The sequence below is a fragment of the Rhodococcus sp. ARC_M12 genome (genome assembly GCF_022810385.1).
Classification (GTDB): domain Bacteria; phylum Actinomycetota; class Actinomycetes; order Mycobacteriales; family Mycobacteriaceae; genus Rhodococcoides; species Rhodococcoides navarretei.
The window spans coordinates 113544-164847 of sequence record NZ_JALGQI010000016.1; the positions used below are offsets into that span (position 1 = coordinate 113544).

Genomic DNA, 51304 nt, shown 5'->3' on the forward strand with positions numbered 1-51304 from the left:
CACCATGCTTCCGTTCACACTGCGCCGCAACGACACCGGGCAGATCATCGGCGCGACAACCTTCTGCAACGCGGACGCGAACAACCGTCGCGTCGAGATCGGATACACCTGGAATGCCCGCTCCGCGCACGGAACCGGGACCAATGCCGCGAGCAAGCTGCTACTACTGACCCATGCTTTCGAGGAACTGAAGTGCATCGCCGTCGAGTTCCGCACCCACTGGATGAACCTGCAATCGCGGACGGCGATCGCGAAACTGGGCGCGAAGCAGGACGGGATTCTGCGCAATCATCAACGCATGGCCGACGGTTCACTGCGCGATACCGTCGTGTTCTCGATCATAGAATCCGAATGGCCCACCGTCCGCAACGAACTCCGCAGGCGAACCGCACGGTAGGTTGACCCCATGCGCGTGGATGGGCGGGACGTTCCCGTAGCGGGAAACCTGCTTCAGCCGTTGGTGCGAAGAACCAGCGACATCATTCGGGTCGTATCGGCCGCGGTACTGCTCGGCGTGGTGATCGCGGGTTCCTTGATCACCCGAAATCAGTGGGATGCGCTGGAAGAATCGGTATCGAACATCGTGGGCGTGCTCAGCCCCGACCAATCCAATGCCGTCTACATCGTCTACGGCGTCGCCATTCTCGCGCTCCCGTTCGGCGTACTGATCGGGCTGATCGCCGGCCTCAAATGGAAACTGCTCGCCGGGTATGCGGCCGCCGCCCTGCTGGCCGCACTGGCACTGTCGATCACCGGAACCGGGATCTCCACGCCCACCTGGGACCTCGACGTCCCCGAGCGACTCGATACGTTCCTCGCGCAATTCCTCGACGACTCCCGCTGGATCGCCATGTTGGCTGCGGCCCTGACGGTCTCCGGCCCAGGCCTGCCCGCGCGATGGCGTCGGGCATGGTGGACGCTGTTGCTCGCGTTCGTGCCGATCCATCTGGTCGTCTCCACTGTCGTCCCGGCTCGCTCGATGCTCGGTCTGGCCGTCGGCTGGCTGGTCGGTGCCGTCATCGTGCTGCTGGTCGGTACGCCGGCTCTCGAGGTTCCGCTCGACGCGGCGGTTCGTCTGTTCCACAGCCGCGGCGTCACCGTTCGCAGCTTCACCGTCGTCCGTCCCGCCGGTCCCGGCCCACTGGTTCTGAACGCGCACACGCCCGACGCGGATGTGGTGGTCGAGCTGTACGGGCAGAATCAGCGTAGCGGTGGTGCCCTGCGCCAGTTCTGGCGGTGGATCACGCTGCGTGGCAGCGAGACTGCGCCACTCCATGCGTCCATGCGGCGAGCCGTCGAGCATCGTGCGTTGATGGGTCTGGCCATCAAGGGCCTCGGAGCTGCGGGCAGCCATCCGCTGGCGGTAGCGGCGCTCGATCGAGGGTGGACGCTGTACGCGCACAGCCAGCCACTCGGAGATCCGATCGAGGCAGAGCACGACGATGCCACCCTCAACGCTCTGTGGTCGGCTCTGAACACGCTGCACGAGAACCAGATCTCCCACGGCGATCTGCACCGAGGCGAACTCCGGATCCACGACGGCAAAGCCCTGTTCTGCGGCTTCGGTCACGCCGAATTGGGTGCGTCGGATTCACAGATGCAATCGGACGTGGCGCAGCTGTTGCTCACCACCGCAGATCTTTTCGGCCCGCAGCGTGCGGTCGCCACTGCTCTGGACGTACTCGGCTTCGACACCGTGGTCGCGGCCTCGGGCCGTCTCACCAAATCCGCCATCCCGCCTCGCGTTCGGCAATCGGTGTCCGACGACGCACAGACGATGAAGGCGATCCGGCTCGAAGTCCTCGAGCAGACCGGTGCCGCCAAGATCGAAGCCGAACAGGTAACCCGGTTCAGCCGCAACCAGATCATCTCCCTCGTGCTGTTGATCGGGTTGGTCTACGTCGCCTATCCGTTCATCAGCGCGGTACCCGCGTTCGTCGTCGAGCTCGGTTCGGTGAACTGGTGGTGGGCACTGCTGGGCTTGGCCGTGTCCGCCCTGACGTACATCGGCGCCGGAGCTGCGTTGTGGGCGTGCGCGTTCGGCAAGGTCAGCTTCTGGAATCTGACGGTGATGCAGGTCGCGAACACCTTCGCGGCAACGACGACACCGGCGGGCGTCGGCGGACTGGCCCTGAGCGTGCGATTCCTGCAGAAGGGTGGCCTCGGCACGGTCCGCGCGACGGCCGCTGTGGCGCTTCAACAATCCGTCCAGGTGATCACGCACGTGAGCCTGTTGATCTTCTTCAGCGTCGTCGCCGGTACCTCGTCCGGTCTGTCCAACATGGTGCCCGGAAACACCGTGCTGTATCTGATCGCCGGTGCCGCATTCGGCGTCGTCGGGACGTTCATGTTCGTACCCAAGCTACGACGCTGGCTCCGAGTCGCCATCCGGCCACAGATCAAGGAAGTCCTCACCGAACTGGGCGAGCTCGCCCGCGACCCCAAACGCTTCTCGATCATCATCCTCGGCTGCGCAGCAACGACCCTGGGTGCGGCGCTCGCGTTGTGGGCGAGCATCGAGGCCTTCGGCGGCGGCACCACGTTCGTGACGGTGACGGTGGTGACCATGATCGGCGGAACCCTCGCCTCCGCCGCACCGACTCCCGGCGGTGTGGGAGCCGTGGAGGCCGCGCTCATCGGGGGTCTGGCCGCGTTCGGTGTACCCGCGTCCATCGCCGTACCGTCGGTGTTGCTCTACCGCGTTCTGACCTGCTGGTTACCGGTGTTTCTCGGGTGGCCCACCTTGCGGTGGCTCACCAAGCGAGACATGGTCTGATTCGCCGGATTCCGGGTACGGCCATGCCGTGGATGCTAGCGTTCATGCAGGCTAGGGGCCTTATTCTACGAAGGGCATTGCCATATCCGATCAGGGAGACTTCGTCCCCACCGCGAAGGAACGATGGGTCAGGCTGTTCATCAGCTCGATGACACTGACGTTCGGACTGGCCGGTGCGCTGATGGTCCCGGCGGGGCAGTTCTCGGAGTCGATGTCGATCGCGGTCCTGCTCGCCTCGGCCACCACGGTGCCCGTGGCCATCGCCTGGTATCTCCGCCCCTGGACGTCGTCGCGCCTGGCGACGGCCTACATCCTGTACGCCGATGTCGGCATCGTCTCGGTTCTGTTCTCGTTCCAGACTCACTTCGACGCCATGCCGGGATGCGCGATGTTCGCGATCGTCGCCGCATTCATCGTCGTCGGAAGTTCGTATCGGGTGATGGTGATCCACCTCGGCGTCGCGGCCGTCACGTTGGTCACGCTCGGTGTTCTCGCCGTCGCCGACGGAGCCGATCCGTGGTCGACGGCGTCGCGCATCGTCACCATCGGCTCGCTGTACGCGGCTCCGTTCATGATCAAGGCGTACATCGGGCAGCTCAGGTCGAAAGCAGCGCGAGCACTGCGCGATCCGCTGACCGGCCTGTGGAATCGCCGCGGACTGCTGGACACCGTGGACACACAGGTCGGCGAGGCAGTAGGGGTGACCGTCCTCGACATCGACCGTTTCAAGCAGATCAACGACAGATTCGGGCACCCCTCGGGCGATGCCGTTCTCGTCGAAGTCGCCCGACGACTGTCCGAGGCGGTGGGCGATCGGTCGGCGATCGCACGATTGGGCGGCGACGAGTTCGTGGTTGTCAGAGCCGGAACTCGCGAGGAGATCACTCAGTCGGACAACAGGATTCGGGCCGCCCTGGAGGAGACGTTCGACGGACCGCAGTTCACCACCAGCCTCGGATCGGCCGTGGAAGCACTCGATTCCGACACCAGTATTCACGTCCTCGTTCGACGCTTGATCGCACTGGCCGACATCGAAATGTACCGATTCAAGGCACGAACCGCGGGGAGCACGGTTCCCGCTCGGCAGCCAGAAGCGAACTCACACGAGCAGACGCGGCACCGGATCGACGAGCTGATCGCATCCGGCGGCCCCGACATCTTCTTCCAGCCCATCTGCGACACCGACACCGGATCGGTCGTCGGCTTCGAGGCGCTCTCGCGCTTCCCCTTCGGTGCCGGATCGCCTCTGTCGTGGTACCGAGACGCCACGGAGGCCGGGATCGGTCCCCGCCTGGAACGTGCCGCACTCGACCGGGCGCTCGACGCGATGTGCGCGTTACCGTCGGACGCGTTCGTCTCGCTGAACGCATCCGCGGACACCATCCGAACAACGAACCTGCTCGATCGACTACGCCCGCACCTGGCGTCGCGGACGTTCCACCTCGAGATCACCGAGCACGAGCGTGTCGACGACTACCTCGCGGTCATCCGTGCGATCGACAGTCTGCGTTCCGCGGGGGTACAGATTTCCATCGACGACGTCGGCGCAGGATTCGCCGGTCTGCGCCACGTCGTCGAACTGCGCCCGGACATCCTCAAGGTGGACTACGCGCTCGTCCACGGCATCGACCGCGATCCCCTGCGTCGAGCAGCCGCGAAGGCCATCATCGACTTCGCCCGCCAGATCGAGGCCACCGTCATCATGGAAGGCGTCGAGACCGAAGCGGAGCGGCAGGTCGCGAGCGAACTCGGGGCCCAGATGGTTCAGGGCTTCCTCACCGGCCGACCGGAACCGGCGTCCGCGCACTCCCGCCGACAGATGACGAGGTAGACGAGCTCCCGCCGATCAGATCGACGAATCGACGGTGAACTTCGTCAGAGTCGGCGCGGCAGCCAGCAACGGCGGCAAATCGACGATCTTGCCGGGACCGGCCCGGAACTCGCGGTACTTCGCATCGGCCTCGACCGACTCCCACGTCTCGTAGGCGACGACATGCGCCTCGTTCTCCTCGTCCACCCACACCTCGACACCGAGGCAACCCTCGAATGCGCGGGTATCGGCAAGCACCGTGCGCAGCAACTCACGCGCCTCGGCAAGAGATTCGGGCTTGAAGGTCAGATCCAACAGAGCAATGAGAGCCATGGGCTTCAGTGTATGGGTCGTTCCGCAGGCTCCACTCCTGAGTGGTCATCTCAGCCGAAGAGCCAAGTAGAACTCGATTCTGTCCTCCAGTCGCGACAGATCGCGGCCGGTGAGTTCCTCGATGCGCTGGATGCGATATCGGACGGAATTGACATGCATGTGCAGTTGTTCGGCACATCGTGTCCAGGCACCGTTCGTGTCGAGATACACCGACAGTGTCTCCACCAGGTCACTGTTGTGCTGGTCGTCGTACTCGACCAACGGAGCCAGCAGACGTGAGGTGAACATCCGTCGCACGTCGTCGGGAACGTTGGCGAGAAGAATTGTCAGCGTGGCCAATTCATCATGTCCGACGACGCTGCAGTCCGAGCCGCGGCGCTCGGCGAGCCGGCGGGCATACCGCGCTTCCTCGATGGCGCTTCGGATGTCGGCGGGCGCGGTCGGAGCACTGACGCCGATCGACGTGCCGCTCCCGATCAATCCCGGGGCCAACGCCTGGACAGCACGCCGGATGGAATCGGTTCGATCGGTCGGCGCCTCCACCAATGCGAACGCCTCGTCGTCGACGACTCCCACCGTGATCTCGAGCGGTGCCAGCACCTCTCGCAGAAGCGGGCGCAACTCACCGAGCCGCACCGTCTCACCCGACGTGGCCACAGCTACAGCGGCGTACCGTGTTTCGATGTCGAGTCCGATGACGTGCATCTGAGCGAGGATGTCCGTGGCCGTCGCCCCACCGACGATCGAGCGCACGAATTCCTGGGCCAGAATCCCTGAGCCAGACAAGCGATCGTCCGCACGGCTGCGCTCGACCGCGACGATGGACGCCAACTGCTCGGCCAAAGAGATCCGCGGTGCATCCCATATCTGCCAATCGCTTTCGAATGCCACGAACCAGTCCACCACCCGCGGCGTGACCTCTCCGTCGACCGCAAAGATCGAGACCCGTTGCGCCTGCGAGTATCTCGGCATCCGGACCGACGTCATGAACTCGTGCGCCAGGTAGCCGGTGTCGGGTGGATCCTCGGATCCGGCGAGTACCCGCCCCGACGAGGTGACGACCCAGCACCTCATCCCCAGGTCGGAACTGACCATGTCCAGGAGCGGACCCAGCCCGCCGCCCGGTCCTGCGCTCGCCACGAGGCGTCGGTGCCGATCGAGCACGAGGCTCAGGTCCGATGCTCGTGCCGTCGACAGTTGCCGGACGACGCTCTCGGTGACCGTGGCGAACGCGATGTCGGCGGGTACGCGAAAGAGCGGCAGACCGTATTCGCGACAGGCGTCGACCAGATCGTCGGGTACCACGCCGCCGTCGGATGCCGCCAGCGCGGCGATGCCGGCCTTGGACACCGCCCGTACGAAGGTTCTCGAGTCCTCGGGGCCGGTCCGCCACATCAAGCCGGTCAACACCAGCTCGCCGCCGCTGAGGTAGCGGCTCGGATCGAGCATGTCGGTAGTCACGACCCATCTGATGGTCGGATCGAAGTGCTCGGGAGTCACGATCGGCTGCAGTTGCAGATCGGGGAGATCGGCCAGATCACGCAGTCTCACGGTGAATCGACCTCCCTCTTCGTAGGAACCTCCAAAACCTACACTGTGATCGGCGTCATACTTCGTCGTTCCTGTCTCTCGTTCGCGTCGTGCCCGGCGGCTGTACTGGGTGAACACGACCGAAAGACACGTGAGCGGAGAGCAGCACGATGGAATTTCTACGGCCACAGACCTGGGGCGACGCGTTGGCCGCGAAGGCCGACGACGTCGACGTGGTGCCCATTCAGGGCGGCACCGACGTCATGGTCGAGATGAACTTCGACCTGCACCGCCCGGGCGCATTGCTGGATCTGAACCCGATCACCGAACTCACCGAATGGGAACGGCTACCCGACGGAACGCTGCGGGTGGGAGCAGGCGTGCCGTACGTCCGCATCATCGCCGAGCTCGGAGACGCGCTTCCCGGCATTTCCCAGGCGTCGCGCACCGTCGGTTCACCGCAGATCCGCAATCGCGGCACCGTCGGCGGCAACCTCGGTGGCGCGTCACCCGCAGGCGATCTGCATGCACCACTGCTCGCTGCGGGCGCGACCGTCGAGGTCGAATCGGCCGAGCGCGGCGTGCGCATGATCCCCGCGACCGAGTTCTACCTCGGCGTCAAACGCAATTCCTGTCAGCCGGACGAACTCATCCGAGCGTTTCACGTAGCGCCGGCAGCGGGACCGCAGTATTTCTCGAAGATCGGCACCCGTAATGCGATGGTCATCGCCGTCTGTTCGTTCTCGATCGCACTGTTTCCGCAGGAGGGTCGCATCGGTACCGGTCTCGGCTCCGCTGCGCCGACGCCGCGCCGGGCTTACGATGCCGAGAACTACCTCGCGGCCGAACTCGAGTGGGACGGTGCCCTCGATCCTAGGGTGTCGGAGGAATTCGGCCGATTGGTCAGTGCGGCAGCAAGTCCCATCGACGACGTACGAGGCACTGCCGATTACCGCAAGCACGCCCTGTCCGTGATGGCCCGGCGAACACTGGGTTGGGCATGGCGAGACCTCACAGCCGCACGGAAGGTGGCCTGAACATGCGAGTCAACTGCACTATCAACGGAAAAGACATGGAAGCCGACGACGTCTGGGAGGGCGAAAGTCTGCTCTACCTGTTGCGTGAACGCATGGGCCTCCCCGGATCCAAGAACGCGTGCGAGCAAGGCGAATGCGGTTCGTGCACCGTCTACCTCGACGGTATCCCCGCCTGCGCCTGCCTGGTGGCCGCCGGACAGGTCGAGGGCCGCGAGATTCGTACCGTCGAAGGCCTCGCCGACGGCGACAAGCTGGATCCGATGCAAGAAGCGTTCGTCGAGTGCGGTGCCGTCCAGTGCGGATTCTGCACCCCGGGACTCGTGGTCCAGGCGCACGATCTGATCGAGCGCGTTCCGAATCCGTCGGACGTCGAAATCCGCGAGTCGCTCGCCGGAAACCTCTGCCGCTGTACCGGATACGAGAAGATCCTCGACGCTGTTCGACTGGCGGCTACTCGAAAGGCCGAATCCGCATGACCACCGTAATCTCCGATGCCTACATCGCCCCCATCGTCGGCGACGAAATCCCGAACGGCTATCTCGTCGTCGAGGGCACGACGATCACCGCGATCGGATCGGGCCCGGCACCGGTCATCCCCGGGGCCGAGACGATCGACGCCTCCGGCTGCCTCGTCACCCCAGGCCTGGTCAATACCCACCACCACCTGTACCAGTGGGCATCCCAGGGCCTGGCCAAGGACAACACGCTCTTCGAATGGCTTGTCGCACTGTACAAGCCGTGGTCGAAGATGGACGCCGAGGTGGTCGGTGGAGCTGCCGCCGCCGGGCTGGGATGGCTGGCGAAGTCGGGGTGCACCACGAGCACCGATCACCACTACATCTTTCCCAAGGGCCGAGGCGACCTGTTCGCCGCCGAGATCGACGCGGCGCAGCGCATCGGCGTCCGATTCCAACCGTGCCGCGGCTCGATGGACCGGGGTGTGTCCGACGGCGGTCTGCCACCGGACGAGGTGGTCGAATCACTCGACGACATCCTCACCGCCACTGCCGAGGCCATCGACACGTATCACGACGCCTCCTTCGGTTCGATGCTCCGGATCGCGGTCGCGCCCTGCTCCCCGTTCTCCATCAGTAAAGAGCTGCTCGTGGAGTCCGCCGGGCTTGCTCGCGCGAAAGGTGTTCGACTGCATACTCATCTGGCCGAGACCCTGGACGAGGAAGAGCACTGCCTCGCGCAGATGAACTGCACCCCGGTCGAATACATGGAGCAGGTGGGCTGGCTGGGCGACGACGTCTGGTTCGCGCACGCGGTACACCTGCACGATTCCGATATCGCGAAGATGGCGGCCACCGGTACCGGTACTGCGCACTGCCCGAGTTCCAATGCACGTCTCGGTGCGGGCATCGCCCGGATCTCGGACCTGCTCGCCGCCGGCGCACCCGTCGGCCTCGGAGTCGACGGCTCGGCCTCGGCCGAAATGGTGCCACTGGCCGGCGAAGTCCGGCAGGCGATGTACATGCAGCGCGCCAAATACGGACCGACTGCGCTGACGGCGCGTCAGGCACTCGAGATCGGAACCATCGGCGGCGCAACTGTACTGGGACGGCAGAGCGAGATCGGTTCGCTCGAGGTCGGCAAGCTCGCCGACATCGCGATCTGGCGAACAGACGGCTTCTACTCGGCGGTGGACGACCCCGTCGTCGCATTCGCGTACGGGCAGACGCCACCGCTGGCGCGGTTGATGGTCGGCGGGCGAACGATCGTCGAGAACGACGTCTTGACCAGCGCACCGCAGGACGAAATAGGCCGCGCCGGAGCCGATGCGCACCGTCGCCTGATGAAACTCGCGGAGGACGTGCTGTGAGCGCCCCGACCACTACACCCCGGCAAGCTCCCGCCGACATCCCGGCTCCGGGCCGCGGTCTCGTCGGCGACAGCCCGCTCCGGCCCGACGGAACGCTGAAGGTCAAGGGCGAGTTCGCCTATTCGTCGGACCTGTTCATCGACGGCATGCTCTGGGGCGCAACGCTCCGCAGTCCGCATCCGCGGGCGACGATCGTCTCCATCGACATCTCGAAGGCGCTGGCGACACCCGGCGTCGAGGCGGTACTCACCCACGACGACGTGCCGGGACGCAAGTGCTTCGGGCTCGACCACACGTGGGATCAGCCGGTACTGGCCTTCGACGAGGTGCGGCACGAGGGTGAGCCCATCGCCCTGATCGCGGCCGATCATCCCGAAACTGCCCGGCGTGCAATGGAGAAGATCGTCGTGGTCTACGACGTGCTCGAACCCCTGACCGATGCTCGACGCGCAGCATTGGACCCGGACTACCCCAAGGTGCAGGAACGCGGCGGGGTGGCGCGCCATCAGCCGGTGCGTGTCGGCAACGTCGCTGCCGCCCGCGCCACTGCGGACGTGATCGTCAGCAGCGACTTCGCCGTCGGGATCCAGGATCAGGCATTCTTGGGACCCGAATCGGGACTTGCCGTGCCGGCCGAGGACGGCGGAATCGACCTCTACGTCGCCACTCAGTGGATGCACAACGACCTCGTCCAGATCGGGCCGTGCCTCGGACTGCCCGAGGAGAAGATCAGGATGACGCTCGCCGGCGTCGGCGGCGCGTTCGGCGGCCGCGAGGACCTCTCGATGCAGATCCACGCCGCGATGCTCGCGGTGCACACCGGCAAACCCGTCAAGATCGTCTACAACCGCTACGAGTCGTTCTTCGGTCACGTGCACCGCCACCCGGCGCAGATGCACTACGAGTACGGTGCAACTCGCGACGGCAAGCTGGTGTTCGCAGACGTCGAGATCATCCTCGACGGCGGCGCGTACACCTCGGCCACCCTCAACGTCGTGGGCAACGCAGCCTCGCTGGGCGTCGGACCGTACGTCATTCCCAACATCGAGATCGACGCGTACGGGGTGTACACGAACAATCCACCCTGCGGTGCGATGCGTGGATTCGGTGCCGTACAAGCATGTTTCGCGTACGAGTCGATGATGGACAAGCTCGGCGAGGCCTGCGGCATCGGTCCCGTGGCGATCCGGCAGATCAACGCCGTCAGCCAGGGATCGATCCTCGCGACCGGCCAGGTCATCGAAGCCCCTGCCCCACTGGCCGAGATGCTCGCCCGAGCCGAGGCGATGGAACTGCCTGCCCCCGTGGACGCGTCGGACATCCGTAATCTGCCGGGCGGGGCGTCGCAGACCACCCACGGCGAAGGCGTCGTACGCGGGATCGGATACGGCGTCGGCATCAAAAACATCTGCTTCTCCGAGAACTACGACGACTACTCCACCGCGCGCGTACGGCTGGAGGTGATCGGGGGCGAGGCAACAGCATTGGTGCACACCGCCGCTGCCGAGGTGGGTCAAGGTCTGGTGACATTGGAGGCGCAGATCGCGCGCACCGAGCTCGGCGTCACCAACGTGGTCATCCATCCCGCCGACACCAAGGTCGGCAATGCCGGCTCCTCCTCGGCGTCGAGGCAGTCGTACATGACCGGCGGCGCAGTCAAGACCGCGTGCGAGGCTGTCCGCGAGGCGGTGTTCGTCCTGGCCGGCCTGTACCTCGGCCGCGCGGTGGCCGACCTGAGCCTCGACGGCGGCAAGATCGTCTCGGCCACCGACGGCGTGCTGGCGACCATCGAGGACGTGCTCGGCGAGCGGGTCATCGAGCAGACACGTGAATTCCACCATCGCCCCACCAGCGGCATGGATCCGGTCACCGGACAGGGCGCGAGCCATACCCAGCTCGCCCTGTGTGTCCATCGCGCCGTGGTGGACGTCGACGTCGAACTCGGCCTGGTGAAGGTGGTCGAGATGGCGGCCGTGCAGGACGTCGGCAAGATCCTCAACCGGCTGTCGCTCGAAGGCCAAATCCACGGCGGCACAGCGCAGGGCCTCGGGCTCGCCGTGATGGAGGAGATCGTCGTCGTCGACGGCCTGGTGAAGAACCCGTCGTTCACCGATTACCTGATTCCGACCATTCTCGACATGCCGCCCATGAAGCTGGACATTCTCGAGAACCCGGATCCTTTGGCACCGTACGGCCTTCGCGGTGCGGGGGAGCCCCCCACGCTGTCGTCCACGCCTGCCGTCGTCGCTGCCATTCGCAACGCCACCGGACTCGCCCTGACCCGAGTTCCCGTCCGACCCGAACACATCGTCAACCCCTGATTCATTCGATGAGACCTTTTCCAGCACAGCGCGACCCGAGGCCAACTCCCCCGGCACGGTCACCGTCACACGTTCGGACAAGGTTGATCACGCCCTGGGAGGGCCGATCATGACCGATGTACACACAACCAGCACTCGTCACAGCGGACGAGGTCGATCCCAGATCGACAAGTTCTTCGACATCACCGGTCGAGGCTCCACGGTCTCTCGCGAGATCCGCGGTGGCGTCACCACATTCGTGGCTATGGCGTACCTCATCGTCCTCATACCACTGATCATCGGCGATGCTCGGGACGTCACCGGTGCGACTCTCGATGCGGCGCAACTGTCGACGATGGTCGCTCTGTCCGCCGGCCTGACGACCATCCTGATGGGCGTCGTCGGTAACGCGCCCCTCGCGATGGCGGCCGGGCTCGGGGTGACTCCCATCGTGGTGTTCCAGGCGGCCCCGTACATGACGTGGCCGCAGGCGATGGGGCTGGTGGTTCTCGAGGGCGTCGTCATCGTCGTGTTCGCCCTCACCGGCATTCGGCAACTCATCATGGATGCGATACCGCTCGTTCTGAAGCAGGCGATCGGCGTCGGGATCGGCGCATTCATCGCGCTCATCGGCTTGGTCGATGCCGGGTTCGTCGGACACCACGAGTCCGCAGCCACCGCGGTCACCCTCGGCACGTTCGGCAAGCTCGCCGGCTGGCCCGTCTTCGTCTTCTGCGTCGGTCTGGTTCTCATGATCATGCTGTTCGTGCGGAAGGTGCCGGGCGCAATGCTGATCGGCATCTTCGTCGCCACCAATCTCGCGATCATCCTCAACTCGGTGTTCGACATCGCACCCGAGGCGTGGGGACCCGTCGTACCGAAGGTGCCCGATTCCATCGTCGCCACACCGCAATTCGACCTGCTCTTCAACGTCGACCTGTTCGGCGGGTTCGCTCGGGCAGGTGTGGTGACGGCCTCGGTGGTGCTGTTCACCCTCGTGCTCTCAGGTTTTTTCGACGCCATGGGCACCATCCTGGGCGTCGGTGAGGAAGCCGGCCTCGTCGACAAGCAGGGCAGGATGCCGGGTCTGAGTCGCATCCTCACTGTCGACGGCATCGGTGCCATCGTCGGTGGCGCGATCAACGGATCTGCCAACACCGCCGTCGTCGAGTCCGCTGCAGGCGTCACCGAAGGTGCCCGAACCGGTCTTGCCAGCGTCGTCACCGGCGGACTGTTGACCAGCCTGATCTTCTTCACCCCGCTGGCCGGGGTTGTCCCCGTCGGAGCAGCGGCACCGGCACTGGTTCTGGTGGGCGCGCTGATGATGACGCATGTGCGCAAGATCAATTGGGAGAACACCGAAATCGCGATACCGGCCTTCCTGACGATCGTGCTGATGCCCTTCACCTACTCGATCACCGTGGGAGTCGCGGCGGGTGTCATCTCGTACACCCTCGTTCGACTCGCCAAAGGCAAAGCACGCCAAACACATTGGCTGCTGTATCTGATGTCGGGAATCTTCCTGGTCTACTTCGCCCTGCACCCAATCGAAGAAGCGTTGGGAATCTCGTAACGTGAAAGAGATCGTCGATCGTCTGATCGCCTGGGACCACGCCGGTGTTCCCTACGCGGTGGCAACGGTCATCGCGGTATCCGGAAGTGCTCCACGGCTTCCGGGTGCCGCGATGGCGGTCTGTGCCGACGGTGAAGCAGTCGGCAGCGTCTCCGGCGGCTGCGTCGAAGGAGCAGTGTACGAGCTGTGCCTGCAGGTCCTCGAGACAGGCGATTCCACGCGAGAATCGTTCGGCTACAGCGATGTCGACGCTTTTGCGGTCGGCTTGACGTGCGGCGGAGTGATCGAGGTGTTCGTCCGCCTCGGGCCTCCGCGGGCCGTGCTCGCAGCCATCGCGTCGGATGCTTCGGTGGCGACGGTGACGCTGCTTTCCGGGTCCGGGCAGTCACTTGCGGTCTCTTCTTCGGCAACCATGGGCACGACCGGTTTTTCCGACGTCGACGCAGTGGTCGTGGGTGAGGCGCTGGCGATGCTGGACTCCGGCGGTACCGGCATTCGGTCGGTGCGGTGCCGGCCGGACCTCGACGTGTTCGTCCAGTCGTACGCCACTGCCCCGCGGCTATTGATCTTCGGGGCCATCGATTACGCCGGAGCGCTCGCCCGCGTGGGAAAGTTCCTCGGCTACCACGTCACGGTATGCGATGCCCGTCCCGTATTCGCTACAGCTGCCAGGTTTCCCGATGCCGATGACGTTGTGACCGAATGGCCGCACAGCTACCTGGCGCGAACTATGGTCGATGCCCGGACGGTGATCTGCGTACTCACCCACGACGCCAAATTCGACGTGCCTCTGCTCGAGGTGGCCTTGCGACTGCCCGTCGCCTTCGTCGGGGCCATGGGATCGCGTCGGACTCACGACGATCGGGCGACCCGGTTACGTGAGGTGGGGCTGACGGAGCAGGAGCTCGCACGCTTGAAGTCGCCGATCGGCCTGGACTTGGGTGCGAGAACGCCCGAGGAAACTGCGCTGGCTATCGCGGCGGAATTCGTGGCCGTGCGGCGCGGGGGTAGTGCGTTGCCACTGACACGCACTGCGGGTCCGATCCACCACGACGACGGGGCGAATGCGAAGTACGCCTGACATCGGCCCCGTGGATCGCGCGGTCAGTGACCGGTCCCATCTGCGAGCTACTGCCCGCGGCGTGAACGCCACTGACCACGCGCGATGATGGCGATGACGATCACGACCGCCGAGGCAACGGTCACACCGAACGCCCCTCCAAGAGGAAGTACGTCCGTCAAGACCGGAACCGGTACGAGTAGAGCCAGCACGACCGCCACAGCCACAACCGGGAAGATGACTATCGCCAAAAATTTGTCCTTCTGCCGATCCCAGTCGGGTCCAGCTTGAAGTAGCTTCTCCTTCCGCATCACCCACGCATAGAACGGAACCAGCGGTATCAGCAGCAGTAATACCGACAGCGGGTATCCGGTCCTACCGAGGAGCGCGTAGATCAGCGTCGATGTCACCGCCGAAGCCCACGTCATGATCACAGCCATGCCGAGGGCCAACAAGAATGGCGACTCTCGTGGCGTTTGATCAGATCCAGACGGCATCGTCCGATCGTCCACTGTCAAGACCTCCCAACTAGAGGCATGCCGCAATGATGCCACCGACGCCCGACAAAGAGACGATGAGCTCCGCCGCTTCCGCAGACGCGTTCGCAGGGAACGTACCACTACGTAGGAAGGCCAAGACTGGTAATTCGTGCCGCTTCAGCCGCCGGAGCCGACCCGGTCTCGGAAGTGTTTGTGACACCAAGTGTTCCGGATTATGGAGGCGAATGTACAAGCTTTCTGGTGAGTCCCGCGGTTGCCTCGGCTACGTACGCCATCGCAATCCTTGGCGTGAAGCCAATCGATCGACTCTCACTCTCGTGACCAATACGGTTCAGCGGTCCAAGGAAGACGATGTCCGGTCGTAACCTGATCGCCTCCGGCACGGATCACTTCGCCGGACCCTGCACGAAACAGTGCAGCTCAGCGGCCTTGAATTGCGGGTTTTCGTTTCTTGTCGGAGGGTCGCGATACTCTTCTTTCAGTTCGAACAGGCGTTCTTGTTTCGGCTCACCGGGGGGGTGAAAAGGATGGGTGCAGTACCGACCGTGTCGTTGGAGGCGTTGACCGCTGCCGCACGCGCAGAAAACCGTCAAGCTTCTCGCAAGATCACCGCCTGCTATCGAGTGCACTGCGACTGGATCACCCGCGACACCAAGCACAAGCACTACAGCCGATACGGACGCACCGAAATGGCAGTCGCGTTGGGTTGCTCCGCCACCGTCGCCGAATCGTATGTGTCCGTCGGCGTCGCCCTGCACACCCGACTCCCTCTGGTGAAGACCGCGTTCGAGGCCGGGGAGATCGACCTCCCCCGAGTACGGACGGTGTGCCGAATCCTCGACAACCTCTCCGACACCATCGTCACGATGGTCGAGGGCGAGATCGTCGAAGCAGCGCAACGTAATTCGCCCGGTCCGTTGGAGAAGGAGATCTGGGACATACTGCTGCGTGTCGCACCCGAGGAAGCCGCAGCACTACGGGAGTTCGCGAAGAAATTCCGGACCGTCACCTACAGCCCCGCCGGCGAACTCGCCCGCATCCGAGCGGAATTGACCGCACCCGAAGCCGCCGCCGCCTGGCAACTGCTCGAAGAGATGGCCGACACCCTCTGCCCGAAAGACCCGCGCGGCAGGAAAGAACGCCTGTGCGATGCGTTCATGGCCCGCATGCACGGCGAACCCCGACTGGCATGCCTGTGCCAATGCGAGGACTGCCCGAAAAAAGATGCGGTGTTGCCCGATCGGCGGGTGCCGTTGACGATGATCACCGTCGATATCGCCACCCTGCTCGGACTGCTCGCCAACCCCGCCTACCTGGCAGGACACGGATCCATCGATGCGGATCTCGCCCGAGAACTCGCCCGCAACAGTCACTGGCAGATCCTGCTCACCGAAGCAGTCACCCTCGCAGAGAAACTGGGACTGGCGGTGCAAAACCCGGAAACCGGGGAATGGGAACGACGTTCGGACGGCGAGAAGGCGGGGACTGCAACAGGAGCCGAGTCAGGAACAGTGACGGACGCCGACGCAGACACAGGCGTCGACGCAGGCAGAGACGAAGGCGTGGACTCGGCTGCTGATGCCGCTACGGCTGCACATGGTGATGGGGGAATGGGGTCGGCCACGGATTCGGGCAGGGCGGGTGATCCCTCGACCGAACCGACTTCGGCCAGTACACCTCCACCTGCACCTGCACCTGCTCCTGCTCCTGCGCGTGCACCGGTGGACACCTCGACACCGGCACCAGCGGCACCGGCAGATGAGGTCGACGAGACAGACGATGTCGGGGAAAACGGTGAGGCCGACGAGGCCGACGAGGCCGCGCCCATCTCTGCGGCCGACCCGTCGGCAACTCCTGACGAGGGTGCCGCCGATCCTGTGCGGAAGCACGCAGCAACACCTGCAGGGTCACCGGTGACCGACCCGTCAGCGGCGGCAAAGTCTCACACCGACCCAGAGGCAACCCCATCGGCTGAATCCGCGACAGCATCGCAATCACCTGGGCCACGGACATCGCCGGCACCTGATATCGCACCGAGCTGTTCGGAATCACGCTCGTCCACAACACCATCCGGCTCCACGACATCGGGCTCTGCAGGATCCGGTCCGACGTCAGCCGAAACACCGACACCAGGAACTGCCGCTGCCGCCAGCGACAACCCACACTCGCGTCGGCTGGGATCACTGACCTCTGCCGCAGCTCTGTTCTGCACCCACACCCCCGTCGGCCGAGGCACACGGCACAGCTCTGCCCTCGATCTCTCGACGCTTGACCGCGCCGCCCGTAACCAGTCGGGCCTCGGGCCTTCGGGCAACCGCTCGGGCTGTACACCCAGTGGCATCTACCTCGGCAACGCATCCCTCGCCGCAACCCTCGAAGCCGCCATCGCCGCCGACCCCACCCTCGGAAAACCAGTACCCCGCGACCCCCTCACCGACCGAGCCCTGATCTACCGACCCGACACCCTCACCACCGCCGCCGTTCGCCTGCGCGACCGACACTGCCGCTTCCCTGGCTGCAACCGCCCCGCCGCACGATGCCAACTCGACCACATCAATCCCTTCGACCACACGAACCCCCTCGGCGGCGGCTGGACCACGGTCAACAACCTCCAATGCCTTTGCGAGTTCCACCACAGTGTCAAAACCGCCGGCTACTGGACAGCAGTCATGCTCCCCGGCGGAGCGATCCTGTGGACCTCCATCTCGAAGACCACCCGAATCACTCTGCCCACCAACGGCACAGCCGTCCCCAACCTCGGCAACGACCTGAGACCACACATCCCCACCAAACCCAGACGGTCCGGCATCATCGCCTACCCAGACCCACCGAACCCACCCGACAACGAACAACCCGAGACAGACGACACGGCAGCACCGCCGTTCTAGGCGCGCACCAGCAGACACCCGGTCGAGGATTCCGACCCCGCGATCCACGACCGTCGCACCACACCCGACAAGCCCAGTCGATCGTAAGCAGTCACCGGATTGCGGTGGTGCAGCCGGTCCACGTCCACAGTGAACCTCTCGTCCGGTGCGAACACCACAAGGTCTGCTGCACTGCCGATTTCGATTCGGCCACGGTCGACCATACCTACCTGATCGGCAGTGTTCGTTGCCATCCACCGCACGATGTCGGTCAGCGCGAACCCACGGGAACGTGCCTCGGTCCACACCGCAGCCAGTGACACCTGCAGCGACGCAATCCCACCCCACGCGTCACCGAAGTCTCCGGTGTCGAACCTCTTCAGATCCGGAGTGCAGGGGGAGTGGTCGGTGACGATGGTGTCGATCGTGCCGTCGCGCAAACCCTGCCACAGCGCCTCTCGGTTACCGGCCTCGCGAATCGGCGGGCAACACTTGAACTGCGTCGCGCCCGCCGGCACGGCCTCGGCATCGAAACACAGGTAGTGCGGACAGGTTTCGACGGTCAGCCGCACCCCGTCCCGCTTCGCCACCGCAATCATCGGTAGCGCATCGGCACTCGACAGATGCAGAATGTGCACCCGGCACCCCGTCCGACGAGACAATTCGATCACCTGCTCGACGGCACGGTTCTCGGCCGCACGTGGACGCGATTCCAAGAAGCCCGAGTACTCACGGCCTGTCGCCGCAGGTGCCTCGGCGATCACCTCGGCGTTCTCGGCGTGCACGATCATCAGCCCGTCGAACGACGCGATCTCGATGAGAGCCTTCTCCAGTTCCGGCAGCGTCAGCGGCGGAAACTCGTCCACTCCCGACGCGAGCAGGAAGCACTTGAAACCGAAGACACCCGCATCCTGCAGCGGACGCAGCTGATCGACGTTCCCCGGCACGGCCCCGCCCCAGAATCCGACGTTCACCAACGACTGATCCGCCGCCACCCTGCGCTTGATCTCCAACGCGGCGACGTCGACCGTCGGAGGAATGCTGTTGAGCGGCATGTCGACGATGGTCGTGATGCCGCCCGCCGCGGCCGCCCGGGTAGCGCTGGCAAACCCCTCCCACTCCGTGCGCCCCGGCTCGTTCACGTGAACGTGGGTATCGACCAGGCCGGGCAGCAGCACCTCGTCCGGCCCGAGCTCGACCACCGTCGCAGCAGCCGCCGAAGCATCCAAATCGTAGGAATCGATAGCCACGATCCGGCCGTCCCGGACAGAAACCGACGCTGAGACCTCCTGTCCACCGATCACCGCACGAGCAGCGCGAACGACCAGATCAGACTGCACTGGAGACACTTTGGAGCTCCGAGGACTTCCACGCGATGTCCGCCGCATCGAGGGCTTCGGCGTCGAGTTCACCGAACAGGCGCAACCGGGACAGTCCACCATCGGGGTACACGTCCAGCCGCAGGTGCGTGTACGCGTCGGACTCGTTCAGCAGGAAGCGGTGACGGGTATCCGGTTGGACGGCGGTGCGGGGCAGAATTTCGCTCCATGCCGTCGGGTCCGTGATGTGTCGGCGACGAGAATCGATGGCAGTGAGTCGGATCCACCCCGGTGCGTTACCGACGTAGTAGCTCGTATCGACCTCCACGTGGCGCGGGGCACCGGGGGAGGCGAGGGCGAATACGGCAAAGTCGTTGCCGCCGTTGCGTCGACGCGAATTCTCCCAGCCTTCACCCATGTTGCGGGCCCGCCCGGGCAGGATGATGTTGGCGGGTGAAGAGTAGAACGCATCGGAGCAGTCGGTGAGCCGCGCACCGTTCTCGGCCGCGAGCAGATCGATAGTGCCGGCGAGGAACCTCGGATCCTGTACCACCTGGCCGTGCACGCGGAATCGCGCAACGCCGCCGTCGGGGTAGATCGACAGGCGCACATGCGTCCACCGGTGTCGATCGGCTACCGCGTACGTGTTCGCGGTGTCACCGGCTGCGGGGGACTTGTCGACGATGGTGTGCCAATCTGCCTTCAGCACATCCTCGATGGACGGGTAACCCTCGATCGACGCGGCCTCGATGGACACGAACGGCGGGTAGTTGCCGGTGAAGTGAGCGGTGTCGACCACGACGCCGTGCACGATGCCCGGCGAGCCCAGTCGCACGATCGCCCAGTCGTGACCACCTTCGTCGCGACGACGACGAGTCTCCCACCCGTCGTACACCTTTCCCTTGTGGCCGAAGTCCGCGGGATCGAACAGCGGGGCGTCGGGCCTGATCAGGTTCTCGCGCTGGGCGAACAGTTCGTCGTTCGCCGCGGAGACGCTGCCGCCGAGCGCCCGAGAAGCAAGATCGGTCAGCGTGGTGAAGTTCGTAGTGGTCATGAAGTTCCTTCCAAAATGTCTGTGGTGGCCAATGTTCGGCCGACCTCGTGCAACAACCTGGCGGCATCGCGCATCGAGATTCGTGGGTCCGGCTCCACGTCGGACAGTGCATAGGAGGCGGTGATTCCGTAAGGACGCAACCGATCGATACCGATGACGCTGCGACCCGCCACGGTGATCACCGGAACACCCGCTGCACGTGCGGCCTGCGCGACACCGATCGGGGCCTTCCCGTGCAGGCTCTGCTCGTCCAGCGAACCCTCTCCGGTGACGACCACATCCGCCGACGCCACAGCGCTACCGAAGTCGATCAACTCGAGGACGGTCTCGATGCCGGGCTTGGCCAACGCTCCGAGTACAGCCATGGCTCCGAAAGCCGTGCCGCCGGCCGCCCCGGTGCCAGCAATGCCGCTGACGTCCCGCCCGATGGCGTTGCGCACCAGGTGCGCCCACTGTCGCATCCCGTGTTCGAGGTACAGCAGCTCCTGCGGTCCGGCACCCTTCTGTGCGCCGTACACCGCTGCGGCTCCGGTGACACCGAGCAACGGATTGTCGACATCGCAGGCCAACTCGAACATCGCGTTCCGAGCCGACGGCAGCACGCCGCTCAGATCCAGCTGGACCGCGCCGCGCAGCGCACCGCCACCGAGCGGAACTTCATTGCCGTCGGCGTCGAGGATGCGCGCACCCAGTGCCGTGAGCATTCCCGCGCCGCCGTCGGTGGATGCGCTGCCCCCGAGCCCGACGACGATACGCCGCGCACCTGAAACAGACCCGGTGCCGGCCCCGAGCGCATGGGCGATGACGGTGCCCAACCCGAACGTGCTGGCTCCCAGCGCATCCGGCCGCCCGTCGGGCAAGAGCTCGAGCCCGACCGCCGACGCCAGTTCGACGACGGCAGTATCGCCACGTCGGGCATACGACGTATCGACCGGCTCACCGGTCGGGCCCGTGCACGTGACTGCGACTCGGTCCCACCCGGCGGCAACGGCAGCATCGACGGTGCCGTCACCCCCATCGGCGACGGGCAGGCACACCGTATCGAGCGACGAATCGACCGAGAGAATCCCCGATGCCAACGCCCGTGCGACGTCCGCCGCCGACAGCGAGCCCTTGAACTTGTCCGGGGACAGCAGAATTCGCGTCATCTCTAGTCCAGCAGGAGCAGTGCGGTGGGCGCATCCGCCGACGTGTTGGCCAGTTCCTCGAACTCACCGACGTTGTCGATCTCGGTGCCCATCGAGATGTTGGTGACCCGCTCGAGGATGATCTCCACGACGACAGGAACCTTGTGCTCGTTGGCCAGAGTTCGAGCCCGCACCAGTGTCTCGCCGATCAGGTCGGGCTCGGTGACCCGAAGCGCTTTGCAGCCCAGTCCTTCTGCCACCTGCACGTGGTCGACGCCGTAGCCCTTGGGGATGCCGGGCTCAGTGTCCACGGTGTCCTGGTGGTTGATGTTGTCGAAGCCCAGTTGCACGCAGAAGTCCATGTCGAAGGCACGCTGCGCCTGCCGGATCAAGCCGAGGTACGAGTTGTTCACCACCACGTGCACGTACGGAAGATTGAACTGCGCACCGACGGCCAGCTCTTCGATCATGAACTGGAAGTCGTAATCACCCGACAGTGCAACGACATTCGCCTTGGGATCGGCCGCGAGCGCACCCAGTGCCGCGGGAATCGTCCAGCCGAGTGGACCGGCCTGCCCGCAGTTGATCCAGTTGCGAGGGGAGTAGACGTGCAGGAACTGACCGCCCGCGATCTGCGAAAGCCCGATCGTGCTGATGTACCGAGTGTCCCGGTCGAAGACCTTGTTCATCTCCTCGTAGACGCGCTGCGGCTTGATCGGCACGTTGTCGAAGTGGGTGCGGCGGTGCATCGTGCGCTTGCGGGTCGCGCAGTCCTCGACCCATCCCGAGAGATCACGCAGTGTGCCTGCCGCCCGACGCTCCTCGGCGACGGCAACGAACTGCTCGAGGGCCGCCTTGGCGTCGGAGATGATCCCGTAGTCGGGTGCGAAGACGCGTCCGATCTGAGTCGGTTCGATGTCGACGTGGACGAACTTCCGGCCCTTGCGGTAGGTGTCGAGACCACCGGTATGCCGGTTGGCCCAACGGTTTCCGATGCCGAGCACGAAGTCCGAGGCCAACATGGTTGCGTTACCGTATCGGTGCGCGGTCTGTAGACCGACCATGCCCGCCGCGAGACGGTGGTCGTCGGGGATGGTGCCCCAGCCCATCAGCGTCGGGATGACGGGCACGTCGAGGATCTCGGCGAGCTGCACCAACAGGTCCGACGCATCGGCGTTGATGATGCCGCCGCCGGCCACGATCAACGGGCGCTCGGCAGCCAGCAGCATGTCGATCGCCTTCTCGGCCTGAGCGCGTGAGGCGGCAGGCTTGTGCACGGGCAGCGACTGGTACGTCTCGGGATCGAAGTCGATCTCGGCCAGCTGGACGTCGATGGGCAGATCGATCAGCACCGGTCCCGGACGGCCGGAGCGCATCAGATGGAACGCCTGCGCAAACGCGCCGGGGACCTGGGCCGGTTCGAGGACGGTCATCGCTATCTTGGTCACCGGTGCGGCGATCGACGCGATGTCGACGGCCTGGAAGTCCTCCTTGTGCAGCCGCGCGACCGGGGCCTGCCCGGTGATGGCGAGGATCGGAATCGAGTCCGCCATGGCCGAATACAGCCCGGTGATCATGTCAGTTCCGGCCGGGCCCGAGGTACCGATACAGATGCCGATGTTGCCCGGTGCGGCCCGGGTGAAGCCCTCCGCCATGTGCGAGGCACCTTCGACGTGGCGGGCCAGCACATGACGGATGCCACCGTGATTGCGCATCGACGCGTAGAACGGGTTGATCGCTGCACCGGGCAAGCCGAATGCGGTTGTTGCACCTTCGAGTTCGAGAATCTTCACTGCGGCATCGGCCGCGCGCATCTTGGCCATGTCAGTTGTCCTTGTTTGCGATCGGGGAACCCGAGAGCCGAGCGACTCCGCGATACAGGGCCGAATGATCCAGTCCACCGTCGCCGTTGGCGCGGGCGGAGGCCATCAGCTGCGCCAGCACCGCGCCCATGGGAATCACGACTCCCGCTTCACGCGCAGCCGAGGTGACGATGCCGAGATCCTTGTGGTGCAGGTCGATGCGGAACCCGGGCTCGAACGACCGGTCGAGCATCTTCTGGGCCTTCTGGTTCAGCACGGCCGAACCGGCGAGGCCGCCGCCGAGAACCTCGACCGACGCAGCCAGATCGACGCCGTAGGCCTCGAGGAACGCGATCGCCTCGGCGAGCACCTGAATGTTGCCGGCGACGATCAGCTGGTTGGCCGCCTTGACCGTCTGACCGGAACCACTCGGACCCACGTGCACGACGGTCTTGCCGACGACGTCGAGAATCGGCTTGGCCGTGGCGAAGTCGTCCGCGCTGCCACCGACCATGATCGACAGAGTCGCGTTCTCGGCACCGGCCTGGCCGCCGGAGACCGGGGCGTCGAGGATACGGAACCCACGCGAGGACGCGTCGGCGGCCAAGGTGGCGGTGACGTCGGGACGGATGCTGGAGAAGTCGATGATCAGCGCGTCGCGTCGAGCATTGTCGAACACCCCGCCTTCACCGGCGAGAACGTCCTGGACGTCAGGAGAGTCGGGGACCATGATCGCGACGATGTCGGCGTCGTGGACGGCCTTGGCGATCGAATCGGCAGCAGTGCCGCCGGCCTCGACCAATGGACCCGTGCGATCGGGCGTCAGGTTGTAGCCGACCACCTGGTGGCCCGCCTTCGCGAGGTGAACGGACATGGGACTGCCCATGATTCCGAGGCCGATGAATGCAATGGTGCTCATGGGAATCCTTACTTGGTTGTGGTGCCGGTGGAAAGAGCCAGCTCGATCCAGTCGAACGTGTTCTCGCGGGTGGCTTTGTATTCGAGTCCGACGTAGCCGTCGTAACCCCGTTCCGCGAGGCCGGCGAGCTGTCCGCCGAGGTCGAGCGTGCCGGTGCCCGGTTCTCCGCGGCCGGGGGAATCGGCGATCTGTACATGCCCGATCAGGTCGTGGTGGGCCTCGAGTGCAGCAGCGACGGCGTCTCCGTTGACGGCGAGGTGGTACAGGTCGGCCAACAGGCGCAGGTTGTGTACGTCCTGCTCGCGGGCCACGCGTCGGATGGTGGCGACGGCTCCGGCCGCAGACTTCAGCGGGTATGCGGGTGCACCACTCACCGGCTCGACCAGTACGACCGCACCGATGGTCGCGGCTGCCTTCGCGGCTGCGGCCAGGTTCTCGATCGCCACCTCGTCCTGCTCGATCGGGTCGACGCCACCGATGCGATTCCCGTACAGGGCGTTGAAGGCCCGGGTACCCAGCCGCTCGCCGATACCCACGGTGACGTCGATGTTGTCGCGAAACGCCTGCGCCTGCGACGGATCGGAGAGAATTCCGCGGTCACCGGCGGGCATGTCTCCCGCGGCGAAGTTCAGGCCGGTGAGCTGTACGCCTGAATCCCGGACGGAGGACACGAATGCATCGACGTCGGCATCGGACGGGACCGGGTTCGAGAACGGCCACCAGAACTCGACGGCGTCGAAGCCGGCATCTTTGGCACGCTGCGGGCGATCGAGCAGGGGCACATCGGTGAAGAGAATGGAACAGTTGACGGTGTAACGGAGTCGAGAATCAGCAAAGATATTCATGCACAGTGCCTTTCAGTTCTGAGGTTGCGGCAGTCCGCGGTACCTGCGCCAGCTGCCTGCATAGGTGATGTCGGTCAGCTCGTCCGGCTGCGCGTTAAGCACCCCGGGGCGGAGGCCGACGCCCAGGACCGAGCGCCCGTCCTCGAGCGCAACCACGGTGAGCTCGAGCTCCGGTGGTTCGTCCGGGAGGAACACCGTACGTATGTCGTCCAGCGGAATGTCGTACAGCTCGCCCTCGATGGCCGCACCTGCGGTGTGATCGAGCAGCAGCGCCGGAAACTCGTCACGTACCGAGAAGAACCGGTAACTGGGGGTGGTGCGCACGGTCCCCACGAACGGGTGGGACGAGACGTTGTGATGCAGGCTGCCGCCGCGCATGGCACCACCGTTACAGAAAAGCTCCGTCATGAAGTCGTTCCTCTCGGGCTCGAACGGGCCGGACTGGTCGATGCAGAAAGTCCGTATTGTGGAATAGCAATTCCGTTTTGTAATTCGAGTGTGGCGTGGACCACGTCGATCTGTCAAGACCCGACCGCACGGCCGGCCATGACGGAGCGCCCAATGCCGCAGTGCAGCAACACCTCAGAGGTCGATGCGGATCGGTCGAGATCAGCCCTTGACACGTGATGTGATCGGTGTCACGCTCGTTTGGTGGAATCATCATTTCGTAATGCGGAATCAGACACATCCGGGGTCGTCGACGATCTGAACGCGGCCACCGAGACCGACGCGGCACGCACACTCTCGCTCTGCCTCGACGTGCCTCGCTGGGTCGAGGGAGTTCTGAGCGCCCGACCGTTCACCGACGTTCAGGCCCTGCGCCACGCCGTTCATCACGCTGCCGCACCATTGACAGCCGAAGAGGTGCGTCGAGCGCTCGCCGTGCATCCGCGCATCGGCGAGAAACCCGACAATCACGATGCAAGTGCGGACTACGCGAGCGCCGAACAATCCGGCGTCGACATCTCCGACGCGAGTGTCGAACAGCGGCTGCGAGCGGGAAATCTGGCCTACGAGGACCGTTTCGGGCAGGTGTTTCTGATCAGGGCGGCCGGCCGCGACGCCCAGGCAGTTCTCGACGCTCTGCAGAGCAGGCTCGACAACGACCCCGGGACAGAGGCCGTCGTCGTCGAACACGAACTGCGGCAGATCGCCGAGATTCGTGCAACCGGAGGTCTCGGCGATGCCTGACCCGAGGAGCCATGTGACCGCCCACGTACTCGATGCGGCGAGAGGTGTTCCTGCGCAGGGACTCTCGATTTCCCTTGCCGATTCCCACGGCACCGCGGTGGCCGAGGCGGTGACCGACGAACAGGGTCGAGTCTCGTCGCTCGGGCCGAGAGAACTGACGCCGGGAACCTACCGCCTCACCTTCGCCACCGGTGCGTACTTCGCAGCGCAGCACATCGAGTGCTTCCACCCCGAGGTGATCGTCACCTTCGAGATCACCGCACCCGATCAGCACTACCACGTCCCACTTCTGTTGAGTCCGTTCGCTTTCACCACCTATAGAGGGAGCTAGAACCCATGACCATCGTGCTCGGAGCAAACCAGTACGGAAAAGCCGAATGCAGACTCGTCCGCATCGACCGCGAGACTCCTCGCCACCGCATCACCGACGTCAGCGTCACCTCGCAGCTGCGCGGCGACCTCGAGGCAGTGCACACCGAGGGCGACAACGCCCACGTCGTTGCCACCGATACCCAGAAGAACACCGTGTACGCGTTCGCGCGGGACGGCATCGGGGCGATCGAGAACTTCGCCCTCCGTCTCGGCGCGCATTTCACCGACAGCTTCGACTGGATCACCGGCGGTCGTTGGGAAGTCGAGCAGTATTGCTGGTCGCGTATCGCGAACGGTGAAGACGGCTACGACCACTCCTTCGTCAAGGCCAGCGACGAGAAGCGGAACACCATCGTCACGATCGACGGCGACGACATCTCCATCGTCTCCGGAGTCAGCGACCTCGTGGTCCTCAACTCCACGGCGTCGGAGTTCTGGGGCTACCCGAAGGATCGCTACACCACGCTGAAGGAAACCACCGACCGAATCCTCGCCACCTCGGTCAGCGCCCGCTGGCGGTACCTCACCACCGAGCTGGACTTCGACAAGACCTTCGACGACGTCCGTTCCATCATGCTCGACGCCTTCGCGTCCACTCACTCTCTTGCGTTGCAGCAGAGCCTGTTCCAGATGGGCAAGCAGGTACTCGAAGCGCACCCGGAAATCGGCGAGATCAAGTTCTCGATGCCCAACATCCACCACTTCCTCGTCGACCTGGAGCCGTTCGGACTCGACAACCCCGGTGAGGTCTTCTACGTCGCGGATCGTCCCTACGGTCTGATCGAGGCCACGGTGGAACGCGACGACGCCCCGGACGCAGGCCGCGCCTGGGATACCGTTCCCGGATTCTGCTAGGAGCGCCCGGCCATGAAGCTGACGAAACGCACGGCGACCAAGACCCATGCGCCGCACGACCCCGCCCGTCCCGAGGATGAGCGGTTGTCGATCGGCAGGTCGTACGTCTACGGATTGCAGCACATCCTGACGATGTACGGCGGCGTCATCGCACCACCCCTGATCGTCGGTGGCGCAGCGGGACTCACCGGGACCGAGATCGCACTGCTGGTCTCGGCCGCACTGTTCGTCAGTGGAGCGGCCACCTTGCTGCAAACCCTCGGAGTGCCGTACTTCGGTGCAAAACTCCCGCTGGTGCAGGGCATTTCGTTCGCATCGGTGTCGACGATGGTGGCCATCGCAAGTGGCCCGGGCGGACTCAATTCGGTGTTCGGTGCCATCATCGCCGCCGGTGCAATCGGCATCCTCATCACCCCGTTCTTCAGCAAGATCGTGCGATTCTTCCCACCGGTGGTGACCGGCACGATCATCACCGTCATCGGCATCTCGCTACTGCCCGTCGCGGTTCGGTGGGCGATGGGCGGTGATCAGCAGGCCACCGACTGGGGCTCGATGTCCAACATCGGGCTCGCAGCCTTCAGCCTCGTGGTGGTTCTGCTCGTCAGCCGATTGGTGCAGGGCACGCTCTCGCGACTGTCGATTCTGATCGGCATCGTGGTCGGCACTGTCTTCGCCGTCCTCGTCGGCAAGGCCGACTTCTCCGGTGTGGGTGACGGTGCCATCTTCAGCCTCCCCGAACCGTTCGCGTTCGGAGCACCGACCTTCCAGATCGCGGCGATCCTGTCGATGGTGGTCGTCATCCTGGTGATCATGACCGAGACCACGGCGGACATCCTGGCCGTCGGTGAGATCGTGGGCACCGACGTCGACGCCCGACGCGTCGGCGACGGCCTGCGCGCGGACATGGTCGCCACCACCATCGCGCCCGTGTTCGGCACCTTCCCGGCCAGTGCCTTCGCGCAGAATGTCGGCCTGGTGGCGGTCACCGGAATCAAGAGTCGCTACGTCGTCGCGGCCGGCGGCTCGGTACTGCTGTTCCTCGGACTCTTTCCCATCCTCGGGTTGGTCGTCGCATCGGTGCCGCTGCCGGTGCTCGGCGGCGCGGGCATCGTGCTGTTCGGCTCGGTGGCCGCCAGCGGAATCAGGACGCTCTCCAAGGTGGAGTTCGACGGCAACCTGAACCTCGTCATCGTGGCGGTGGCCATCGGCTTCGGCGTCATCCCCATCGCGGTACCGGGCTTCTACGCCGCCTTCCCCGACTGGGTGCACGTGGTGCTCGACTCGGGCATCAGCGCCGCGAGCATCGTGGCCGTCGTGCTGAACATCCTGTTCAACGTCATCACCAGAGGCCAGAAACCCTCTCCGTCGGTGGTGACCGCAGCACCACCGGTGGCGACGCGGCATCACCAGTAGTGTTCTATCGAGATCGGTAGAAGCTACGAGCATGCGAGGTGGGACTGTGGCGGCAGGTGGCGGGGTGCAGTCCGTGGAGCGCGCATTCGAGCTGCTCGACATCATGGCTGCCTCGGGCGGATCCATCGGAATCAGCGAACTGGCCGAGGGTACCGACCTGCCGATGCCGACCGTGCACCGACTGGTCGGGACCCTGGTCTCGCTCGGTTACGTCCGGCGGCTGCCGTCCCGGCGATATGCGTTGGGCACCAAACTCATTCGCCTGGGCGACAGCGCGTCCAAACTCATCGGGGGATGGGCCAAGCCCTACCTCGCCGAGCTGGTCCGGATCACCCACGAGACGTCGAACATGGCATTCCTCGAGGACGACATGGCGGTCTACGTCGCGCAGGTTCCGTCCGAACACGCCATGCGGATGTTCAACGAGGTCGGTCAGCGAGTACTGCCGCATTCCACCGGCGTCGGCAAGGCTCTGCTGTCGCAACTGGAGGATGACGCCGTCCGCGCGATCGTCGGCCGGCTCGGCATGGCCCCTCGCACCGTCAACACCATCACCACCCTCGATGCGTTGCTCGAGGATCTCGCACTGATCCGCGAACGCGGATACGCCATCGACGACGGTGAGCAGGAGGTGGGAGTGCGCTGCTTCGCGGTGCCGGTGATCGGTGCACCGACGCTCACGGCGATGTCCATCGCCGGGCCCACCGCCCGGGTCACGCTGGAGTCGGCCGAGCAGTTCGTACCCCTGCTGATCTCGGCTGCCGAGCGACTGGCGAAAGATCTCGCGGGCAACAACCCAGCGCCTTAATCCTTCAACACTCTCGCATCCCGAGCGAAGGACTCGACCTGATCGGTCAGCCACACGTGCGCCGGAACCGCGCCGCCGAGTAGTTCACGGGCCAAGGACGGGGAATCCCCGATCTGGACGTCACTGCCGGCGATGATGATATTGCCGTAGCGCCTGCCCTTGAGCATCGCCGGATCGGCGACGATCGCCAGGTGCGGAAAGACACTGCGAAGAGTCGCCGCCTCCTGCTTCGCGAGCGAGAGATCGCGTCGATCACCGCAATTGACGACGTACATGCCGCCGGGGGAGAGGACGCGTCGGACATGGGCGGTGAACTCGGCAGTCAGTAGCGGCTCCGGAGTGACCGCTCCCGCGAACACATCTCGCACGATCAGGTCGCGACTGTTCTCGCTCAGCGTCTCGGTGACCGCCCGTGCCTCACCGACGCGGATGCGGAGCAGCGGTGCTCGTGGCAGGTCGAACCACTCGCGCACCAGCTCCGACAGCTTCCCGTCGAGCTCCACGACCACCTGACGTGCACCGGGAAACTCTGCGGTGAACGAGCGCGCCAACGTGCATGCCCCACCTCCGAGGTGCAGCGCCCGCAGCGGAAAGCTCGAATCCCACTGCGCTCGAACCAGTCCGGAGATCCACCGCATGTACTCGAATTCGAGCACGGTGGGGTCGTTCATGTCGATGTGCGAACTCGGGACGTCGTTGACGTTGACGACCCAGCCGTCGTCCGAAAACGTGTCGCGCACCAATTCGCAGGTGCCCGAATCGATCTCGAATACACCGGGCTCCAATGAACCGGCCGTCGCCCGCTTCCTACCCATCAGCGGGGCCCCCGAGCCGGAAGTCCTCGAAATCGAATCCGGGGGTGACCGTGCAGCTGACCAGACTCGGCTCGTCACCCGCCGGCCGCGCTCGCTGCCACACCGACGGTGGCACTATCTGCTGCGGTGACTCCGGTGCGACCAGCAACGAAGTCACGGCCCCTGGCTGGGAACCCGCACCGCCGAGGTCCAGTTGCACGGGGCTGCCGCGGTGGTAGAGCCACAGCTCGGTGCCGCGGACGGTGTGCCAGGCCGACTGCTGGCCGGGCATGAGCAGGAACAGAATGGCTGTACCCGCCGCGCGGGGGCCCGGATAACCGTCGGGCAGAGATGTCTGCGGGATCGTCACGTCGCTGCGCCAGGTCTCCCGGAACCAACCACCCTCCGGGTGTGGTGCAAGGTCCAGGCTCAGAGCCCAGTCGGGCAGCGACGTCATGGACGCAACCCTAATCCGTGGCGACCTGAACCCGGAACCGATCGCGCTCGGTGTGCAGGCTCCACAGCTGCTCGGCGAGAGCCTCGGGGCTCTTCTTCGGATCGCTGCCGTCGATGGCACCACCGATGATCAACTGCGACACCTGAATTCCCTCTTCGGCCAACTCCTCGTTGAGCAGCTGCGCATAGGCTGCCTGCCCGGCGAACGCTATGGACGTACCGGTGACGGTACGGCCGGGCTTCACGGCAGAGCCGCCGTTGACAAAGAGGATCGTGCCCTTGTCCTTACCGAGAAATCGCATTCCCGGTAGCACCTGATGGACGGCGGCGATGGGACCGTAGATGGAGAACTCGACCGGGCCGACCATGTCTGCCGGGGTGGTCTCGAGGACGGGTCGCATGAAGTCCTTCTGCGGAAGCGGGCTGTACTGCAGCACCTCGATGGGGCCGAGTGTTTCGGTCACCTGCTCCAACGCTGCGGCGATCGAGGCCGGGTCGCGCACATCGGCGACGAATCCCTTCGCGGATACACCCTCGGCAGCGAGCTGATCGGCAAGGGCGTCGACACGGGCCTGGTTGCGGGAGATGAGGCCGACCGAGAAGCCCTGCGCGCCGAACTTACGCGCCACTGCTGCGCCGAGACCTGCACCTGCTCCGACAATTGCTATGGAAGTCATGTCCTGTGCAATGACCGACGATCCTCGACTATTCCGTCGACCGACTCGAGCAGGGCCTCCGCGCTGTCGTGCAGCGCAGTGACATCTCCGGCCCAGCCGAGCACACGCAGTGCGGCCGCGGCGATCCCGGCCGCATCGGCGGTGGGGTCACTGCGCCCGTTCTCGCGGTCGGCGCGCGCGTTCACCACGGTCTCCACCAGGCGAAACGGTAAGTCCTCCGTCCCCGTCCGACGCTCGGAGCCCAGTTGATCCAGCGTGTCCGACGCGATGGCCGCATACAGGCTCATCAACGTGTATCGATGGTTGCGGAAGGTCTCGAAGCGCTCGCTGCGCAGCTCGGGAAGTAGGTACAGCGCGCCGAGATTCCAGGTGGACGCACCGAGCTGGCCGGCGTCGAAGTAGGTCAGTGCGTACATCTGGGTTGCGGCATCGGCCGACGAGTCGCGGATGCGCTGCGCGACGGCCAACGGCGCATCGACGGTGCCGCTGAGGAGTGCGTCGAGGATGTCGTCCTTGGTGGCGAAGTGGTGATACAGCGAGGCCTGACGCAATCCGACGGCATCGGCGATGACGCGGGTGGAGGTGTTGGTGAAGCCGCGAGTGGTGAAGAGCTCGGCTGCTGCGTCGAGGATCTCCTCGCGAGCGGTGTCCCCTACCCGCTTCTTTGTGCTCAGCCGTGGTCTGCCTGCGCCGGTCATGACTGCATCTTGTCAGGTCGACGTGACGGTGAGATTTCTGTCATTTGATCGAAATAGACGAAACGAGCTTGTTGCACGACGGTCACCGCCCGGGAACGGCGGTGCCGAAAACTATCAACTGACAGAAACCCGCCTCGGCGATGCAGCGGGCGGTCACTCACCACCCACCTCGCCTGTAGGAGAGAACATGAGCTCGACAACATTGCCGGCCCCGGGCGCGGGTTCGGAACCGTCGTCCACCACCGACCATTCGGATCTGGCGGCCCTCGGGTACGACCAGCAACTGCACCGCAGTCTCGGCAAGTACGCGTCGTTCGCCGCCGGCTTCTCGTTCGTCTCGATCCTCACCACCATCTTCCAGCTCTTCGGCCTCGGCTTCAGCTTCGGCGGCCCGGCCTTCTTCCTCACCTGGCCGCTGGTGTTCCTCGGCCAGTTCATGGTGGCCCTCAACTTCGCCGAACTCGCGGCCCGCTACCCCATCTCGGGCGCGATCTACCACTGGTCCCGGCGCATGGGCGGTGAGCTGGTCGGGTGGTTCGCCGGCTGGTTCATGATCATCGCCCAGATCGTGACCGCCTCCGCCGCCGCCATCGCCCTGCAGGTGGTACTGCCCAGCATCTGGGGTGGATTCCAGCTGATCGGTGACGATACCGCGCTCACCTCGTCGAGCGGAGCAGCGAATGCCGTTGTGCTGGGCTCGATTCTGCTGGTACTCACCACCACCATCAACTGCATCGGCGTGAACTGGATGTCGCGCATCAACAGCATCGGCGTCACCTGCGAAATCGTCGGCGTCATCGCGCTGGTACTGGTGTTCTTCACCCACGCCGAGCGCGGACCGCAGGTCGTCTTCGATACCGGAAGTGCCGGAGCCGATCCCGGTTACATCGGAGCCTGGATCGTCTCGGGCCTGATGGCCGCCTACGTCATGGTCGGCTTCGGATCGGCAGGCGAGCTCGCCGAGGAAACCCGCAATCCCCGACGCGTCGCACCGCGCACCATCCGCCTTGCCCTCTCGGCATCGGCTCTCGGCGGTGGCCTGATGATCGTCGGCGCACTGATGGCGGCACCGAGCCTCACCGACGGTCGGCTTGCGACACAGGGACTTCCGTACGTCATCGACTCGATCCTGACGTCCCCGTGGGGCAAGGTCCTGCTCGTCGACGTCGCTATTGCCGTGTTCATCTGCACCCTCGCCATCCAGACCGCGGCATCACGGCTGATGTTCTCCATGGCCCGCGACGGGCGACTGCCAGCCTCGACGGCCCTTGCGAAGGTCAACTCGCGCACCGGAACCCCCATCGCACCCTCGGTCCTCATCGGCCTCGCCTGCATCGCGATCCTAGCGGTCAACGTCGGTAACTCCGCGATCTTCACCACGCTGTCCAGCGTCTGCATCGTGCTGATCTACCTCGCCTACATGATGGTGACCGTCCCGTTGCTGATCCAACGTCTCAAGGGATGGCCGCACGGCGGAGTGCAGAAGGATGCCGACGGCGAGAAGCTCTTCACTCTCGGCCGACTCGGCCTGCCCGTCAACATCGCCGCAGTTCTCTACGGCGGACTGATGGTGATCAACCTGTCCTGGCCGCGGGCCGAGATCTTCGACCCCACCGGCGAATTCCCGCTGCTGCGGTGGGCGGCACCTCTGACCGTCCTCGCCGTGATCGTCGTGGGCATCGCCTGCCTTCCCCACGGCAAAGCCCACCCGAAGCCCGTCACGATCGGAGCCTGAACTCTCATGAGCACAGCAACCACCCATTCGGCCAAGGAACATGCGCGGTCCCAGGCGACCGTCGCACCGGCCCCCACCGCTCCGGAGGGCATCTCGGAGCTCACGTGGGCCGAATCGGTTCCCGGCGGCAGCTACGCCACCAAGGTCCTCGCTCGCGGAACCCGGCTGCGACTCGTCGACGTCGACGGTGCCGCCTGCGCCAATGTGCTGCTCTACCGCGCCGACGCCCCATGGGAACGGCTCAACACCGCGGACACCGTCAAGGTGCCGTGGCAGGCGTACCTGAGCTCGGGGCACCCGCTGCTCTCGGACCAGGGCCGCGTGCTGGCCACCATCGTCGCCGACACCTCCGGTCGCCACGACGCCCTGTGCGGCACCACCTCCACCGCGACCAATGTCGCCAAGTACGGAGTCAGCGGACCACATTCGTCGGCTCCGGCAGGGCGTGAACTGTTCACCCTCGCCGCAGCCAAGCACGGACTCGAACCGCGCGACGTCGCGCCGTCCCTGTCGTTCTTCCACGGCGTCACCGTCGCCGCGGACGGGAGCCTCGTCAGCACCGGCTCGGCCGGACCGGGCCGCTCGGTCGATCTGCTCATCCACCTGCCGGTGATCGTGTTGCTGGCCAACACCGCTCACCCACTGGACCCGAGATCCGAGTTCCCCACGACGACCCTCGACGTACTGGCCTGGAAGGCACCCGAAGAGCTGCTCACGCTCGACAACACCGAACCGGAATACCAGCGCGCGGTGCAGAACACCGAGAACGCATGGAAGGCAGCGCAGTGACTACCAGTGCAGTGACCACCAGAACCCTCGAGACCACGATCGTCCGAGACGAGATCGCCCCTGCGTTCGGACCCTGGTCCGCCGTCGTCGAGGCCGGTGACGTCCTGACCATCGTCGACCTCTACGGCAATCAGGCCGTCGACACTCTGCTGTACGGCGCGCACGACCACTCGCTCCGGTACTCCGCCGCTGCGACGGTCACCGCGCAACTGAACTTGTTCCTCACCACCGGAACCGTTCTGCGCAGCGATGATTCGACGCCGCTGATGACGATCGTCGAGGACGAGGTCGGCAACCACGACACCGTCGGCGGTGCCTGCTCCAAGGAATCGAACACCCTGCGCTACGGCCACCACACGCAGCATCAGCACGCGTGCGTCGAGAACTTCCTCATCGAAGGTTCCAAGTGGGGTCTCGGCAAGCGAGACCTGGCCCCCAACATCAACTTCTTCATGAACGTCCCCGTCGACGCGGACGGCACCCTCGGCATCGTCGACGGTTTGTCGGCCCCCGGCAAGAAGCTCTCGCTGCGCGCCGAGATCGACACGCTGGTGCTGGTGTCCAACTGCCCGCAGATCAACAACCCCTGCAACGGTTTCGACCCCACCGCAGTGCAGATGATCGTGACGCGAGAGTCGGCGGGGGCATGAACGCTGTGAACAGTACGGCCGCCAAGATGACCGTGCAGCGCCCCGGGATGATCACCACGGTGCAGGACTGGCCCGGACGCATCGGCTACTGGAAGGTGGGCGTGCCGCCGTCGGGGCCGATGGACGATCTGTCGTTCCGGCTCGGCAACGTCGCGCTCGGCAATCCCGAGGGTGCTCCGGGACTCGAATCCACCATGGCCGGGCCGGCATTGACGTTCGACGCCGACACCTACGTCTGCGTGACCGGTGCTGCGGTACTGCTACGCATCGACGGCCGACCGGTCCCGCAGTGGAAACCGGTTCTGGTCCCCGCCGGGTCGACCCTCGATGTCGGCCCCACCACCGGCCACGGCCTGCGGGTGTACGTGCTGATCCAAGGCAGCCTCGATGTCGACGACTATCTGGGCAGCGCAGCAACTTTCACGCTCGGCAAGTTCGGCGGGCATCGCGGCGGCACCCTCGGTGAGGGTGATGTCATCGGCCTGGCCGGCCGCTCGGACAACTCCGCTGTGCTCGGACCCATTCCCATGGAACACCTACCGGTGCTGACGTCCAGCTGGGACATCGCCGTCACCGAGGGGCCGCACGGCGCACCGGAGTTCTTCACCCGCGACGACATCGACACGCTCTACGCCACCCGCTACGAGGTGCACTTCAATTCCGATCGCACCGGAGTCCGCTTGATCGGACCGAAGCCGCAGTGGGCCAGGACCGACGGCGGCGAGGCCGGACTGCACCCGTCGAACATTCACGACAACGCCTACAGCGTCGGCGCGTTGGACTTCACCGGTGACACCCCGATCCTGCTCGGACCCGACGGCCCGAGCCTCGGCGGATTCGTCTGTCCCGTCACCGTTGTCGCGGCCGAGCGGTGGAAGCTCGGCCAGCTGCGACCGGGGGACACCATCCGCTTCGTTCCGGTGCGAGCCGCAGCCACCGCGCCGCTGGGATCACTCGGTCTCGCTCGTCGAGCGTCGCTGCCCGCAGTGTTCTCCGCAGGCGGAGACGGGGACGACGGCGTCATCGCTCGACGCGACGCCGATACGTGCGTCACCTACCGCCGATCGGGCGACGACAACGTGCTCATCGAGTACGGCGACATGAAGCTCGACCTCACACTGCGTGCCCGGGTACACGCCCTGCACCAGCGGATCGAGGGTATCGCGCCCCGGGGCCTGTTGGACCTGACACCCGGCATCCGCTCGCTGCAGGTGAAGGTGAATCCCGATGTGCTGTCGATCGATTCGTTGATGGGCCTGCTGTCCGAGGTCGAGGACGACCTTCCCGCGGCCTCGGAACTCGTGGTCCCCAGCCGCCAGGTTCGGCTCCCGCTCTCGTGGGACGACCCCTCGACCCGGGAAGCAATTCAGCGGTACATGCACGGCGTGCGCGCCGACGCCCCGTGGTGCCCCTGGAACATCGAGTTCATCCGGCGGATGAACGGACTCGATTCCGTAGCAGACGTATTTGACACGGTCTTCGCGGCCGACTACATGGTGCTCGGACTCGGTGACGTGTACCTGGGTGCTCCGGTCGCCACGCCACTGGACCCACGACACCGCCTGGTGACGACCAAGTACAACCCGGCGCGAACCTGGACGCCGGAGAACGCCGTCGGGATCGGCGGGGCGTACCTCTGCATCTACGGCATGGAAGGCCCAGGCGGGTATCAGTTCGTGGGTCGAACCACGCAGGTGTGGAACCACAGTGCCGCCTACAGCGGCGGCCCGTTCGAGGAGGGAACCCCTTGGCTGTTGCGGTTCTTCGACCGAATCTCCTGGTACTCGGTCGAACCCGAGGAGCTGCTGGATCTGCGCGCCGACCTGGCCGCAGGCCGCGGCGGTGGAGTGGAGATCACCGACGGTGAGTTCTCACTCGCCGAGCACGAGACCTTCCTGGACACCAACGCGGACTCCATCGCCGAGTTCCGTGCAACGCAGGCCGTGGCCTTCGGTGCCGAGCGTGACGCGTGGTCGGCTGCGGGCGAATTCGACAAGAAAGGCAAGATCGATGCTGCCTGAGGTCCGAGACCGAGTTCTGCAGGCCTACAAGCGAATCGCCGAGGTGGATCGACCCGAGGTGTGGATCACCCTGCGCGACGAGGACGACGTGCTGGCCGAGGCGGTGGCGCTCGAACGCGCACTGGAGGCAGGTGCAGATCTGCCGCTTGCCGGCACGCTCGTCGCGGTCAAGGACAACATCGACGTGGCGGGTCTGCCCACCACCGGGGCGTGCCCCGAGTTCGCCTTCATTCCTACGGAGTCCGCTGTCGCCGTCGAGCGACTGACGAGCCAGGGCGCATTGGTGCTGGGCAAGACCAACCTGGATCAGTTCGCCACCGGACTGGTCGGCACCCGTAGCCCCTACGGCGCGGTGCGCTGCGCCTGGGACCCGACGTTGGTCTCGGGCGGATCCAGTTCGGGTTCGGCCGTCGCCGTGGCACTGGGCATCGCGGACATCGGAATCGGAACCGACACAGCCGGTTCCGGGCGAGTGCCCGCCGCCTTCCACGGACTCGTGGGCATCAAGGCCTCGCTGGGTATCGTGCCGACCACCGGCGTCGTGCCCGCGTGCGTCGACTACGACTGCGTCACCGTTCTCGCGCGCGATCTCGACAGTGCCACTGCAGCGATGAAGGTGATGACCGGGCCCACCATCACCGATCCACGCAGCCGGGCGTGGCCGGCCGACGTGCGACTGGCCGCGTCACCGGAGCCCCGGGTCGCCATCCCGCGAGGTGAGGATCTGGCGTCGTTGAGCCCGGCGTACCGTCGGGCATTCGAGGAGACGGTGGCCGGCCTGGCCGAGAAGGGCTTCACCCACGTCGAGGTCGATATCTCGGAGCTACTCGACGCGGCCACACTGCTGTACGACGGAGCGATGGTGGCGCAACGCTATTCGGCCGTCGGGAAGTTCCTCGACACCGCGCCTGCCGGTGCCGACCCCACGGTCGCTGCGATAGTCCGCTCCGCCGCAGGGCCGTCCGCCCACCGATATGTGGACGATCTCGACACACTCGCGCGAGCGAAGACCACTGCCCGCGCGCTTCTGAGCGACGTCGACGGCCTGCTGTTGCCCACCACCACCGAACATCCGAGTATCGCTGCGGTGCAATCGGATCCGCTGGGCATCAATCGTCGCCTCGGCACGTTCACCAACTTCTGCAACCTGCTCGACATGGCCGCGGTGGCCGTTCCTGGTGCTCCGACGCACGACGGCTCTCCGTTCGGGGTCATGGTCGTGGTACCGGCGTTCGAGGATCAGGTCGCGATCGACCTCGCCGCACGACTGAGCGGCACACCGTCACCGACTCTGATCGACGACGGCATCGAGGTACTGGTCGTCGGTGCGCATCTGCGCGGCTTTCCGGTGCATCACCAATTGACCGCTCGCGGTGCGCGATTCAGTGGTGAGGTGACGACCACGGCGGACTACCGGCTGGTGGATCTGCACACCACCCCGCCCAAGCCCGGTCTGGTGCGGCGCGCGGGTGCCGGCGCTCCCATCTCCGGAGAGCTCTACCGCATGTCTGCTGCCGCGCTCGGGACCTTCCTCGCCGGGCTACCGGCACCGATGGGTCTGGGTCCGGTCGAGTTGTCCGACGGTCGCTGGGTCACCGGGTTCTGCTGCGCGCACGATGCGGCCGAGAAAGGAACCGACATCACCGAATTCGGCGGCTGGCGCGCATACAGCTCACGCGGGCACGGGCCTGCCGCCGTCGGTGGCGATCCGCACCGCCAGTAGCCCGAGCACCGTGCCCATGAAGTAGCGCTGCACCCTCAGCCACGTGGGGCGGACGGCCAGGAACTGCGCTATCGATCCGGCCAGCACCACGATCGCCAGGTTGACCGCCACCGCCACCGCGATCTGCACACTGCCGAGCGTGAATCCCTGCAGCAGAAGGTGACCGGCCGCGGGATCGACGAACTGCGGGATGACCGAGATGTACATGATCGCGATCTTCGGGTTCAGCAGGTTGGTCACCAAACCCATGGTGAACAGTCGCCGAGTCGAATCCTGCTGCAGCTCGGTCGGTTCGAATGCCGAGACGCTCCCGCGCAGCGCCTGCACAGCCAGCCAGGCGAGGTAGGCCGCGCCGGCGAGCTTGACCGCCGTGTAGAGCGCGGGCACGGCGGTGAACACCGCCGCCAGGCCGAGATTGGTGGCCGTCAGATAGACCAGGAAGCCGAGCGCGACTCCGGCCAGCGACACCGCACCCGCCCGTCGGCCCTGCGAAATGCTGCGCGAGACAAGGTAGATCATGTTGGGCCCCGGCGTCAGAACCAACGCGAGAGCCACTGCGAACACTCCGAGAACTGCGGAAGACGACACCATGCGGTCAAGACTTCACGTCGACCGGCTCGCCTGAGAAGAGCCAGTTACGGTTTCGTGGTTCCCTATCCGGCACGCACGGCAGCGGCGACCGCGTCACCGATCGCTGCCATCCCCGCCGCCGTCGGGTGCAACGGTGCAGCAGGATTCTGCGGGACGACGCCCTCGAAATACCGCTGGTCCGGAGCCACGCACACGTCGTGTCCGACGCTCAGCGCCTCGGTTTCGACGAATTCCGCACCGTGTTCCTCCGCCTGCGTTCGCAGGGCCTCGTTCATCGCGGTGATGTTGCCCTGGATGTAGTCGGCGTCCTCGGGCAGCATCGGCTGGGTGGGAAAGCAACCGCCGTCCGGCAGATAGGTGCCGTAGCCGACCACCAGAATCCGTGCCTCGGGCGCACGTTCGGCCACCGCGTCGAGCATCGCTCCCCAGCTGGGCGCCCTGTCGGCGATGGCCGTCGCCACGGTGTCGACGCCGCCTGCGGTGAGGCGGTCCTTGCAGATGTTGGTGGCCGAGGTGTCCGCGAACGTCAGGCATTGCACAGCCGTCGAGACGAGCCCGATGTCGTTGCCGCCGATCGTGACGGTCACCAGATCGGTGTCGGGGGTCAGCGCGTCGAGTTGCACGGGCACCTCACCGCTGGATGTGCTCTGTGGTGTGGCGACGATGTTCTCGGTGACGGCACCCGAGCAGGTCACATCGACGAACGAGCCGGTCGCCAATTCCTCGGCGAGCACGTGCGGATAGTTGGCGTCGGACTGCTGACATCCCGGAACACCGATCTGGTCGGGGATACGCGGACCCGATGCGGCCGAGTCACCCAGCGCGACGTAGTTCAGCGGAACGGACGGCTCCGACGACACAGCAGGCCCCTCCGGTACCGAAGAATCCGACGAACAGCCCGCAAGCAGACCGGCGCTCACAGCAAGACCGACGAGAATTCCCTGGCTCCTCACAGCGTCGACGCTACAGCTGCCGGTAATCTCGATCGGGTTGTCCAGGACACACGGTCCATCGCATCGAACAGAGGAATTACATGATCACCGCGTTCATCAACCAGATCCTCAGTGGCTTCGGCTCCATCTCCGCTGGCAGCAGCGGCTTCGAGCTGGCACCGGGAACGCTGCCCTTCGGGCTGTAGAGACCACCGAACGCTCACCCGCGCGGGGCCGACGATTGCATCGGCCCCGCGCGGGTACCCCCGAGTCATGACTACCCACGGCAACGACTCGAAGAACGACGGCACTGCACCCGACGCCAGGGAGGACGTGACGTCCGATCCGGCCGCGGCAGCGGAGGACAACGACTGGTCGAGCGAAGGCGGAGCCGTAGAAACCGGCCCCGCGACCGACGACGAGCGAACCGCAGGCAACTAACCGATCAGACGGCGGGGAGCGGCCCGCACAGTGCGGACATCGCCGTCGGCGACGATGTGCTCCACCGTCTCACCACGGGTGCGCATCGACTCGTCGACGGCGAAATTCACGCGGGCATCCCCGAGCCAGTCGACGCCGACAACGATTCCCACGGTTCCCTTCGGGATTCCGCTACGCCACCGAACGTGTCCCAGATTGCGGACCGTGATCACGGTCTCTCCGATCTCGAAGTGCCCCATGCGCCCCCCCGGCTCGATTCTTACCGACCAGTACACCTCGAGCGAACTCCCTGTTCAAGCGGTACATGCGCGCTTACGACGACCACCGGAGACCTCGACACCGGTCGGCGCGATCACAATTCGGTTATTCGCCCGTTTTACACCTTCGATTACGACGTCGGGTACTTTTCGATTCCACTATTTGCCGATGTGGCAAGAGTATTTGCCAGTATTCGTTGTGAGTCGCACACTGTCGACATGACTACAGACACCGATCCACACTCTCCGGTCGACGCGATCATCGTCGGCGGCGGAGTCGCCGGACTCAGCGCCGCCGTCGCCCTCGGCCGTTCCCGACGATCCGTCGTGATCATCGATGCCGGTGACCCGCGCAACGCGCCGGCAGCGCACTCTCACAACTACCTCACCCGCGACGGCGAGTCACCTCTCGAACTGGTTCGACTCGGCCGAGACGAGGCGCGGCACTACGGCGCACGCATCGTCGACGGCGTCGCGACCTCGGCGAGGAGAACCGCATCCGGGTTCGAGGTGACCCTCGCCGACGGTTCGGTCGTCCGCGGCCGGAGGATCCTGGTCACCACGGGCCTCACCGACGTCCTGCCGGACATTCCGGGCCTCGCCGAGCGATGGGGTCGCGACGTTCTGCACTGCCCGTACTGCCACGGCTGGGAGGTGCGGGATCGCGTTGTCGGAATCATCGGCAGCGCCATGGTCGGGCACCAGGCACAGATGTGGCGCCAACTCACCGAGCACGTCACGGTATTCGCCCACACGGCAACGGAATTGGCCGCGGGTGATCTCGAGCGACTCGACGCACGCGGCATCGCCGTCGTCGACGAGGAAATCGCTCGAATCGACGTCGACAACGACGCCATCGTGGGCGTGACGCTCGCGAACGGCGAACGAATTGCGCTCGACGCGTTGGTCGTGGGACCCAACTTCACCTCCCGCGCGGACATCCTGGTGTCGCTGGGGATCGGCACCACCGAGATGGTCATGAACGAGAACGTCCTCGGCACGTACATCGAGGCCGACCCCGTCGGTGCCACATCCGTTCCTGGCGTTTGGGTCGCAGGCAACGTGTCCGCGCCGATGGACACGGTGGTTGCGGCGTCGGCGGCCGGAACGAAAGCGGGCGCTGCCATCAACGGCGACCTGATCGAGGAGGAGGTGCGCTCCGCCGTGGAGCGGAAGAAGTCGGCGCAGCCCTAGCTCTCCAGAGCGGCCAGCCCCTCTTCGATCGCCCCCTTGCGGACTCCGAGCTCCGCAAGGGTGGCATCCTCGTTCTCCAACAATGCCAGCAGAATGTGCTCGGTGCCGATGTACCTGTGCCCCAAGCGAAGTGCTTCGCGGAACGTCAGTTCCAACACCTTCTTGGCACCGGCGTCGAACGGCACCAGGTCCGGGATCGGGTCGGTCGGTTCCGGCAATGTCGCCGTCACCGCAGAACGGATTTGTTCAGGCGTCTGCCCCTGAGCACCCAACAACTTCGCTGCCGACCCCTCGGGTTCGTTGAGCAGGCCGAGGATCAAATGCCCGGTCGTGATTCGGTCATTGGCCGTGGCCCGCGCCTCGTTCTGCGCTCCGACCACCACGTTGCGAGCCCGCGGGGTGAAACGCGAGAAGCCCTGACTGGCATCGAGATCGGCCGGATCGTCACCACCCTTGGCGACGAAACGCTTCTGCACCGCCTGTTTGCTGACCCCCATGGATGCACCGATGGCGGTCCAGGACGCCCCGGATCGACGGGCTCGGTCGACGAAATGTCCGATCAGATGAGGTCGTCGAGACGGACGACGTCGGCCCTCGCAACATCGGTTGGACTGCTTTCGCCGCAGAGGGCGAACTTCGGCGTCGTGCGCACTGCGCTACGACGTATATTCACCGGTGAAGGCGTCGCGAATGCCATGTGATCGCCGCGAGTGACAAGGAAGTGGGTCCTTCGATGAATACGAAGGTCGCTGCCCCCTTCGCCATGCCCACCAAACGTACCGCCGGACTGATCACCGTGGCCGTCGTCGCGACCACCGTGTTCGTACTCGGGGACGCCGGGGTGCGCGCCGGTGTCCTGGCCACCGTCGCCGTCGGTTCGGTACTCGCCATCACCGCTGCCATCCGTCGCTATCGACCCGATGATTCCCGATGCTGGTGGGCCCTGCTCGGTGCCTCGGTGTTGTTCATGTTCGGGGTCTCCCTCCGCAGTGATCCCAGCGCACTGAATCACTCGTTCCCGCTGCTGCCGGACCTGTTCACGCTCACCGGGTACGCACTCGTCGGGTACGCACTCTCGCGTTGGATTCGAGATCGTCAGTCGATCGACGACATCACTCCACTCGTCGACGCCGGTCTGATCTTCCTCGGCACCCTGTTCCTGTCGTGGCTACTGTTCATCTCGCCTGCGCTGGAATCGCCCCGCTCGTCGGCATCGACGGTACTGAACGGGGTGTATCCGGCGATCGACGCGGCGTTGATCACCCTGACCACCTACCTGCTGTTCTCCGCCAAGCCCCGCACGGCTGCGCTGCAGTGGGCCCTGATCGCCCTCGTTGCAACACTCGTCGGCGACGTCTCGTACGCCTTCGCTGCCACCACCCCCGACGCGCCTGCGTCGGGATTGCTCGACGGCATCTACCTGTTCGCGTACCTCTCCCTCGCGATGGCCGCGCTCGATCCGTCGATGCGCACTGTCTCCCAACGCCAGATTCCTGCGCCCGCGCACAGCAGCCGCCGCGTCGTGTTCGTGGTGCTCATGCTGTGCGTGTGCGCTACGGTGCCGCTGCTCGGCTCGGCGGTATCCACCGGAGATCTGATCGTGCGGTCGTTGTTGCTCGCCTCGATCCTGGTGGGTGCCTTCCTCCGTGGGGAACGCGCACTGACCAGAGTGCAGGCGAGCGAAGAGCACGCGAAATATCTGGCCGCTCACGATCTGTTGACCGGGCTACCGAACCGCACGATGCTCGACGAGGAATTCACTCGGCTCGAGCATACGAACAGTCCAGGACGAACGTGCATCCTGTTCGTCGACCTCGACAACTTCAAGATGGTCAACGACTCGTACGGCCACCGCGTAGGCGACGAACTGATCATGGCTGCGGCGAGCCGGATCCGCTCCGCAGTCGGCGCAGCCGACACCGTGGTTCGGTACGCGGGCGACGAGTTCGTCGTGCTGACCCGACGCGATCGCGGTGGTGCAGAAGCGTTGGCCCGCCGCATCATCGATCGAATGAACGAACCGTTCCCACTCAGCGCGGCAACGGCATACGTCACGGCATCGGTGGGCATCGCCGACGCGGACCGACTGCACGACGCCATCCGCGAGGCCGACACCGCGATGTATCACGCCAAGTCTCTCGGGCCGGCGCGCTTCGCGTTCTTCGACGAATCCCTCCGCGCTCGAGCGACATCGGCCATCGAGACGGCCACCGCGCTGCGCGGCGCGATCCGGCGCGGTGAGCTCGAGGTGTACTACCAGCCGATCATCGCGACCGCCTCGCGCGCAACAGTCGTCTACGAGGCATTGGTCCGCTGGAACTGGCAAGGACGTGTACGCGCCCCCAACGAGTTCGTTCCGATCGCCGAATCGACCAATCTCATCAAGGAGATCGGCGAATGGGTGCTACGTACCGCGCTCTCGGACCTGGTGACGTTACGCGCGAACGGCCAAGACGTCACCATGTCGGTGAACGTCTCCCCGATGCAATTGCGCGACGATTCACTGCCCGTCGTCGTCGGACGACTCCTCGACACGTACGGCCTCGACGGAGCGGATCTGGCACTCGAGATCACCGAGAGCGTCCTGATCGACGACATGGGCGCGGCCAGAAACGTTCTCGACCGACTCGCCGCGATGGGTGTGCTCATCGTGCTCGACGACTTCGGCATCGGCTACTCCTCGCTGAGCAGGTTGCGCGCGATGCCGATCGCGCTGCTCAAGATCGACAAGTCCTTCGTCCACCAGATCGGCAGTTCCAAATCCGATACCCAGCTGATTCGCGCCATCGTCGCCATGGCATCGGCGCTTCCGGTGGCCACCGTGGCCGAGGGCGTCGAGACCGAGGAGCAGGCCGCGATCATCGAAGCTCTCGAATGCCGTTACGCGCAGGGCTTTCTGTTCGGCAGGCCGGCGCCCCTCGCACACTGGCTTCTCGAATCTGCCGAACGACGGTGAACTCGGTGTTAGCGTCGGGCGGTGTCTGCAATCGGAGTGCACCGCTCGACTGTCCTTGCCTGTGCCCTGCTGCTGGTGCCGCTCGCCGCGTGCAGTAGCGGCGAGAGCACCGATCCCGACTCCGCGGCCGAGAACAGCTGTGTCCTCGGTGCCAGTGGCGGCACCCCGATAGGAGCGACGCCGAGCGCGAGTTCGGGCGACATCTCCACCAATCCGGAAGTGGCGACCGGGTATCGAACGAACATGACCCCGGTGGAAACGGCCTCGTACTCGGTCTCGACCGCCAATCCGGTCTCCACCGAGGCCGCCTGCGCGGTCCTGCGCGACGGCGGCACCGCGGCCGACGCACTGATCGTCGCGCAGACGGTGCTGGGCCTCGTCGAACCGCAGTCGTCCGGAATCGGCGGCGGCGCCTTCCTGATGTACTACGACGCGGCCACCGGGGAAGTTCAGAGCTACGATGGCCGCGAGACCGCCCCGATGAGCGCGACCGGCGATTACCTGCGGTACATCGACGACGTCAATCGCACTCTGCCGCAACCCGATGCCCGTTCGAGTGGGCGGTCGATCGGCGTTCCGGGAGTCCTGCGCATGCTCGAGCAGGCCCACGACGATCACGGCACCCAACCGTGGGGTGAGCTCTTCCAACCCGCAATCGGTCTCGCGGACAACGGAATCGAGATCAGCCCGCGCATGGCGTCGTCCATTGCCGACTCGGCACCGAAGCTCGCCCTCGACCCCGCGTCCAAGGAGTACTTTCTACAGCCGGACGGCACCGGCAAGCCGGCCGGGACGGTTCTGAACAACCCGGCGATGTCGAAGACGCTCTCCGCCATCGCAACCGACGGTGCCGACGCCTTCTACACCGGTGATATCGCGCAGGCCATCGTCGATGCGACCGCCGACACCACCGCAGGCCGTACCCCCGGACAGATCACCCTGGAGGATCTCGCCGCGTACGAGCCCAAGACTCGTACGGCCGTGTGCACCGAGTACCGCGACCACGACATCTGCGGTATGCCCGGTCCGTCCTCGGGCGGTATCGCGGTGGCATCGGCGATGGGAATTCTCTCCAACTTCGATCTCGCGCAATACGCGCCGACGGGGATGGACGCCAACGGCGGCACCCCGACGGCCGAGGGTGTGCACCTGATCGCCGAGGCCGAGCGCCTCGCGTACGCCGATCGTGACAAGTACGTGGCCGATCCGGACTTCGTGCCCCTGCCCGGTGGGTCGCCCGACGCGTTGCTCGATCCGGAATACCTCAGCGAGCGAGCAGGACTGATCGACGAGGGTAGGTCGATGGGTACCGCGCAGCCCGGCGACTTCGGCCCGGTCCAGTTCGCCTCGTCCACCGATCCCGAGTACGGCACCAGCCACATCTCCGTCGTCGACAGCGAGGGCAACGCGGCCTCGATGACGACGACAGTCGAGTCGGCCTTCGGCTCGTTCCACATGGTCGACGGGTTCCTGCTCAACAATCAGCTCACCGACTTCTCGGCCTCGCCGGTGGCCGAGGACGGAACTCCGGTGGCCAACCGCGTCGAGCCGGGGAAGCGTCCGCGCAGCTCGATGGCCCCGACACTGGTCTTCGATCGTGGCGACGACGGCGCGCGCGGCGACCTTGCGCTCGTCACCGGCTCTCCCGGCGGATCGGTGATCATCCAGTTCGTCGTCAAAACGTTGGTGGGACTGCTCGATTGGGGCATGGACCCACAGCAGGCGGTGTCGATGGTCGATTTCGGTGCCGCCAACACACCGTCGACCAACTACGGCGGCGAACACCCGAACGTCTCGGGTGAGGACGATCCGGTGGTGGTGCAGCTCCGCGAGATGGGCCACCAGGTGTCGGTCGCAGACCAGTCCAGTGGACTGAGCGCGCTCGAGCGCACCGACACCGGGTGGATCGGAGGAGCCGACCCACGCCGTGAGGGTGAGGTACTCGGCGGATGACGCTCAGGGCAGGGCAGCCGCGGGGCCGGCAGCGGACGTCACCGCGAGCTCGGGCTTGCGTCGGTGGAAACCCGTCGACGCCTCGAATGCGTGCGCGGCGCGGAGCAGCAGCCGGTCGGCCCCATCGGCTGTGACCATCTGCAGTCCGACAGGCAGACCGGAGGAGCTGAAGCCACCCGGAACAGACAACGACGGCAGTCCTGTCGCCGAGATCAAACAGGCCGCGCGCATCCAGTCGAGATAGTTCCCCATGGGCGTGCCGTCGATCTCGGTCGGGTATTCCTCGTCGGCCGGAAACGGCAGTACCTGAACCGCAGGCGCGATCAGGACGTCGTACGTCGAGAAGAATCGTCTGACGGCCACACCGAGGCGACTACGAGCCGCGTTCGCAGAGATCATGTCTCGGGTGGTGAGCGCCATGCCCTTGTCGACGTTCCACTGCACCGCGTCCTTCATCCGGTGCCGATGCTCGGCCAGCAAGTGACCGTAGTTGGTCGCGAAGTCGAACGCACGCGTGGTCTGAAAGACCTCGTCTGCGTCGGACAGATCCGGGCAGCCGACCTCGACGACGGCACCGAGATCCTCGAAGACGTGGAGCTGGCGACTCAGGACCTCGACCACCTCGCGTTCCACCGGCACGCCGAGACCGAAATCGGTGGTCCACGCAACCCGCAGGCCACGCAGAGTGCCGGGCTCCGCCGATGCGTAGGCGTCGTCGATCGGGAGACTGTGCGGGCTGGACGCGTCCGGGCCGGCGATGGCGCGCATCAGAAAGCGCACGTCCTCCACGTCGTGAGCCAGTACGCCTTGCCGGGCGATCCACGCCCACGGGTTGCGCGCGGGAGTCAACGGGACCCGACCGAGCGATGGGCGGTATCCGACCAGGTTGCAGAACGATCCCGGGGTACGCAGGGATCCGCCCATGTCGGAGCCGTCACCGGCCGGCTGCACCCCCGCGGCGATCGCGGCTGCGGCCCCGCCGCTGCTACCGCCTGCACTTCGGGTGGGGTCGTACGGATTGGTCGTCGTCCCGAACAGCGGGTTGAAGGTGTGCGACCCCGCGGCGAACTCCGGGACGTTGGACTTTCCCGTCGAATTGACTCCCGCGCGCTTGAGGCGCGCGATGATGCCGCTGTCTTCGGTGGGAACGTTGTCCGCCATCACCGGGGACCCGAACGTGGTGCGCATGCCTGCAGTGAGGTGGTTGTCCTTGTGGGTCATCGGCACGCCGTGCAGCGAGGGCAGTGCCGCACCCGAGACCGAATACTCGTCCGCAGCGAGGGCGCGCTGTTCTGCGGTCTCGGCGTCGAGTGTGACGACCGCGTTGACGACGGGATTGATCTCCTCGATGCGCGTCAGATGGGATTCGAGAGCTTCTCGCGCCGAGATGTCACGACGGCGGATGCTTGCGGCCAGCTCGCGCAGGGACATGGACTCAGCAGCACTGCTCATGGATCTCCTCGCTTCGGTCCGGCATCGCCGGAAGTGTTGTCGGCAGCCTATTTACACTCTGCATGCGCCCGCAGCACGGACAGAACCATCCTTCGCAATTGAGTGTTTTCGCCCGTCGCGTGGCGGATTCGCGCATACGGCCGGAAAAAACACGCAAGCAACAAATCGGCAACGTGAAACGAGTTGAGTGAGCAGAACATTCGCCATCGTGCTCTGTGTCACAATCCGAAGGTCTGCGAAGGAGAAACACCGATGTCCAGTCGAATCGACGGCCCGCCAGCAACTCCCGCGATGGCGGAGGACCAATTACCCAGGGGATTGAGACCGCTCTTCGCGCTGGTCTCCGGCATCGAGCGGGTGGGCAACAAACTGCCTCACCCGTTCCTCCTCTTCTGGATTCTCGCGGCCATCCTGGCTGTCGTCAGCGCAGTGCTCGCGGCCCTCGGCACCAGCGTCGTACTCCCCGGTACCGGCGAGTCGACAGCGGTTCGGAGTCTGTTGAGCAGTGACGGCGTCGCCATGATCTTCGGGACCGCGTTGGACAACTTCGCAGCCTTCGGTCCACTGCCGATCATCGTCACCGTCATCCTCGGCGTCTCGGTGGCAGAGCATTCGGGCGTGCTGACCACGTTGTTGCGCACCACCATCGTGAAACTGCCCACCAGATGGGTGACGTTCGCGGTCGCATTCGCCGGCACCATGTCGCACGTCATGTTCGATGCGGCATTCATCGTCGTCCTCCCCTTGGCGGCACTGGCCTTCAAGGCTGCGGGCCGAAGCCCGGTACTGGGCATGATGGTTGCATTCGTGGCCATCTCGGGTGGGTACAACGCATCACCGCTCATCACTCCGAGCGACGCGATTCTGTCCTCGTTGACGACCTCGGCGGCGCAGATCGTCGATGCGGAGTACGTGGTGACGCCCGTGGACAACTACTTCTTCAGTCTCGCTTCGTCATTGGTGATCTCCGTGTTCATCACCCTCGTCGTGGAACTGGTGATGGCCAAGCACATGAACCTCGACCCCGACGACGGCGTCGAGGACGGTGCCGAGAATCTGAAATTGGAACTCGCGCCCGCAGAGAAGAAGGGGCTGCGCCGCGCCGGCATCGCATTCCTGATCTACGTCGCAGTCATCGTCGCAGCTCTGCTGCCTGCATCGTCGCCACTACGAGGTGAGAACGGTGGCTTCGTCCAGTCCGTCGTCATGGAGAACGTCGCCTTCTTCATCGCCATCGCGTTCGTCCTGACCGGCTGGGTCTACGGCAGAACCACCGGCAGCTTCGGCCGTGCGCGGGAGATCCCCGAATCCATGGCAGTGGGGATCAGGACCCTCGCTCCGATTCTGGTTCTCTTCTTCGCGATCTCCCAGTTCCTCGCGTATTTCAAGTGGACCGGAATCGGCAACGTCGTCGCGGTCAACGGGGCGGAGCTGCTGAAGGCCGGTGGGTGGCATCCGCTGGTCGTCTTCCTGCTGATGCTGGTGGTCATCTCGATCATGAACCTGCTCGTCAGTAGCGGCTCGGCCATGTGGGCGATGCTCGCGCCGGTGCTGGTCCCGATGCTGATGTACATCGACGTCAACCCCGCAACCACTCAGGCCGTGTACCGGATAGCCGATTCCTGCACCAACGCAATGACTCCCATGTCCGCCTACTTCATCCTCACCCTCGGACTCATCCAGCGATACAAGAAGAATGCGGGTATCGGCACCCTGGCGTCGTTCACCATCCCCGTCGCACTGGGCATGCTGATCGTGTGGGCTGCACTGTTCGCCGTCTGGTACGCCTTCGGTATCCCGCTCGGCCCGGGTGCCCCCATTCGCTGATCAGTACAGGTAGGCCGCGGATTCCGAGGCGAACAGCCGATTGCCGCTGCGTTTGGTGGCTCGCAACACCGACACCACCGAGATCGAATCGGCCAGTGCCGACCATTTCGAATGAGTTGTCATCTCGTGCAACGCAACTCGATCCGAGCACGCGAAATTGATCCGTAGACCCTCGGAGCCGGCGACCGCCACGGCGTACCGCACCTCGGAATGCTCGAGCAGCAGGTCGACCAGGTTGTCGTGGTGCCGCGGTGCAACCTTCACCCACACCATCGCTTCCGCGGTGTACCCGAGCAACGCCGGTTCGACCACTACGCGCAGGCGGGACTTGTTCGTCTGCTCGAGTGTCTCCATATGACGTCGAACCGTGTTCTCCGTGGTGCCCACCACGCGCGCGATCTCCGACGTGGGTGTGCGCGCGTCCTCGGCCAGCACGCGCAGGATGCTGCGATGCAGCGACGAGATCTCCGGGCCGATCCGCCCGTCCGGCTGATAGCCCTCGTGGACGGGGGGAGTCAGGGCGGCCACCTGCCCGTGGTCGAGGATGCTCGGACGCCACTCCCGTACCGAACGATAGACACGGGTGATCGGATCGACTCGAATTCGCCGAATACCACTGACGCTCGGCAGATCGTCGAGCACTAGATCGGCCAGATGCGCGTCGTCGACCAGGATCTCCGCGATGCACTCCTCGTGTCCCGACGTGGCGTAGACGTGAGGTTCACCCCGGATGGTGGACACCGAGATAGCGGGACCGATGGTTCCGCTGGAAGGATGTCCGCATGTCCCGCAAACGCAGGTCGTTCACGACCGAATACAAGGTCGAGGCCGCCCGTAGGGTG

Annotated in this window: 44 protein-coding genes and 1 pseudogene (1 of these 45 running past the window's edge); 25 read left to right on the plus strand and 20 right to left on the minus strand. The window is 65.3% G+C overall.

The annotated features are described in order from the left end of the window. From MTX35_RS19965 to MTX35_RS19975, 3 genes are all read left to right on the plus strand, one after another. Window positions 1–397, plus strand: partial view of a GNAT family N-acetyltransferase gene (locus tag MTX35_RS19965; protein ID WP_243596625.1) — the 3' portion only. 191 nt of this gene lie to the left of the window's left edge; 397 of the gene's 588 nt are visible here — the last part of the coding sequence; its start codon lies off the left edge, out of view; its stop codon occupies window positions 395–397. Window positions 398–406: 9 nt separating this feature from the next. Then, a complete protein-coding gene (locus MTX35_RS19970) occupies window positions 407–2776 on the plus strand; it encodes a lysylphosphatidylglycerol synthase transmembrane domain-containing protein (RefSeq protein WP_243596626.1) in 2370 nt (789 codons plus the stop codon). 148 nt (window positions 2777–2924) lie between these two features. Then, window positions 2925–4607: a bifunctional diguanylate cyclase/phosphodiesterase gene (locus MTX35_RS19975; RefSeq protein WP_243596627.1), complete on the plus strand. Its 1683-nt coding sequence runs from the start codon at window positions 2925–2927 to the stop codon at window positions 4605–4607. A gap of 15 nt (window positions 4608–4622) precedes the next feature. Here the strand turns inward: MTX35_RS19975 and MTX35_RS19980 are convergent, their stop codons facing one another. After that, the gene (locus MTX35_RS19980; RefSeq protein WP_243596628.1) at window positions 4623–4919 is read right to left on the minus strand and encodes a putative quinol monooxygenase; all 297 of its coding nucleotides are present in this window, start codon (window positions 4917–4919) and stop codon (window positions 4623–4625) included. Window positions 4920–4964: 45 nt separating this feature from the next. Then, window positions 4965–6470, minus strand: a complete 1506-nt coding sequence (locus MTX35_RS19985) for a PucR family transcriptional regulator (protein WP_243596629.1) — start codon at window positions 6468–6470, stop codon at window positions 4965–4967. A 149-nt stretch (window positions 6471–6619) separates the two neighbouring features. On the opposite strand from MTX35_RS19985, the gene MTX35_RS19990 reads away from it, so the two are divergent. From MTX35_RS19990 to MTX35_RS20015, 6 genes are all read left to right on the plus strand, one after another. Continuing rightward, the gene (locus tag MTX35_RS19990; protein ID WP_243596630.1) at window positions 6620–7486 is read left to right on the plus strand and encodes a xanthine dehydrogenase family protein subunit M; all 867 of its coding nucleotides are present in this window, start codon (window positions 6620–6622) and stop codon (window positions 7484–7486) included. 2 nt (window positions 7487–7488) lie between these two features. Beyond that, the gene (locus MTX35_RS19995) at window positions 7489–7962 is read left to right on the plus strand and encodes a (2Fe-2S)-binding protein (RefSeq protein WP_279396121.1); all 474 of its coding nucleotides are present in this window, start codon (window positions 7489–7491) and stop codon (window positions 7960–7962) included. Then, window positions 7959–9311, plus strand: coding sequence for an 8-oxoguanine deaminase (locus MTX35_RS20000; protein ID WP_243596632.1), 1353 nt, complete (start codon window positions 7959–7961; stop codon window positions 9309–9311). The genes MTX35_RS19995 and MTX35_RS20000 overlap by 4 nt, the downstream gene beginning before the upstream one ends. Then, window positions 9308–11632 (plus strand): molybdopterin cofactor-binding domain-containing protein, encoded by a 2325-nt coding sequence (locus MTX35_RS20005; RefSeq protein ID WP_243596633.1) that lies wholly within the window; start codon window positions 9308–9310, stop codon window positions 11630–11632. The genes MTX35_RS20000 and MTX35_RS20005 overlap by 4 nt, the downstream gene beginning before the upstream one ends. 109 nt (window positions 11633–11741) lie before the next feature. After that, on the plus strand, window positions 11742–13184 hold the full coding sequence (locus MTX35_RS20010; RefSeq protein ID WP_243596634.1) for an NCS2 family permease: 1443 nt from the start codon (window positions 11742–11744) through the stop codon (window positions 13182–13184). 1 nt (window position 13185) lies between these two features. Beyond that, window positions 13186–14265 carry an XdhC family protein gene (locus MTX35_RS20015; RefSeq protein ID WP_243596635.1) on the plus strand — a complete coding sequence of 360 codons (1080 nt, stop codon included), beginning with the start codon at window positions 13186–13188 and terminating at the stop codon, window positions 14263–14265. A 47-nt stretch (window positions 14266–14312) separates the two neighbouring features. Here MTX35_RS20015 and MTX35_RS20020 read toward each other — a convergent pair whose 3' ends face one another. Next, window positions 14313–14672, minus strand: coding sequence for a hypothetical protein (locus MTX35_RS20020; protein WP_243596636.1), 360 nt, complete (start codon window positions 14670–14672; stop codon window positions 14313–14315). Window positions 14673–15271: 599 nt separating this feature from the next. On the opposite strand from MTX35_RS20020, the gene MTX35_RS20025 reads away from it, so the two are divergent. Further along, window positions 15272–17632 carry a DUF222 domain-containing protein gene (locus tag MTX35_RS20025; RefSeq protein WP_243596637.1) on the plus strand — a complete coding sequence of 787 codons (2361 nt, stop codon included), beginning with the start codon at window positions 15272–15274 and terminating at the stop codon, window positions 17630–17632. Here MTX35_RS20025 and allB read toward each other — a convergent pair. From allB to MTX35_RS20060, 7 genes are read right to left on the minus strand one after another with little or no spacing between them, the layout of a single operon-like run. Next, the gene (gene allB / locus MTX35_RS20030; protein ID WP_243596638.1) at window positions 17629–18999 is read right to left on the minus strand and encodes an allantoinase AllB; all 1371 of its coding nucleotides are present in this window, start codon (window positions 18997–18999) and stop codon (window positions 17629–17631) included. The two genes, MTX35_RS20025 and allB, sit on opposite strands and share 4 nt — an antisense overlap. Then, window positions 18941–19984 carry an allantoicase gene (gene alc / locus MTX35_RS20035; RefSeq protein ID WP_243596639.1) on the minus strand — a complete coding sequence of 348 codons (1044 nt, stop codon included), beginning with the start codon at window positions 19982–19984 and terminating at the stop codon, window positions 18941–18943. The genes allB and alc overlap by 59 nt, the downstream gene beginning before the upstream one ends. Continuing rightward, window positions 19981–21132 carry a glycerate kinase gene (locus MTX35_RS20040; RefSeq protein WP_243596640.1) on the minus strand — a complete coding sequence of 384 codons (1152 nt, stop codon included), beginning with the start codon at window positions 21130–21132 and terminating at the stop codon, window positions 19981–19983. The genes alc and MTX35_RS20040 overlap by 4 nt, the downstream gene beginning before the upstream one ends. Window positions 21133–21134: 2 nt before the next feature. Continuing rightward, on the minus strand, window positions 21135–22934 hold the full coding sequence (gene gcl, locus MTX35_RS20045) for a glyoxylate carboligase (protein ID WP_243596641.1): 1800 nt from the start codon (window positions 22932–22934) through the stop codon (window positions 21135–21137). 1 nt (window position 22935) lies between these two features. After that, window positions 22936–23832: a 2-hydroxy-3-oxopropionate reductase gene (locus MTX35_RS20050; RefSeq protein WP_243596642.1), complete on the minus strand. Its 897-nt coding sequence runs from the start codon at window positions 23830–23832 to the stop codon at window positions 22936–22938. A gap of 8 nt (window positions 23833–23840) precedes the next feature. Then, window positions 23841–24677, minus strand: a complete 837-nt coding sequence (locus MTX35_RS20055; RefSeq protein ID WP_243596643.1) for a hydroxypyruvate isomerase family protein — start codon at window positions 24675–24677, stop codon at window positions 23841–23843. Window positions 24678–24689: 12 nt separating this feature from the next. After that, window positions 24690–25085, minus strand: coding sequence for a gamma-glutamylcyclotransferase (locus MTX35_RS20060; protein ID WP_243596644.1), 396 nt, complete (start codon window positions 25083–25085; stop codon window positions 24690–24692). A 243-nt stretch (window positions 25086–25328) separates the two neighbouring features. Between MTX35_RS20060 and uraD the strand changes: the two genes are divergently transcribed. From uraD to MTX35_RS20085, 5 genes are read left to right on the plus strand one after another with little or no spacing between them, the layout of a single operon-like run. After that, complete coding sequence (gene uraD / locus MTX35_RS20065; RefSeq protein ID WP_243596645.1) at window positions 25329–25868, plus strand: 2-oxo-4-hydroxy-4-carboxy-5-ureidoimidazoline decarboxylase; 540 nt, start codon at window positions 25329–25331, stop codon at window positions 25866–25868. Next, a complete protein-coding gene (gene uraH, locus MTX35_RS20070) occupies window positions 25861–26199 on the plus strand; it encodes a hydroxyisourate hydrolase (RefSeq protein WP_243596646.1) in 339 nt (112 codons plus the stop codon). Before uraD ends, uraH begins: the two co-directional genes overlap by 8 nt. Before the next feature lie 5 nt (window positions 26200–26204). Continuing rightward, entirely contained in the window at window positions 26205–27095 is an 891-nt protein-coding gene (gene pucL, locus MTX35_RS20075) for a factor-independent urate hydroxylase (RefSeq protein ID WP_243596647.1), read from the plus strand. 12 nt (window positions 27096–27107) lie between these two features. After that, entirely contained in the window at window positions 27108–28508 is a 1401-nt protein-coding gene (locus MTX35_RS20080; RefSeq protein ID WP_243596648.1) for a nucleobase:cation symporter-2 family protein, read from the plus strand. A 31-nt stretch (window positions 28509–28539) separates the two neighbouring features. Next, complete coding sequence (locus MTX35_RS20085; protein ID WP_374230339.1) at window positions 28540–29316, plus strand: IclR family transcriptional regulator; 777 nt, start codon at window positions 28540–28542, stop codon at window positions 29314–29316. On the opposite strand, the gene MTX35_RS20090 is transcribed toward MTX35_RS20085, so the two are convergent. From MTX35_RS20090 to MTX35_RS20105, 4 genes are read right to left on the minus strand one after another with little or no spacing between them, the layout of a single operon-like run. Beyond that, window positions 29313–30131 carry a spermidine synthase gene (locus MTX35_RS20090; RefSeq protein ID WP_243596649.1) on the minus strand — a complete coding sequence of 273 codons (819 nt, stop codon included), beginning with the start codon at window positions 30129–30131 and terminating at the stop codon, window positions 29313–29315. The two genes, MTX35_RS20085 and MTX35_RS20090, sit on opposite strands and share 4 nt — an antisense overlap. Next, window positions 30124–30567: a cupin domain-containing protein gene (locus MTX35_RS20095; RefSeq protein WP_243596650.1), complete on the minus strand. Its 444-nt coding sequence runs from the start codon at window positions 30565–30567 to the stop codon at window positions 30124–30126. Before MTX35_RS20095 ends, MTX35_RS20090 begins: the two co-directional genes overlap by 8 nt. 10 nt (window positions 30568–30577) lie before the next feature. After that, a complete protein-coding gene (locus tag MTX35_RS20100) occupies window positions 30578–31243 on the minus strand; it encodes an SDR family NAD(P)-dependent oxidoreductase (protein ID WP_243596651.1) in 666 nt (221 codons plus the stop codon). Further along, window positions 31240–31941 (minus strand): TetR/AcrR family transcriptional regulator, encoded by a 702-nt coding sequence (locus tag MTX35_RS20105; protein WP_243596652.1) that lies wholly within the window; start codon window positions 31939–31941, stop codon window positions 31240–31242. Before MTX35_RS20105 ends, MTX35_RS20100 begins: the two co-directional genes overlap by 4 nt. A gap of 187 nt (window positions 31942–32128) precedes the next feature. Here MTX35_RS20105 and MTX35_RS20110 point away from each other — a divergent pair, with 187 nt between their 5' ends. From MTX35_RS20110 to atzF, 5 genes are read left to right on the plus strand one after another with little or no spacing between them, the layout of a single operon-like run. After that, the gene (locus MTX35_RS20110) at window positions 32129–33676 is read left to right on the plus strand and encodes an amino acid permease (RefSeq protein ID WP_243596653.1); all 1548 of its coding nucleotides are present in this window, start codon (window positions 32129–32131) and stop codon (window positions 33674–33676) included. 6 nt (window positions 33677–33682) lie between these two features. Next, on the plus strand, window positions 33683–34465 hold the full coding sequence (locus MTX35_RS20115) for an urea amidolyase associated protein UAAP1 (protein WP_243596654.1): 783 nt from the start codon (window positions 33683–33685) through the stop codon (window positions 34463–34465). After that, entirely contained in the window at window positions 34447–35115 is a 669-nt protein-coding gene (locus MTX35_RS20120; RefSeq protein ID WP_243596655.1) for an urea amidolyase associated protein UAAP2, read from the plus strand. The genes MTX35_RS20115 and MTX35_RS20120 overlap by 19 nt, the downstream gene beginning before the upstream one ends. After that, window positions 35112–37136, plus strand: a complete 2025-nt coding sequence (locus MTX35_RS20125; protein ID WP_243596656.1) for a 5-oxoprolinase/urea amidolyase family protein — start codon at window positions 35112–35114, stop codon at window positions 37134–37136. The genes MTX35_RS20120 and MTX35_RS20125 overlap by 4 nt, the downstream gene beginning before the upstream one ends. Then, the gene (gene atzF, locus MTX35_RS20130; protein ID WP_243596657.1) at window positions 37126–38859 is read left to right on the plus strand and encodes an allophanate hydrolase; all 1734 of its coding nucleotides are present in this window, start codon (window positions 37126–37128) and stop codon (window positions 38857–38859) included. The genes MTX35_RS20125 and atzF overlap by 11 nt, the downstream gene beginning before the upstream one ends. Here the strand turns inward: atzF and MTX35_RS20135 are convergent. Then, entirely contained in the window at window positions 38809–39450 is a 642-nt protein-coding gene (locus MTX35_RS20135) for a LysE family translocator (protein WP_243596658.1), read from the minus strand. The genes atzF and MTX35_RS20135 overlap by 51 nt on opposite strands. A gap of 62 nt (window positions 39451–39512) precedes the next feature. After that, window positions 39513–40403: an SGNH/GDSL hydrolase family protein gene (locus MTX35_RS20140; protein WP_243596659.1), complete on the minus strand. Its 891-nt coding sequence runs from the start codon at window positions 40401–40403 to the stop codon at window positions 39513–39515. A 252-nt stretch (window positions 40404–40655) separates the two neighbouring features. Between MTX35_RS20140 and MTX35_RS20145 the strand changes: the two genes are divergently transcribed. Then, window positions 40656–40823 carry a hypothetical protein gene (locus MTX35_RS20145; protein WP_243596660.1) on the plus strand — a complete coding sequence of 56 codons (168 nt, stop codon included), beginning with the start codon at window positions 40656–40658 and terminating at the stop codon, window positions 40821–40823. Here MTX35_RS20145 and MTX35_RS20150 read toward each other — a convergent pair. Next, window positions 40820–41062, minus strand: a complete 243-nt coding sequence (locus MTX35_RS20150; protein ID WP_243596661.1) for a hypothetical protein — start codon at window positions 41060–41062, stop codon at window positions 40820–40822. The genes MTX35_RS20145 and MTX35_RS20150 overlap by 4 nt on opposite strands. A 237-nt stretch (window positions 41063–41299) precedes the next feature. Between MTX35_RS20150 and MTX35_RS20155 the strand changes: the two genes are divergently transcribed. Beyond that, window positions 41300–42274 (plus strand): NAD(P)/FAD-dependent oxidoreductase, encoded by a 975-nt coding sequence (locus tag MTX35_RS20155; protein WP_243596662.1) that lies wholly within the window; start codon window positions 41300–41302, stop codon window positions 42272–42274. On the opposite strand, the pseudogene MTX35_RS20160 reads toward MTX35_RS20155, so the two are convergent. Next, window positions 42271–42840 (minus strand): annotated as a pseudogene (locus MTX35_RS20160) (Clp protease N-terminal domain-containing protein); the annotation flags it as partial. The gene MTX35_RS20155 and the pseudogene MTX35_RS20160 sit on opposite strands and share 4 nt — an antisense overlap. A 167-nt stretch (window positions 42841–43007) precedes the next feature. Between MTX35_RS20160 and MTX35_RS20165 the strand changes: the two are divergent. Together MTX35_RS20165 and ggt are read left to right on the plus strand one after the other, a co-directional pair. Then, complete coding sequence (locus tag MTX35_RS20165) at window positions 43008–45230, plus strand: bifunctional diguanylate cyclase/phosphodiesterase (protein WP_243596663.1); 2223 nt, start codon at window positions 43008–43010, stop codon at window positions 45228–45230. 21 nt (window positions 45231–45251) lie between these two features. Beyond that, window positions 45252–47183 carry a gamma-glutamyltransferase gene (gene ggt, locus MTX35_RS20170; protein WP_243596664.1) on the plus strand — a complete coding sequence of 644 codons (1932 nt, stop codon included), beginning with the start codon at window positions 45252–45254 and terminating at the stop codon, window positions 47181–47183. Between the two features lie 3 nt (window positions 47184–47186). Here ggt and MTX35_RS20175 read toward each other — a convergent pair whose 3' ends face one another. Beyond that, window positions 47187–48635: an amidase gene (locus tag MTX35_RS20175; protein WP_243596665.1), complete on the minus strand. Its 1449-nt coding sequence runs from the start codon at window positions 48633–48635 to the stop codon at window positions 47187–47189. 252 nt (window positions 48636–48887) lie between these two features. On the opposite strand from MTX35_RS20175, the gene MTX35_RS20180 reads away from it, so the two are divergent. Beyond that, window positions 48888–50462, plus strand: coding sequence for an AbgT family transporter (locus tag MTX35_RS20180; protein WP_243596666.1), 1575 nt, complete (start codon window positions 48888–48890; stop codon window positions 50460–50462). On the opposite strand, the gene MTX35_RS26080 is transcribed toward MTX35_RS20180, so the two are convergent. Further along, window positions 50463–51203, minus strand: a complete 741-nt coding sequence (locus MTX35_RS26080) for an Lrp/AsnC family transcriptional regulator (RefSeq protein ID WP_243596667.1) — start codon at window positions 51201–51203, stop codon at window positions 50463–50465. Window positions 51204–51304 lie beyond the last annotated feature (101 nt).

Bases quoted from the DNA above. Each gene is read 5' to 3' on its own strand.
- MTX35_RS19990 (WP_243596630.1), top strand. From the start codon at position 6,620: ATGGAATTTCTACGGCCACAGACCTGGGGCGACGCGTTGGCCGCGAAG.
- alc (WP_243596639.1), bottom strand. From the start codon at position 19,984: ATGACCACTACGAACTTCACCACGCTGACCGATCTTGCTTCTCGGGCG.
- MTX35_RS20080 (WP_243596648.1), top strand. From the start codon at position 27,108: ATGAAGCTGACGAAACGCACGGCGACCAAGACCCATGCGCCGCACGAC.
- gcl (WP_243596641.1), bottom strand. From the start codon at position 22,934: ATGGCCAAGATGCGCGCGGCCGATGCCGCAGTGAAGATTCTCGAACTC.
- MTX35_RS20085 (WP_374230339.1), top strand. From the start codon at position 28,540: ATGCGAGGTGGGACTGTGGCGGCAGGTGGCGGGGTGCAGTCCGTGGAG.
- MTX35_RS20040 (WP_243596640.1), bottom strand. From the start codon at position 21,132: ATGACGCGAATTCTGCTGTCCCCGGACAAGTTCAAGGGCTCGCTGTCG.
- MTX35_RS20115 (WP_243596654.1), top strand. From the start codon at position 33,683: ATGAGCACAGCAACCACCCATTCGGCCAAGGAACATGCGCGGTCCCAG.
- MTX35_RS19995 (WP_279396121.1), top strand. From the start codon at position 7,489: ATGCGAGTCAACTGCACTATCAACGGAAAAGACATGGAAGCCGACGAC.
- MTX35_RS20000 (WP_243596632.1), top strand. From the start codon at position 7,959: ATGACCACCGTAATCTCCGATGCCTACATCGCCCCCATCGTCGGCGAC.
- MTX35_RS20050 (WP_243596642.1), bottom strand. From the start codon at position 23,832: ATGAGCACCATTGCATTCATCGGCCTCGGAATCATGGGCAGTCCCATG.
- atzF (WP_243596657.1), top strand. From the start codon at position 37,126: ATGCTGCCTGAGGTCCGAGACCGAGTTCTGCAGGCCTACAAGCGAATC.
- MTX35_RS20010 (WP_243596634.1), top strand. From the start codon at position 11,742: ATGACCGATGTACACACAACCAGCACTCGTCACAGCGGACGAGGTCGA.
- MTX35_RS20150 (WP_243596661.1), bottom strand. From the start codon at position 41,062: ATGGGGCACTTCGAGATCGGAGAGACCGTGATCACGGTCCGCAATCTG.
- MTX35_RS20175 (WP_243596665.1), bottom strand. From the start codon at position 48,635: ATGAGCAGTGCTGCTGAGTCCATGTCCCTGCGCGAGCTGGCCGCAAGC.
- MTX35_RS20025 (WP_243596637.1), top strand. From the start codon at position 15,272: ATGGGTGCAGTACCGACCGTGTCGTTGGAGGCGTTGACCGCTGCCGCA.
- MTX35_RS19980 (WP_243596628.1), bottom strand. From the start codon at position 4,919: ATGGCTCTCATTGCTCTGTTGGATCTGACCTTCAAGCCCGAATCTCTT.
- MTX35_RS20020 (WP_243596636.1), bottom strand. From the start codon at position 14,672: ATGACGTGGGCTTCGGCGGTGACATCGACGCTGATCTACGCGCTCCTC.
- MTX35_RS20055 (WP_243596643.1), bottom strand. From the start codon at position 24,677: ATGAATATCTTTGCTGATTCTCGACTCCGTTACACCGTCAACTGTTCC.
- allB (WP_243596638.1), bottom strand. From the start codon at position 18,999: ATGCGGCGGACATCGCGTGGAAGTCCTCGGAGCTCCAAAGTGTCTCCA.
- MTX35_RS20095 (WP_243596650.1), bottom strand. From the start codon at position 30,567: ATGACGTCGCTGCCCGACTGGGCTCTGAGCCTGGACCTTGCACCACAC.
- MTX35_RS20090 (WP_243596649.1), bottom strand. From the start codon at position 30,131: ATGGGTAGGAAGCGGGCGACGGCCGGTTCATTGGAGCCCGGTGTATTC.
- MTX35_RS20125 (WP_243596656.1), top strand. From the start codon at position 35,112: ATGAACGCTGTGAACAGTACGGCCGCCAAGATGACCGTGCAGCGCCCC.
- MTX35_RS20100 (WP_243596651.1), bottom strand. From the start codon at position 31,243: ATGACTTCCATAGCAATTGTCGGAGCAGGTGCAGGTCTCGGCGCAGCA.
- uraH (WP_243596646.1), top strand. From the start codon at position 25,861: ATGCCTGACCCGAGGAGCCATGTGACCGCCCACGTACTCGATGCGGCG.
- MTX35_RS20110 (WP_243596653.1), top strand. From the start codon at position 32,129: ATGAGCTCGACAACATTGCCGGCCCCGGGCGCGGGTTCGGAACCGTCG.
- pucL (WP_243596647.1), top strand. From the start codon at position 26,205: ATGACCATCGTGCTCGGAGCAAACCAGTACGGAAAAGCCGAATGCAGA.
- MTX35_RS20145 (WP_243596660.1), top strand. From the start codon at position 40,656: ATGACTACCCACGGCAACGACTCGAAGAACGACGGCACTGCACCCGAC.
- MTX35_RS19970 (WP_243596626.1), top strand. From the start codon at position 407: ATGCGCGTGGATGGGCGGGACGTTCCCGTAGCGGGAAACCTGCTTCAG.
- MTX35_RS19975 (WP_243596627.1), top strand. From the start codon at position 2,925: ATGACACTGACGTTCGGACTGGCCGGTGCGCTGATGGTCCCGGCGGGG.
- MTX35_RS20165 (WP_243596663.1), top strand. From the start codon at position 43,008: ATGAATACGAAGGTCGCTGCCCCCTTCGCCATGCCCACCAAACGTACC.
- MTX35_RS20105 (WP_243596652.1), bottom strand. From the start codon at position 31,941: ATGACCGGCGCAGGCAGACCACGGCTGAGCACAAAGAAGCGGGTAGGG.
- MTX35_RS20180 (WP_243596666.1), top strand. From the start codon at position 48,888: ATGTCCAGTCGAATCGACGGCCCGCCAGCAACTCCCGCGATGGCGGAG.
- MTX35_RS20060 (WP_243596644.1), bottom strand. From the start codon at position 25,085: ATGACGGAGCTTTTCTGTAACGGTGGTGCCATGCGCGGCGGCAGCCTG.
- MTX35_RS20120 (WP_243596655.1), top strand. From the start codon at position 34,447: ATGGAAGGCAGCGCAGTGACTACCAGTGCAGTGACCACCAGAACCCTC.
- MTX35_RS20155 (WP_243596662.1), top strand. From the start codon at position 41,300: ATGACTACAGACACCGATCCACACTCTCCGGTCGACGCGATCATCGTC.
- MTX35_RS20135 (WP_243596658.1), bottom strand. From the start codon at position 39,450: ATGGTGTCGTCTTCCGCAGTTCTCGGAGTGTTCGCAGTGGCTCTCGCG.